The organism is Paractinoplanes brasiliensis (assembly GCF_004362215.1).
Lineage (GTDB): Bacteria > Actinomycetota > Actinomycetes > Mycobacteriales > Micromonosporaceae > Actinoplanes > Actinoplanes brasiliensis.
Genome location: NZ_SNWR01000001.1, coordinates 3,248,090 through 3,303,858 on the forward strand (window position 1 = coordinate 3,248,090; position 55,769 = coordinate 3,303,858).

The window sequence follows — 55,769 nt, forward strand, 5'->3', positions numbered from 1 at the left end:
CCGCGCCATCTCGGAGACCCCGGCCGCCGGGTTGCCGACGTGGTTGATCACGAAGTTGCCCACTGCCGCGTCGAACGAACGGGCCGGGAAGGGCAGCACCGGCAGGGTCGCCAGCACCGTGGCCCCGTGCGGCAACCGCGTCGCGGCCAGGTCCAACATCGACGGCTCGGCGTCGACGGCCGTGACCGAGACGCCACGCGCCCAGGCGAGCGCGGCCACCGTGCCCGTACCGGTGCCGACATCGAGCAGGCGGTGTCCCTTGTCGACCCCGGCGGCATCCAGCAGGGCCTCGGCCGGATGCGCGCAGAGGCGAGCGAAGCTGCGGTCATAGGCGACGGCCCGGCCGGACCACCGGGCCCGCTCGTGGCCGTCGAACTCGGGACTCTTCATGACCCGTCGGAGGCTAGCAACCACGAGCAAACCGGCAAAAGTCCTGCCTAGAGCGTCGTCACCACGCGCCGCCGACGGAAGGCGAAGGCTGCCGCCGCGCCCGCGAGGAGCAGGAGCGCGCCGCCCAGCGCAAGCCACCCGGTGGGCGCGCCGGTGACGGGGAGGCCGCCGCCCGATCCGCCCGAGGACGCGGTCAGGACGATCGCCGCCTCGTTGTTCGCGCTGTTGCTGTCCTGCACGCCGCCGTCGACGACGACCGTGCCCTCGCTGCTGCCGGTGACCGTGCCGGTGAAGGCGAACGTGGTGGTCTCGCCGACCGCCGCGCCGTACTCGGGGAAGCAGGTGTAAACCCGGCCGTCGACGGTTCCGGCGGTCAGGAAGTCCCATTCGACCGCGTCGGCGCCCGGCACGCATTCGAAGTCGACCTCGGTCAGCTTCAGGGTGGCGGGCACGGTGACCCGGACGCTCGGGAACCAGGTGAAGTCGTCGTTGCCGGGGATGAGGGTGGTCGGGCCCTTGTTCTGCATGCCGACCTTCATGGTCAGGCGGTCACCCTCGTGGCCGTCGGCGGTCGAGCCCAGCGCGGCGGTGTCGGCGACCGACTTGCCGACCGAGACGCCGAAGTAGGCCTCGTTGTCCTCGGAGTTGAGGTCCTCGGGAGCGTCGCCGTCGGTGATGCCCGACTTCTTGCGCAGCGAGTCGAGGGTGAGCATCTTGCCGGATTTCTTCTTCGCGAGCAGCGCCGCGTCGCTGTCGTTGACGCCGATGGCCAGCACGGCCCCGGCGTACGTGTAGGGGCCGCCCGCGTCCTTGTCGAGCTTGATCGACAGCGGCGTCGTCGCCGGCACCTCGAAGGTGGCTCCCGGTTCGAACGTCTCGTCGAACTTGCAGATGATGCCGTTGCCCAGCACGTCTTCATCGGAGAGCTCGTCGAGGCCGAGGCAGTTGCGGTAGTTGCCCAGCGCGGTCAGGCCCTCCTCGCCGAGCACGACGAGGCCGACCGAGTCGACCGCCTCGGTGCCCGCGTTGTGCACGACGACCGGCAGTTGGGCCGCCTGGCCGCGGGCCGGCTTCAGGTCGCCGATCGGCTCGATCTCGAGGTCGACGCCGCCCGTGGAACGCACGACGGCCACCTCGGTCTCGAAGGCGCCGGTCGAGACCTGGAAGGTGGAGGCAAGCTTGTTTCCGGTCACGGCGAGCTTGAGGGTCAGAACCTTGGTCGCGCGGGGTGCGAGGTCGCCGACCTTGCAGGACGTGGCGTCACAGCCCGCCGGCAGCGTGAGGGCGAGTGACGTGTCGACGCCGGTGAAGTTCACGACCACGTTCTTGGCCGCCGCCGTGCCCGCGTTGAACACCTCGGCCCGTACGGTCTTGGTCTGGCCGGCGATCACGGCCACCTGCTCGGGCAGGATCACCCCGACCATCGGCTCGGCCGGTTCTGGCGCGGCCTGGGCCGGCGCGGCAAGTCCGCCCAGAGCGAGAGCTGCCAGCGCAGCCGGAAGTGCGAGTCGACGCATCGAAGTCCCCGTGTCCTGTGAACCTCTTCGAGAGGTTCCGGGAGCGTAGGACCTGCGCCTTTGGAGATCAAACTTCGGCGAAATGCGGTCCTTCGGCGGGCAAGACGGGCACCTCACCCCGAGCCGCCGCACGCCGGGCGAACTCGCGCACGCCGGCGATCTGGCGCTCACCGAGCGAGAAGTCGAGCGCGCGGAAGTACGTGGCGAGGGTTTCGGCGTCGAACGGCTCCCAGCGGGCGGCCGCGGCCGCGACCTCGTCGAGCTCGCCCAGGCACAGGTCGCGGGAGCGCTGGAACGCCTCGTGCACGTCCTTGACCACGCCGGGGTGGGCGGCCGCGAAGTCCTTGCGGACGGCCCAGACGGCGAAGACCATCGGCAGGCCCGTCCATTCGCGCCAGGCCTCGCCCAGGTCGATGACCTGCAGGCCGGAGCGGGGCGCCTCGTACATGGCGCGCAGGGCGGGGTCGCCGATCAGCACCCCGGCGTCCGCCTCGATCAGCATCTGGGTGAGCTCGGGCGGGCAACGGAAGTACTCCGGCTCGGCGCCGTACTTCTCCGACAGCAGCATCTGGGCGAGCATCACCCCCGTACGCGACGTGGAGCCGAGCGCCACCGGCCGCCCGTCGAGCTCGGCCGGTGGGCGGGTCGAGATCAGGTTGACGCTGAGCACCGGCCCGTCGCTGCCGACCGCCAGGTTGGGCAGCAGGAGCAGATCGTCGGCATGCCGCAGGTATTCGACCAGCGTGATCGGGCCGATGTCGAGATCACCCGCGACGAGCTGGGCGCTGAGCAGCTCAGGCGTGTCCTTGCGCAGGTCGACGTCGAGCAGCGCGCCGGAGCGCATCAGGCCCCAGTAGATCGGGAGGCAGTTGAGGAACTGGATGTGCCCGACCCGGGGCCGACCGGCGCTGTCGCTCATGCCTCGACGCTATCCCGCGCCGGCGAGGCTTCGCCCGTGCGCGCGGGCGAAGGTGGTTCACGTCGCACCAACGGCAGCCCGGCCAGTGACATGATCAGGCCGAACGCCCCGGACACCGCCATCAGCACCCGGGGTTCGGCGGCCTCGACCAGCGGCCCCGCGACGAGCAGCCCGATCATGCCCGCGCCCTGCACCGCCGCGTTCAGCGAGGCGAAAGCCCGTCCCGGGCCGCCGGCGGGGTGCGGCCCGCGACCATCACCATGGTGAAGACGTTGATGCCGCCGTTGCACACGCCCCCGGCAACCCACAGCGGGATCAGCAGGGTCGTCGAGGCGGCGAGCGTGTCCCGGATGAAGAACACCTCGACGACCTGCACCATGCTGACCCCCGCGATGCCGGCGGCCAGCACACCGACCAGGATCGCGAGGGTCCGGTCGTCACGCAGCCGCCAGGGAACGAGTTGCGCTTTGCGCTCTTTCAACCCCTTTCTGCGCGTACGCAGGGAGAGCCCCGCAACCACAAGCGCCAGGTAACTCGCCGCGTCGAGCAGCAGCGGCAACTGGGCCCCCGAACGGCCCACCAGAACGCCGGCCAGCGCGGGCGCGACCAGCATTCACATCTCTTCCGCGCCAGGGCCGGTCAGCTTTCTGGCACGTCGTCCGGGTAGGCCGTGTAGTTGATCTGGACCCGCCGCGCCCCCGCCGGCGGGTCGCCCTGACGCCGCCGCACCCGGTACGGCTCAACCAGCGCGCTCACCTTCTCGTTGAGTTCGCGCAGCTCATCGGCCGTGAGCAGCACCTGACGGCTGCTGAGGGTGGCCGTCTCGCGCCACTCCTCCGGCTCCCCCGCCGCCCGCGCCAGGTATTGCCGGGCGCGCTGCACATCACGCTCGAGAAGCACGTCGACCAGAGCAGAGCGCGCCGACACCGTCTCCGGGTCGCCCTGGTCTGCGTCGATGCGCAACCCCGTGCCGGTGCCCTGCCAGACCCGCTCGCGTCCGTCCCCTCGGCTGGGCGCGTGCTCAACCAGCCCGTAACGCGCCAACTCACGCAGGTGGTAACTGGTCGCGCTGGGCGACAGCCCGACCAGCTCGGCACACTCGGTCGCCGTCACCACAGCCCCGGTGCTGTTGAGATATTCGACGATCGCAATCCGAGCCGGATGAGCCAGGGCCCGCATAACCCGCGGATCCGTGATCCGAACCCCACCACCCGATGTCTCGCCCGACTCTCGCGGGCGCTGGGTCCCTGGCATCCTCAGCCATCCAAGTCGTAGGCCGTCATGATCGCCGCGGCGAGGTCGGACTCCTGCGCGGGCAAGAGGTAACCCACCCGACGACCGATGGAAGAGCGCGGGATGGTCGTGATGTTGTCGCACGACACGACGGAATCGTGGTCGAGGCCATTGGCCCGACCGACCGGCACCTCAGTCGACAGGCCTCGCACGGTGCTGGTGATCGGCGCGACGGTGATTGACTTCAGATAGGGGCGGACCTGCTCGCGAGTAAGGATCAGCACGGGACGGGTCTTGTCGAGCGTGGCCAGGTGAATGGGCCGCATCAGTCGAGGTCCAGCGACTGACCACCGGCCCAGGCGGCGAGGTCGTCGAGGTCGTCGTGGCCATTTGCGGTGGCATAGATGGCCGCGTCGCGCTCGGCCACCGCACGCCGACGCTCGCGTTCGAGCGCACGTACGACGACAGCGGCGCGGCTGGCGGCGGACCCGGCGTTCACCTCGCCATCCAGAAAGTCGACGAGGTCGTCCGGCAGGCGTACGGCAATCTGAATTGACATACCAAAACGGTACCGCTCTGGGATGCTCAGTGCCATGCCACTTAATTCGGTGGAGGTGGCGGCGGGGGTGGCGTAACGTGGACGGCCGCTTGACGGCCGTGGTGAGCATGCACCGCAGCGGACGTCGTTCCCGCGCCGACGGGCGACACGAAGTCCGTCGGACACGCGAGCAGACGAGGTAACACCGGCCCGAGGATGCACCGTGCCCGCATTCGACCTGGACACCGAACTCACCGCCGAACGACACCACCTGGCCGAGTCGCGCGCCGCGCTCGCCCGCATGCGAGGACGGGCCGAGGCCCTGTTCTCGACCGGCGACAAGGTCGCCGGTGACGCGTACACCGCCGAGCAGCTCGGCCGGCACATGGCCCGCCGGGTCAAGGAGCTGGCCGACGACCCGAGCACCCCGCTCTTCTTCGGCCGCCTCGACATCGAGGAAGCCGCATACCACGTGGGCCGCCGGCACGTCACCGACGACGCCGGCGAGCCGATGGTGCTCGACTGGCGGGCGCCGCTGTCCCGCTCGTTCTATCGGGCCAGCGTGCGTGACCCGCAGGGGGTCGCGACCAGGCGCCGGTTCGGTTTCGTCAAGGGCGAGCTGACCAGCTTCGAGGACGAGCACCTGGACCGCGGCGAGGAGCTGGGCACCAGCAGCCGCATCCTGACCGCCGAGATCGAGCGGCCGCGCGTCGGGCCGATGCGCGACATCGTGGCCACCATCCAGCCCGAGCAGGACGAGCTCGTACGGGCCGAGCTGGCCGACTCGATCTGCGTGCAGGGCGCCCCCGGCACGGGCAAGACCGCCGTCGGCCTGCACCGGGCAGCCTTCCTGCTCTATCTGCACCGGGAGCGGCTGCGGCGCTCGGGCGTGCTGATCGTCGGCCCGAACACGGCCTTCCTGTCGTACATCTCGGCCGTGCTGCCCGCCCTCGGCGAGGTGGAGGTGCAGCAGGCCACGGTCGAGGAGCTGGTCGGCCGGGTGCCCGTACGCGCGGTCGACACTCCTGCCGCGGCCCTGGTGAAGAACGACGTACGGATGGCCGAGGTGCTGCGCAAGGCCCTGTGGCGCAAGCTCACCGAACCCAGTGACCCGATCATGGTGTCGGACGGCTCGTACCGGTGGCGGATCGACGCCGAACCGCTGCGGCGCATCGTCGACGAGGCGCGGCGCGAGGGCCTTCCGTACGGGGTGGGTCGTGACCGCGTACGGGCAAGGGTTGTGGGTCTTCTGCAGCGGCAGTCCGAATATCGCACCGGGAACTCGCCCAGCGAGGGGTGGCTGCGCAAGATGAGCAAGGTCGCCCCGGTGACGGGCTTCCTGGACTCCGCCTGGCCCGCGGTGACGCCCGAGCAGCTGGTGGCCGAGGTGCTCACGGACCCACCCGAGGGTGTGCTGACCGACGAGGAACGTGCCGCGATCCGCTGGGCCAAGCCGCCCAAGACCGTGAAGTCGGCCAAGTTCAGCGCGGCCGACCTGCTGCTGATCGACGAGGCGGCCGGCCTGCTGGAACGGGAGACGAGTTTCGGGCACGTGGTGGTCGACGAGGCGCAGGACCTGTCCCCGATGCAGGCTCGCGCGATTGCCCGGCGCAGCGAACACGGGTCGATCACGGTGCTGGGCGACCTGGCCCAGGGCACCGCGCCGTGGGCCGCGGCCCAATGGTCGGAAACGCTGGGCCACCTGGGCAAACCGGAGGCTTCGGTGGTGCCGCTGACGGTCGGGTTCCGGGTGCCGGCCTCGGTGGTCGAGCTGGCCAACCGCCTGCTGCCGGCGCTCGGCGTCGACGTGCCCGAGGCGGTGTCGCTGCGCCGCGACGGCGACCTGGCGATCGTGCCGGTGGCCGGACCGTCCGACCTGGACGGCGAGACCCTCGTGGAGGTGACGGCGGCGCTGGCCCACGAGGGCTCGGTGGCGGTGATCGCGGCCGACGCGGCGGTCGAGCGGCTGCGCGCGCACCTGACGGCGGCGGGCGTCGAGCACGCCACGGCCGACGACGTCGACTCCGAGGCGCGGGTGACCGTGGTGCCGGCCACCATGGTCAAGGGCCTGGAGTACGACCACGTGGTGGTGCACGAGCCGGCCGACATCGTCGCCGCCGAGCCGCGCGGCCTGAACCGGCTGTACGTCGTGCTGACCCGCGCGGTGTCGCGCCTGTCGGTCGTCCACGCGAAGCCCCTGCCGGGCCCCCTGGCAGCGGAAGCCTGAACCAGCGCGAGCCGCAACCGAGAACCCCGGACCAACCCGCAGCCGGCTAACTTTATGGCACAAACTTCTTTGACTTTGTGTTGTAAAGTTCTTTACATGACCCCGATCGACGACGACGCTCCCCCGCTCGACCCGGCCGAGTCCCTGGCCCTGATCGAGCGCGAGCGTCACAACCTGGGCCGCGACCTGGCGCCCGACCCCCGCATGATGTTCTGGCCGTGGGGCCTGGCATGGCTCGTCGGCTTTGCCCTGTTCTTCCTGCGCTTCGGCCCCGACGGCCGGGTCTTCGTCGACCTGCCCGAGTGGATCCCGCTCTCAGTCCTCGCGCTGCTGATGATCACGGCGGGCATCGTCACCGGCGTCGCCGGCAGCCGGGTCAGCCGTCGCATCTCCGGCCCCAGCAGCCGCCAGGGCATCATGTACGGGGTCAGCTGGTCGGTCGCCTTCACCGCCTTCTCGATCCTGTTCGCCCAGTTCGGCAACGTGCTGCCGGAGGACAAGGCGGGCCTGCTGTGGGCCGGCGGCATGGTCGCGCTGACCGGCGCGCTGCACATGGCCGGCGGCGCGATCTGGGACGACCGCGCGTTGTTCACGCTCGGCGCCTGGACCAGCGCGATCAACATCATCGGCATCCTGGCCGGCCCCGGCTGGCACTCGCTGATCGTGGCGGTGGCCGGGGGCGGCGGCATGATCGCGGCCGGCTTGATCGGGTGGCTGCGGCTGCGATGAGCGACAACAACGAACGCCTGGTCACCGAGCTCGACCCCGTGATCCACGCCCAGGCCCGGCTGCGCGTCGTCTCCGCGCTCTCGGTCCTGCGCGAGGACGACCGCATCACCTTCCCCCAGCTGCAGGAATCGCTGCGGATGACGGCCGGCAACCTCTCGGTCCACCTGCGCAAACTCGAGGACGCGGGATACGTCGAGGTCACCAAGACGCATCAGGGCCGCACCCCGGCCACCCTGGTCCGGCTCACCCGCCGTGGCCGGCTCGCGTTCGACGACTACACCGCGGCGCTGCGCGCGCTGCTCAACCCGTGAGGAGTCAGTTGTGACCCTGGCCCGTGCCGTCGACGTCACCCGCCGCTACGGCGACAAGCTCGCCCTCGACGGCGTTTCCTTCTCGGTCGAGCCGGGCGAGCTGGTCGGCCTGCTCGGTCCCAACGGCGCCGGCAAGAGCACCCTGGTCAACCTGCTGACCGGCATCCGGCGGCCCACCTCGGGCACTGTCGAGTTGTTCGGCGGCGACCCCCGGCTCCCGCACAACCGCCGGCATCTCGGCGTCACTCCACAAGAGACCGGGCTGCCCTCGTCGCTGCGGGTGGGCGAAGTCGTCGACTTCGTCTCGGCCCACTACGAGCGCCCGTTGCCCAAGGCTGAGCTGCTCGACCGGTTCGGGCTTTCGGAGCTCGTACGGCGGCAGACCGGCGGGCTGTCCGGCGGTGAGAAACGCCGTGTCGCGGTCGCGCTGGCGTTCGCCGGCCGGCCCCGCATCGTGTTCCTCGACGAGCCGACCACCGGTCTCGACGTCCAAGCCCGTCGCTTCCTGTGGGACGGCATCCGCTCCTTCCAGGCCGACGGCGGCACGGTCGTGCTGACCAGCCACTACCTGGAGGAGATCGAGGCCCTGGCCCGGCGGGTGGTGGTGATCGGGGGTGGCCGGGTGCTCGCCGACGACACTGTCGACGCCGTGCGCGGCCTGGTCGCCGTCCGCCGGGTCAGCCTCAGCTTGAGCAACGCGCTCCCCGAGAGCTTGAGCAACGCGCTCCCCGGGCGACTCAGCGACGCGCTGCCCGAGCACCCGAGCGGCGTGCTGCCCGACCTGGCCGGCGTTGCGAGCGTCGAGCGTGACGGCGACCGGCTGCACCTGCTGACCGCCGACGCCGACCGCCTGGTGCGCGACCTGGTCGCGTACGAGGTGCCCTTCACCGATCTGGAGGTGCGCCCGACTTCGCTCGAGGAGGCGTTCCTGACCATCACCCGGGACAGCGTGCCCGCCGCAGCCTGAGGAGCCCCATGACGTCGCTCGCGCTCACCCACGCCCGTTTCCAGCTGCTCGAAACCGCCCGGATCCCGATCGCCCTGTTCGGCAGCGCGTTCTTCCCGGCCGCGGCGATGCTCGCCTTCGTGGTGCCGTTCGTCGGCGGCAACCCCGAGTACGCCACCGCCGCGACCGCCTCGATGATCACGTTCTCGGTGATGTCGACGAACCTCTTCCAGTACGGGGTGGGGGTCGCCGAGGATCGGGCCCAGCCCTGGGACCCGTACGTGCGCACCCTGCCCGCCGGGGCCGCGCCGCGCTTCGCCGGTCGCATCCTTGCCGGTCTCGCCCTGATGTTCGTCTCGTTGATCCCGGTCGTCCTGATCGCGGCATTCCTGACCGAGGCCACCCTGACGGCGCCCGCGTTCCTGGTCACGGCGGGCACGGTCGTCGCCATCGCCGTCCCGTTCATCCTCATGGGACTCGCGATCGGCTACTCGATGCCGCAGAAGGCCGCGATCGTCGTCGCGCAACTGTTGTTCTTCCCGCTGGCGTTCCTGGGCGGCCTGATGACCGGCCCCGGCATGGCCCCCGGCTTCGTCGAAAACCTCGCGCCTTACCTGCCGACCGGCGGCGCGGTCCGGCTCATGTGGGCGGCGGTCGGTGATTTCCCGTACGACGTGAGCTCGATCACGGCGCTGGCCGGCTGGACGATTGTCCTGGGTTGGGCGGCTGTGTGGGCTTATCGGCGCGACGAGGGCCGGCGGTTCAGCTAGAACCACGACACTTAAGCCTGCCCAAAGGCGCACGGTGCGACGATTCCCGCCATGACCCCTTCGACTCCGGGATCCCCTGCGTGGGTCGATCTCGGCACCGCCGATCCGGTCGACGCGGAGAGGTTCTACACCGCCCTGTTCGGATGGACCTCCGACGTCGCCGGCGACTACACGACCTTCCTGCTCAACGGCCGTCCGGTGGCCGGGGCCGGCCCGCTCTACGGAGTCGGCCAGCCGACGGCCTGGAGCACGTACATCGGCACCGACGACGCCGACGGGGTCGCGTCCCGGGTCGCCGCGAACGGGGGCAAGGTGCTGGTGCCCCCGTTCGACGTGCAGGATCAGGGCCGGATGGCCGCCTTTCTCGACCCGGGCGGCGCGCCGTTCAGCGTGTGGCAGCCGGGCACCATGCGGGGCGCCGAGCTGTTCGACGTGCCCGGGGCGCTGACCTGGAACGAGCTGAACACCCGCGACCTGGACGCATCGATGGCCTTCTACCAAGCGGTGTTCGGCTGGCAGTTCCGCAACAGCTCGATGTCCGGCCTGCCGTACGTGGTGGCCAAGGTGCACGAGACCCCGGTCTGCGGCATGCAGCCGATGCTTCCCGAGGAGTGGCACGACGACGTGGGTCCGCATTGGACGGTTTACTTCGCGATGCCCGACTGCGACGCCGCGACGGACCGGGCGGTGGCGCTGGGCGGTTCCGTCGTGCGCCCGCCGACAACCCTTCCGATCGGCCGGTACGCGGTGCTGGCCGACCCGCAGGGCGGGTGGTTCGCCGTGCTGGCGGGCAGCCGCTGATCGGCCGGCCGGGCACTTACCCGCGTACGGGAACGACCAGCGGACCGTGCTCGCCCTCGATCACCCGCACCCGCACCCGGTAGTGCTTGGCCAGGTTCTCCTCGGTCAGCACCTCCCGGGCCGTCCCGGCGGCGGCCACCGCCCCCGACGACAGCAGCACCAGGCGATCGGCGTACTCCCCGGCAACGGACAAGTCATGCATGGTGGCCAGCACCGTCAGACCCCGCTCGGCGCGCAGCCGGTCGATCAGTTCGAGGACCTCCTGCTGATGGCCGATGTCGAGCGCGCTGGTCGGCTCGTCGAGCAGCAGGATACCGGCGCCCTGGGCGAGCGCGCGGGCCAGGAACACCCGCTGCCGTTCGCCTCCCGAGAGCGTTTCGAGCCTCCGCCCGGCGAACTGCGCGACGTCCAGCGACTCCAGCACCTCCTCAACGGCGGCCACGTCGGCGGCGGACTCCCGGCCGAGCGGGGCGATGTAGGGCGTACGGCCGAGCAGCGCGTAGTCGAGAACCCGCATGCCCGGCGGGACAGTGGGGGTCTGGTTGACCATGGCGATCGTCTTGGCGCGTTCCCGCCGCTGCAGCGAGTCGACCGGCCGGCCGTTGAGCTCGACGACGCCGGTGTACGGCAGCAGCCCGCCGATCGCGCGCAACGCCGTGGATTTGCCGGCGCCGTTGGGCCCGATCACCATCACCCACTCGCCGCGGGCCACGTCCAGGTCCACGCCGTCGACGATCAAGGTCCCGTCGAGCCGTACGCGAAGGTCACGCGCTCTGATCATGAGGTGCTCGCCCGGCTGCGGCGCAGCACCACGATGAAGAACGGCGCGCCGAAGAACGCCGTGACCACGCCGATCGGGATCTCGGCCTGGCCACCCGCCGTACGGGCGAGCAGGTCGGCCAGGGCCAGGAAGGCGCCCCCGAACAGCACCGAGAGCGGCAGGATCGAGCGGTAGCTGGGCCCGGCCAGCAGGCGCATCGTGTGCGGGACGATGATGCCGACGAAACCGATCAGCCCCGACACCGAGACGGCGGCCGCGGTGCCCAGCGAGGCGGCCACGATCAGCAGGTATCGGCTGCGCTGCGGGTGCAGTCCGAGACCGCTCGCCTCCTCGTCACCCACGGTCAGCACGTCCAGTTCACGGCGTTGGGCGAGCACGATGACCGCGGTCACCACGGCGTACGGGAGAACGATCAAAACGTCGTGCCAGCCGGCGGTGGCCAACCGGCCGAGCAGCCAGGAATAGACCTCGCGCAGCGTCTCGACGTTCTGCTGCATGAGGTAGGTCTGCCCGGCCGCCAGGAACGACGACACCGCGACGCCGGCCAGGATAAGGGTGGCGGGCGACCGGTCACGCCCACCGGCCGCCCCGAGCAGCCAGGTCAGTGCGACCGCCAGCAGGGCGCCCGCGAACGCCGCCGCCGGCACCCCGACCGGCAGGTTGGCCGTCGCGTCGCCGGGGGCGCCCGCCCGCAGCGCGATCACCGCGGTCACTCCCAGGCCCGCGCCGGCCGCCACCCCGAGCAGGTGCGGGTCGGCCAGGGGGTTGCGGAAGACGCCCTGGTAGGCGGCGCCGGCCAGGGCCAGCAGGCCACCGACCAGCAGGCCGAGCACAACCCGGGGCAGCCGCAGCTCGGTGAGGATGGCCGCCTCGCGCTCGGTCAGGCCGCTGTGCAGGTCGACCCCGGGAATCAGGTTGAGCAGTTCGATCGCGACCCCGCCCGGCGGCAACGGCACCGAGCCGAGGGCCAGGCCCGCGATCAACGCGACCAGCACCGCGACGACGCCGCCGGCCAGCCAGCCGGCCCGCAGGCCGGCCGGCTTGAGCGTCACGCTCCGGGTGGCCCGGAGCGTTGGTGTCATGCGGGTACCTTGGCCACCGCGTCGGCGATGGCGCGCACCAGGTCAACCGTGCGCGGGCCCCAGCGGGAGGCGATGTCGTCGTCGAGGGCGTGGATCTGGTTGCTCTTGACCGCGGTGATGGTGCTCCACCCCGTACGCGCGGCCACCGTCTGCGGCGTCTGCTTGCAGCACTTGCTGTCGGCCAGGAAGATCATGTCGGGGTCGGACTTGACCAGCGCCTCCTGCGAGAGCTGGGGATAGCCGCCCTTCGCACCGTCCGGGTCGGCGGCGTCGGCCACGTTGGTCATGCCGAACTTGGCGAAGATCGAGCCGATGAACGTCTTCGACGTGACGCTGTAGAAGGTCGGGTCGAGCTCGTAGTAGTAGCTGAGCGGGGTGGCGCGCGCCGGCACGTCCTTGACGATCTTGTCAATGTCCGCGGCCATCCGGGTGTTGAGCGCGTCCGCCTCGGTCTTGTGCCCGGTCAGCGTCCCCAGCTGTCCGATCTGCTGGTACGTGCCGTCGAGGTCGGCCGTGGCCGGCGCCAGGAACACCGGGATCTTCAGCTGGTCGAGCTGCGAAACGATCTTGTCGATGTCGTTGGCCAGGATCACGAGGTCGGGGTCCTTGGCCGCGATCGCCTCGGCGTTCGGCTTGTACCCGGACAGGTCGGTCCGCGGCGCGTCGGCCGGATAGGTGGACTGATCGTCAACCGCGGTGACCTGTGGGCCGGCCCCGATCGCGAAAAGGACCTCGGTGGCGGTCGAGCTCAGCGAGACGATCTTTTCGGGCTTGCTGTCGAGAGTGAGGTCGCCGACGGTCACCGGGTACGCCGCCGCGCCCGCGCTGGTAGGCGCCGTGGTCGCCGGTTCGGCGGCGTCGCCGCAGGCGCCGGCCAGGAGCAGGGTGGTGGCCGCAAGGGCCGCTGTGAGCACGCGTTTCATGAGGTCCTCCGGTCGGCCGGGTGCTGTGCCGACGGGCGTCGGCCGGGTGCTTCGCCGACGAGGCCTCGGGGGGCGGTCCGTCCGCGAGGCGCCCCTCCCCGGGAGCGCTGCTTCGCGACCGTCGTCCAGGCGACCTGGCTCGGCCCCGGAGGGCCATACAGTTGCGGGACAGCGCCGGACTTGCACCGGCTTCGCTGAACGCGGTCCCTCAGACGCTAACCCACCACGCCGTCACGTGCGATCGGCGGGCTTGCCCTTCGTTACGTCCGGCACAGCGGGCCGGCCCTCGGCGTCCGGCACGCGATCACCCTCGGCGTCCGGCGCCACTCGGTCACCCTCGGCGGCCGCTTCCTCGTCGCCCGCCAGGGCGGCACGCAGCCGCGCCTTTTCGGCCGAGCGGCGGGCCGCCACGCTCACCAGTTGCTCGTTCATCTCATTACGCCACTTGGCGAGCAGGAAGTACGACGCGACGGCCGACACAACAATCGCGATCATGCCCGCGACCAGCAGGTTGAGCGGGAAGAACGACAGCAGCCCGAGGACGACGGCGAACAGGCCGACCCGCCCGAGCGTGTACTTGATGGCGGGACTCATCTCACCCTCTTCTCAGCCTCAGCCCGCGCGGTCGTTCAGCCACCGCAGGCCGTAGAACCACACCAGGCAATAGACGACGGTGAAGCCGGCAGCGCCGACCAGCCCGCTGACCAGCGTGGGGAACTGGCTTGCGGCCAGGCCCGCCACCGTCATCCCGCCGGCCACCGCGAAACCGGCGCCCAGCAGCGCGACCACCACTCGCGAGGCGCCGAAGCCCTCGGCCCGGAACTCCTCGACGAACAGCCACACCGGAAGGATGATGGCCAGCCAGCCGCTGGTGTCGCCGAACTCGGAGACGTGGGTCAGCGACAGGATCGCCTCGAGGATCAGCAGCAGAACGGCGCCCGTCACCAGCCCGGCCAGGGCGGTGCCGATGAGGTCACCGATGGTGGCCAGGCGTCCACTGGGGTCGCGGCGCGGCCGGCGCTCGCTCTTCGTGTCCGTCATGACATGTGCAGACTACGCGCCCGGCTCAGGCCCAGACCTGCTGCGGCTCGCTGCGGCGTCCGGCCAGCGACGGTGCCGGGTCGTGCTCGCGGACGACCTCGTAGTTCGCGTCGCGCTCGGCAGGCCGGAAACCCGCGTCCCAGATGAGATCGAGCAGGTCGTCACCGGTGATGCCGTCGGTGAGCGAGCCGTCCAGGTCGTCGGCGCCGAAGTTGAGCGTGAGCTGGGCGACCGACAGGCCATGGTTGGCCCACAGCGACTTGACGTGCGGCACGTTGTCGACCAGCAAGCGGGCCACGGCGAACGTCTTGAGCGACTCGGCGGGCGCGGCGGTCTCGGTGTGATCACGCGACTCGGGCTGGTGCAGCAGCGGGATCAGAACCTTGAAGCCGCCGGTCGCGTCCTGCTGCTCACGCACCCGCATCAAGTGATCAAGGCGCTGCCCGTGGTCGTCGTTCCCCCCGTACGGGAGGAGGGCCGCGGCCGCCGACTCACCATTGATCTCGCCGGCCGGGTCGAGGTCTGTCGTGAACAGCACCCGGTCGCCGTTGAGCTCGGTGCGCCGGTGGTGGGCCAGCCGGCCGAGCCACGCCAGGTCGTCGCTCGCGAACAGCGCCTCGCCGTCCGCACGGCTCAACCGCTCGCCCGCGTACACCTTGGCCTCGAGCTCGCCCCTGCGTCCGGCATCCATCAGTCGCAACCCTTCCCACGCGCGGCCGTCTCCGCCGTCGAGCCTACGTCCCGCCGATAACGATCCCGATTTGGCAGCTCGTCCCGGAGGCGCAGGTCACGCGCCTGTTCGCCCGATTCCCAGGCTTCTTTCATCTTCGATCAATCGACAGGCATGTTCAGCGTGATGTATGCCTTTAGGGGGAACGGCGTGCGGCGCCCTGCGTCGCGGCGGACGGGGAGCAGATGACGACAGCACGAGTCGGGGCCCGGCGATCACTCAGAGCGCGCCCATGGTGGCGTCCTGTGGTGATCTCTGCTGTCGCCGCCGGCATCGCCGTACTGTTTCATCCCGTCCCCGCCCTGGCCGACCCGGCGGCTGCTCCGCAGGACACCTTCAACGTGGCCGTGCCCGACGTCGGCGCCCGCCCGATGCCCCTCGGCACGCTGATGCTCCCGGGTCAGAAAACGCCGAACCCCACCCCGACCGCCACGTTGACCGGCGCCGCCACCAGCCCCGCCCTGCAGCAGATCGAGAAGGGCCGCAACGCCATCGCGGCCCTGGGCGACGAGCTGATCCAGGCCGGGCAGGATCGTGACCTGGCCCGTGACCAGCGCACCGCGGCCGACCTCAAGGTGAAACAGGCGTCCGAGGTGCTGCAGCAGGCTCAGGCCGCCGCGGCCGAGGCGGCCGCCCAGGCCATCATCGACGCGGCCGCCGCCCCGCCCGGCGGGCTCGGCGGGCTGTCCGACCTCGGCGACCTCGCCCGCCTGCAGCGTGGCGACGACACCCAGCAGGCCATCGCCCGGCAGATCGAGCTGGCCCAGGTCACCACTCAGCTCGCGCTCGACGAGCAGGCGCTGAGCACCAAGCGGCACACCGAGCTCGAGGCGAAGTACAACAAGATCAACGCCAACCTGACCCAGAAGCAGGCCGCCCAGCAGCGCCTTGAGCTCGCGCACGCCGACGAGCTGGCCGCCGCCGAGGCCACCCAGGCCGGGGTCGACAACGCCCTCGGCCAGGGCTATCTGGCCGGCGCCGAGGCGGGCCGTGGCGCGGACGCGCGGGCCATGCAGGCGGTGCGGTTCGCGCTCGCCCAGCGCGGCGACCCGTACGTCTGGTCCGAGGAAGGCCCGGACGAGTACGACTGCTCCGGGCTCATGTACGCGGCGTACCGCTCGGTGGGTTTCCAGCTGACCCGGGTCTCCCGCGACCAGTACTGGCAGACCCGCAACAAGGTGGTCTCGCGCTATTCGCTGCTCCCGGGCGACCTGCTGTTCTTCAGCTCCTCCAACAGCTGGCGGGGCATTCACCACGTCGCCATGTACGCGGGTGACGGCATGATGGTCGAGGCTCCGCGCAGCGGTCTCAACGTGCGCCTGGTGCCCGTACGGTGGTCACGCCTGTTCCAGGCCACCCGGATCTTCGGCTCGATCGAGGGCATCGTTCCCGGCCCCGAGCTGGGCGCGCCCGACCCCGACCCGACGACGGGCATCCCGCCGACCCGGCCGACGCTGCCGACCATCCCGACAACCCCGCCGAAGAGCCCCACGACGCCGCCCAAGAGCCCGTCGACCCCGCCGAGGACCCCGACGACGCCGCCGACCACCCCGACGACGCCGCCCACCACACCGCCGACAACGCCGCCCACCACACCGCCGACGACGCCGCCGACCACACCACCGGCCACCACACCGGCCACGACCCCGCCGGCGACCAACCCGACGCCGGACAACCCGCCGTCCAACGGTGGCGGCGAGAGCAGCCCGTCGGGCGGCGGTTCCTCGGGCGGCAGCTCTTCCGGCGGCAACTCCTCTGGCGGCAACTCTTCCGGCGGCAACTCTTCCGGCGGCAGCTCCTCAGGCAGCAGTTCCTCTTCGAGCAGCTCTTCCAGCGCCGGCTCGAAGTCGCCGACGAGCTCGACCAGTTCGGCCAACGCCGCCGAGTCGGCGAGCAGCCGGGCGGGCACGGCGTCCCCTTCCGGCTCCTGACGACCGGTCCGGCGCCCGTAGTCCTTTTCGGTCTTCCCGTCCCGTCGGGTGATCAACCTCGAGGTGTTCGAATTTCGCCTTTCCGGTGGTCAGTGCCGAGCCGGGGGCCTGGTCCGGTTGATGCCGGGTGTGCTGACGCGCACGGATATGGCACGGTTATGTGCAGCGCCCGACGACCGAATCCGTCGGCACGCGGCGGTCGGGAGGATCCATGGACGAGCGGCAGGCGACACCGGACAGCGACGGCATGAAGCCGCCGGCTGCGCGGACGCCGGCGGGCGACCAGGACGGATACGCTCCGCCGCCACCGCCGGCCCCGGGCGCCCTCTGGGCGGCCAAGCAGCCGGCCCCCGACACGGTCAAGGCCTCGCCCGCCCGCGCGCCGGGCGCTTCCCTTCCCGCCGCATCCACGCCCGGCGGCGCTCCCACTTCGGGCGCCCCCGTGCCCGGCTCCCCGGGCGGCCCCATCTTCGATGCCCCCGCCTCCGGCAGCCCGGCCTCCGGCTCTCCCACCTCAGGCGCCCCTGCTTCCGGCGCGACTGGATCGGCGTCGCGAACCTCGGCTGCGGGCCCCTCGACGTCGGGCGCTTCCCCGTCCGGCGCGTCGACGCCAGGCACTTCACCGTCCGGCGCGACATCCTCGGGTGCCACCCCGCCCAGCCCCACGACCCCAGGCACCCCAACCTCCAGCGCCACACCCCCGGGTGCCACCCCCTCCAGCGCTGCGTCCTCGGGCGCTGCACCGTCCGCGGGGGCCCCTGACTCTGGTGCGAAGGCCGTCGGGTCGGCGCGACCGGTCAGCCCGGCGTCCGAGATGGCCCCCGAGCGGGTCGACGGTGTCAGCCGCCGCCTGCCGACCACGTTGGGCAGCGGCGCGGCCCGGGCCACCGTGCCCGGTTCGATCAGTCCCGACTCGGTCGGCGCGGCCCGCGCGGCCGGCTGGGGCACCGGCGAAGCCAAGCTCTACGGCAGCAAGACCCCCGATGAGGCCGGCGCCAAGGTGGTCAAGCCCACCGTCGTCGCCTCCACCCCGGTCTCCGCGGCCCCCGCTGCCCCGGTAGTAGCTTCCAACCCCGGGTCCGATCCGCCGTCTCCTACGTCCGGATCCGCAACAGGCACCTCGTCCGCCGCCGGAACGGCCTCCTCAGCCCGGCCATCGGGGACGGCCGCCGTGGGGGCTTCGACGGGGTCCGCCGCGGTCCGCCCCGGGGCACGGGGCGAGGTTGGACACGAGAGCCGATCGGTTATGGCTCGGGCCCGGGTCACGCCGCCGCCGAGCGGGTCGAAGCCGGCGCGCGCCGGGGAGCCCACCCCTGAGCCGGGCGATCCGCGGCCATCAGATCCGGAGCCCGGTCAGCCGCAGCCCGGCGATCCGCAGCCGAATCGGCCCGACCCCTCGAAGCCAGGCGACCCGCACCCGGATAAGCCGGAGCCAGGCCGGCCCGAACCGGGTAAGCCGGAGCCTGGTGACCCGCACCCGGGTGAACCGGAGCCCGGTGAGCCCGAGCCGGAGCGTCCCGCGCCGGTCCCGGCCCCGCCGAAGCGTCCGCAGCCCGAACGGCCCGAGCCGACCAGCCCGGCGCCCGGCCGGCCGGAACCGATCCGCCCGCCGGATCCGTTCCCGGCCCCGCCGTCACCCGGGCCGTTCCCTGCGCCCACCCCGGGTCCGTTCCCGAGCCCGGCCCCCGGCCCGGCGCCGACGCCGCCCGGTCCCGCGCCGACGCCGCCCGCGCCCAGCCCGCCCGCACCCAGCCCGACCCCGCCCGGCCCGGTTCCGCCCGGTCCAGGGCCGTCACCGGTGCCGCCGGGTCCGGGTCCCTCGCCCGTGCCGCCCGTCCCCGGGCCGTTCCCGGGTCCGCCCGGGCCGTCGCCCAGCCCGGTGCCACCGCCGCCCGGTCCGAGCCCGGTGCCGGGGCCGCCGCAGCCGGTCGTTCCACCGCCGCCGATGATTCAGAGTGGGCTGCCGTCGTACACCGTGCCGCCGGCCACCGGTGGACGCTCGCCGGCCGCCACCACTCCGTTCGGGGTCGTCGGGCCGGAGGCCAGGACCACGCCGTTCGGCGCGACTTCGCCTCGGCCGTCCGGTGCGGAGGCGACGCCGGCCGCTCGAGCCGACGACGTCCCCGCGTACCCTCCGGGCTTCGATCCGGAGCCGACGGCGGCAGTCCCGCGGCAGATGCAACCCGGCACCCTGTACGGCACCGGCGGCTACGAGACGATCGACGCCACCATGCCCGTTTCCACCAACGCGGTGGAGAATTCCGGGTCGCTTACCGGACACATTCTGGCCCAGGGCTGGCACGACGAGGTCGTCGACCGCAAGCGCAGCAACCTCAAGGTCGCCATCGCCATGCTGGTGGTGTTGGGCCTGCTGGTGACGGTGAGCATCGTGTTCCTGCTGACCGCCGGGAGCTCGTTCAGCGACTGGATCGGCGGGGTCTTCTCGTAGCAGGGGCGCGCTGTGCCGCGTACGGGAAATTTGGATTGTGGCGCTGTGTGACCCTAAGCTGGTCGGGTTTGCGCGTCCGGGGCGTCGTGCCGTGTGTCACTTGTGCGGTGAGCCTGCCCACTACCGGAGCGGAATGCAGTCGGCGCGCAAAACGTTGCGCCGTACACTTATGACAGTTATTGACGCGGCGTGCCCATCCGGTGCACGCCACGGGCGTTCTTGCGGGGATTACAGCGGCCGGCTTTCGACAGCCGCGGCGGGCCATTCGCGAGCATGCGCCCCCGTAGAGAGGTTCTCTTGACCACTTTCGCTGATCCCAGCACGTTCCCGTCCGTCTTCGAAGACCGTTCCACCGATGAGCAGACCCCCGAGGCCGTCGACACCGAGGCCGTCGACACCGAGGCCATCGACACCGACGCCGTGAACGTCGAGGCCGACGCTGTGACCGTCGAGACCGCGGCCGCCGCAACGGCCGAGACCGACGCGGTACCCGTCGAGGAGACCGTCGTCACGGTCGAGACGCCCGAGCAGCCGGCAGCGGCCATCGAGGCGCCGATCGCGATCGAGGAGCCCGTCGAGGCCGCGGTCGCCGTTCCCACCTTCGCCGAGCTCGGCCTGCCGCAGGAGCTGGTGCGCGTCCTCAGCCGTGAGGGCATCACCACGCCGTTCGAGATCCAGGCCGCGACCATGCCCGACGCTCTGTCCGGCCGCGACGTTCTCGGCCGCGGCCAGACCGGTTCCGGCAAGACGCTGGCGTTCGGCCTGCCGCTGCTGGCCCGCGTCGCGCAGGGGGGCCGGGCCCGCCCGCACCACCCCAAGGCCCTGATCCTGGTGCCGACGCGCGAGCTGGCGATGCAGGTCGCCGACGCGCTGATGCCCCTGGGCCGCTCGGTCGGTGTCTTCCTCAAGACCGCCGTCGGCGGCGTGCCGTACGACCGTCAGATGGACGCGCTCCGTCGCGGCGTCGAGGTCATGGTGGCCACCCCGGGCCGGCTCGGCGACCTGATCGAGCGCGGCGCCTGCAAGCTCGACGACATCGAGATCACCGTCCTCGACGAGGCCGACCAGATGGCCGACATGGGCTTCCTGCCCGAGGTCACCGAGCTGCTGGCCAAGACCCCGCAGAAGGCGCAGCGCCTGCTCTTCTCGGCCACTCTCGACGGTGACGTCGACGCGCTGGTCAAGCGGTTCATGCACGACCCGGTGACGCACTCGACCGCCCCGGCCGAGGCCAGCGTGTCCACCATGGACCACCACCTGCTGCTGATCCCGCCGCACGACAAGTTCCCGATCGCCGCGTCGATCGCGAACCGGGCCGGCAAGACGATCGTCTTCGCCCGTACGCAGATGGGCGTCGACCGGCTGGTCGAGCAGCTGCGGCAGGTCGGCGTCCGGGCCGGCGGGCTGCACGGCGGCAAGACCCAGCGGGTCCGCACCCGTACGCTCGCCGAGTTCAAGGAGGGCCGCACCAGCGTCCTCGTGGCGACGGACGTGGCCGCCCGCGGCATCCACGTCGACGGCATCTCGCTGGTCATGCACGTCGACCCGCCCAAGGACCCGAAGGACTACCTGCACCGGGCCGGTCGCACGGCGCGGGCCGGCGAGTCGGGCGCGGTCGTCACCCTGGTGCTGCCCAAGCAGCGCCGCAGCACGCAGGCCATGATGTCCAAGGCCGGTGTCGCGCCGGCCGAGACTCGGGTGCGTAACGGCGACGAGAAGCTGATCGAGATCACCGGCGCCCGCGAGCCCAGCGGCGTGCCCGTGGTCGACGAGCCGGAGCCCCGCCGCGATCGTGGCGACCGGCCGCGGGGCCGCTTCGGCGACCGTCCGCGCGGCTCGTACGGTGACCGCCCGCGTGGTGACCGTCCGCAGCGCTCGTACGGTGACCGCCCGCAGCGGTCCTACGACGACCGGCCCGCCGGTGACCGTCCGCAGCGGTCCTACGGTGACCGTCCGTCGGGCGACCGGCCGGAGCGTGGCGGCTACGGCGACCGCTCCCGCGGCGACCGTCCGCAGCGCTCGTTCGGCGACCGCCCCGAGCGCGGCGGATACGGCGACCGCACCGGTTCGAGCGACCGCGGCGGATACGGCGACCGGGCCGGTTCCGGCGACCGGGGTGGCTACGGCTACCGGAGCGGCTCGGGTGACCGGCCTGGCTCGGGTGACCGGCCTGGCTACGGTGACCGGTCGGGATCGAGTGACCGCCCGAGCGGCGAGCGTGGCTACGGCCGCAACGGCGAGCGGGCCGGTGGCTTCCGGCGCGACAACAACCAGCGGAACGACCGCCGCGAGGGGCCCTCGGGCCGCTTCGGCGCTGCCCGCCCGGCGCGCTCCTACTGACGCGCGCCTGAACTCACCGGACGCCCGGCATCTCCCCAGGGGAGGTGCCGGGCGTTCGGCTTTCCCCGGGGCGGCCGCGGGGGTAGACAGGAGGGATGCTGCCCTCCTCGTTGTTCTGGCAACGCAAGGACACCGCCGGCTCCGAGCACGTGCTGGCCGACACCGCCGACGGCCTTTACGCCCGCGGCACGGCGCTCGCGGTCGACCCGATCCCCTACACCTGCCGTTACGAGCTGCGCACCGACCCGGAGTGGGTCACCGGCTTCTTCGACGTGGCCGTCGAGGGCGCGGGTTGGAGCCGCAGTGTGCGCCTCGACCTGGCGGCCGGCCGCTGGCGGGTCACGACGGCCGAGCGGGGCAGCCTCGACTCGGTGCTGTCGTCGGCCGGGCACGCGGGCGCGGGCCTGCCCGGCACGGAGGATCCCGATCTGCTGTACGGCGCGTTCGACGTCGACCTGGGTGGCTCGCCGCTGACCAACACGTTGCCCATCCGCCGGCTCGGCCTGCACCGGGCGGCCGCCGACGGCACCGCGCATCGGCTCAGCGTGGCCTGGGTGCTGCTGCCCAGTCTCGAGGTGGTGCAGGCCGACCAGATCTACACCGCGCTCGGGGAGGGCCGGGTCCGGTTCGCGAGCGAGACGTTCAGCGCCGACCTGTCGATCGACGAGGACGGCTTTGTCGTGGACTATCCGGGGCTGGCGGCGCGGGCTGGTGACCCGCACCTCCAGAGCGCCGGCTGAGGGCGTACGGGTGCTCTGATCGGCCTTTGATCGTCAGCCTGCCCGATGCGCGCCGCCCGCGGGCGGGAACCCGGGAATCACCCGATGCCGGGCTGTGGACGGTTCTCCCACTTCGTGGACAAGGCGATGGCCGTACGGGTGGAGGCGACGCCCGGTGTGCGGTTGATGCGCACGATGAGCTGCTCGAGCTCGGCGATCGTGCCGACCCGGACGGTCAGCTGGTACGACTCCACGCCGGCCATGAAGTAGCAGCTCTCCACCTCGGGCATGGCTCGCACGGCGGCCAGCACGTCGTCGGTGTCGGCCCCGGAGTCCTCGATGATGCCGATCAGCGCGGTCACGCCCAGGCCCAGCGCCTCGTGGTCGACCTCGGCGCGGTAGCCGCGGATGGTGCCGGCCGCCTCGAGCTTGCCCACCCGCTCGTGCACGGCCGGCGCGGAGAGCCCGACCTTGCGTGCGAGCTCGGCATACGACGAGCGGGCATTGTCCCGTAGCAGGTCGATCAGCCGTAGGTCGATGGAGTCCATGGTGATGACCCTAAACGGGTGGCAGAACGTCACTCACGCCCGGTAGCGACGATTCGGCGGCAGGATAACGATCACTGTCGCAATTAGGGCTTTTTCCGCATTCCAGGGACTCGGTTCCGGGGCAATGCTCTAATGGCTTTACGTCCCGATCGAGCACGCCGACACTCACCGTGATCACGGCCGCTCCAAATGACCGACGCGAGGAGGGGGCTGTGGACACTGGAGATCGCTTGCTCACACCAGGCGAGGTGGCCGCGCTGTTCCGCGTCGACCCGAAGACAGTCACGCGATGGGCCGCAGCCGGACGCATCGGCAGCATTCGCACACCGGGTGGCCATCGTCGGTTCCGCGAGTCCGAGGTCCGCGCGTTGCTGGAAGGCGACGGCGTGGTCGAGGAGATGCGCGAGGACGACGCCGCCAACCGCCCACGCAACGCGGGTCCGACGAACCCGGGCATGGGCTACGGCCCGCCCAACGGGTTGCGCTGAGCGTTCAGCTCGCCTTTCCACCGGGTCAGGAGCGTGTGCGCCACACCCATGGCGTCCAGCGCCTTGCCCGCCACGAAATCGATGAGCTGCTGCGCCGTGGCCTGCGCCCCGGAGCCGTAGAAACCGGGGCTGGCCGGCAGCACGACCGCCCCGGCATCGTGCAGGGCGATCAGGTGCTCCAGGTGACTGCGTGTAACCGGCGTTTCCCGGGGCACCACGACCGTACGCCGTCGCTCCTTGAGGTTGACCTCGGCCGCGCGCTGCAGCAGATCCTTGGACAGGCCGATGGCGATGCCCGCGCACGCCGCCGTGCTGGCCGGCACCACGATCATGCCCTTGGCCGGGTATGACCCGCTGCTCGGTCCGGCGGCCAGGTCACCGGCCGGCCAGTACGTCAGGTCGCCCAGGTCGCGGCCCAGCCAGGCGCCGACGTCGTCCTTCCAGTGGGCGTCGCGGACGGTCGCGCCGGTCTCGTCGAGGATGGTGAGCCGGGCCGCCTTCGAGATCACCAGGTCGACCGCCTCGCCCGCGTCGAGCAGCCCGCTCAGCACCGCCCTGGCGTAGGGCGTGCCCGAGGCACCCGAGACACCGACGACCCACGGTTCACGCATGCCTCAAGTGTGCCCGCCAGTCGCGCGCCGTCCGGGCGGAAGTGGGGAACGACTCGGCCCTGTTCTGGCCGCTCTCGCCGGACGGAGCCGCCGGGGGAACGGCACACCGGCCGGCCATGGTCACAGGAGGAGCAGGTCGAGCAGGGCGAAGAGGAACAGGGCGATGCCGACGAAGCCGTTGGCGGTGAAGAACGCCCGGTTGACCTTGGACAGGTCGTCCGCGGTGACGACGACGTGCTGGTAGACGAACGCGGCCGCGGTCAGGAGCAGGCCGATCCACCAGAGCCACCCGAGACCCACGAGCTGGCCGAACCAGACGAACGCCGCGAACGTCACCACGTGGGTGACGGTGGAGATGTGCAGGGCCGTGCGCACGCCGAAACGGGCCGGGGTCGAGTGCACGCCGATCCTGCGGTCGACCTCGACGTCCTGGCAGGCGTAGATGATGTCGAAGCCGCCGATCCAGAGCCCGACCGCGAGGCCCAGCACCCAGGCCGGGCCCGAGCCGTCGAACGTGCCGGTGATCGCCAGCCAGGCGCCGACCGGGGCCACTGCCTGGGCCAGCGCGAGCACGTAGTGCGGGAAGTTCGTGAACCTCTTGGCGTACGGGTAGACCACCAGCGGGATCACGGCGAGCGGCGACAGCACGAGGCAGAGCGGATTGAGCAGGGCTGCCGCCGCGAACAGGACCACCAGCGAGACGGCGGCGCCGGTCCAGGCCGTACGGAGCGACACCGCGCCGGTGACGAGCTCGCGGTTCTGCGTACGGGGGTTGAGGGCGTCGATCTTGCGGTCGAGGATGCGGTTGGCCGCCATCGCGAAGGTGCGGCCGGCGACCATGGCCACGGTGACGAGAAGCAGGTCGAGCCAGTGAACGCCGGTGCCGAGGCGGTCGAGCGCCACGGCCGCGGACAGGTAGGCGAACGGCAGCGCGAACACCGAGTGCTCGATGGCGACCAGGCGCAGGAACGCCTTGACCTTGCCGGGTTTCTCGGGCGTCGCCGCGACCGCCGTCATATGCCGTACTCCTTCCAGCGCTTGTCCACCAGGCTGCTGACCTCACCGGACATCACCATTTCCTCGGGCCAGCCTCGTGAGTAGCCCTCCGACGGCAGCTTACGGGTGGCGTCGATGCCCGCCTTGCCGCCCCAGAACTGCTGGTAGGACGCGTGGTCGAGGTGGTCGACAGGGCCCTCGGTGAGCAGCAGGTCGCGGCTGTAGTCGACGTTGCCGAGCGCGCGGAAGGCGACCTCGTTGTAGTCGTGGACGTCGCAGTCCTCGTCGACGATGACGATCAGCTTGGTGAACGACATCGAGTGGGCGCCCCAGATCGCGTTCATGATCTTTTGCGCGTGTTTCGGGTAGCGCTTGCGGATCGAGACGATCGCGCAGTTGTGGAAGACGCCGGCCGAGGGCAGGTCGTAGTCGACGATGTCGGGGATCAGCATCTTGAGCAGCGGCCGGAAGAGGCGCTCGGTCGCCTTGCCGAGGCCGTGGTCCTCCTGCGGCGGCTTCGACGTGATGATCGAGTGGTAGATCGGCTTCTTGCGCATCGTCATGCACTCGATGTGCAGCACCGGGAACGGCTCGACCGGGGTGTAGAAACCGGTGTGGTCGCCGAACGGGCCCTCGGGCAGCCGTTCGCCGGGCTCGAGATAGCCCTCGAGGATGATCTGGGCCTCGGCCGGCACCTGCAGCGGGACGGTCAGGCAGTCGACCATCTCGACCCGCTCGCCACGCAGGAAGCCCGCGAACAGGTATTCGTCGATGTCGGAGGGCAGCGGCGCGGACGCCGAATAGCTGACCACGGGGTCGCAGCCGATCGCGATGGCCACCGGCAGGCGCTGACCGAGGCGCTCGGCGACCGCGTGGTGGGCGGTGGAGTCCTTATGGATCTGCCAGTGCATGCCGAGCGTGTTCCTCGAGTGCTGCTGCAGGCGATAGAGCCCGAGGTTGCGCTTGCCGGTCTCGGGGTGCTTGGTGTGGGTGAGGCCGAAGTTGTGGAAGATGCCGCCGTCACCGGGCCAGACCTGCAGGCCGGGCAGCAGGCCGAGATCGACCTCGTCGCCCTTGAGCACCACCTCTTGGCACGGGGCCGTCTTGACCTTGCGCGGCGGCAGCGACTTGAGCTGAAGCACCTTGCCGATGCCCTCGCGGATACCGGACCAGCCGACCGGAAGCTCCGGCTTGATCATCCCCCCGATGCGGTCGCCCACCTCGTCAAGACTTTCGACCCCGAGGGCCATGGCCATCCGCTTCTCGGTGCCGAAGAGGTTGATCGCCAGCGGCATCGAGCCACGGGTCGGCCGCTCGAACAGCAGAGCCGGGCCGCCCTCGCGGACCGTACGGGTCACCACCTCGCTGATCTCGAGCGTCGGGTCGACCGGGACGGTCACCCGCCGCAGCTCGCCGGCCGCCTCGAGGGCGTCGAGGAAGCTCTGCAGATCTTCATAGGGAAACCCACGAGGCGCCATGACAACCAGTCTGGCGCACGGCTCCGACAGTTCCGCGTCCGGGCGATCACCGTCACCCGCGATGTCCGATTCGAGTTGAGTGGGCGATTGTCGAACTGAACTCGGGCGAGGTGCAGGTGAAGATCCGTAACGTGGCGCTGTGGTGCGCGCTGGCGGGGCTCGTCGCCGCCCTGGCCGGGACAAACCCCGCGGTTGGCAAGCCGGCCCTGCCCGCCTGCCCGGCATCGGGAAAGTCCACGCGTCCTCCCAGTCAGCCGGCCGGCCCGAAGAGCGCCGGGGCCTGCCGTGCCACAGGTCACATCCTTGAGTCCGGCGTCAGGATCGCGCGTCGCGGCGAGCCCGGCTTCACCCCGAGCGGCTACCACCACCTCGGCGCCAACACCGGCGGCGAGTGGGCCGGCGTCTCCGGCCGGATGTCGGTGGTCGACGGCTCGATCCGCCCCCGCTCCTACGACTTCGTCGCCGGCCGGTTCATGGTCAAGCGCAACCTGGGCCGCGGCGTCATCGCCTGGCTCGAGGCGGGCTGGGCCGAGACCGGTTGGGCCGGCCCCGGCCGGCAGAAGATCTACACGTTCAACACCAACACCAAGACCTGGCAGTTCTACGACCAGTACACACTGCGGCCCGGCGACAAGGTGTGGCTCGACCTGCACGCCGACTCCGACGGGGTGTGGAGCGCGTGGCTGTGGTGGGGCAACCGGTGGAACCTGCTCACCGCCCAGCGCCTGCCGCTGGGCCTGGCCGCGACGATCGAGCAGTACGTCGAGGTGCACGTGGACTCGGGACGGCCCGGCCGCATCGACGTGCCCCCGGTGACCGTCGACAACGTACGACTGCAGCCGGGTGGCGGCGGGCAGGCACGCTTCTGGCGCGACGACGTGCCCACGCTGACCGGCTCCGACCCGTCCCGCCGCGAGCTCAGCGGCGGGTTCTGCCTCGACTGGCTGACCCGTTACGACACGTGGACGGCCGGGAACTGCGGCCGCGGTTAGCCGGCGTTCGCGTACGAGTGCAGGCCCTCGAAGAACAGGTTGATGCCGAACAGGTTCATCAGCATGGTCACGAAGCCGAGCAGCGCGATCCAGGTCGCCACCGTGCGCTTGACGCTCGGCGTGGCCCGGGCGTGCAGGTAACCGGCGTAGACGATCCAGGAGATGAACGCCCAGACCTCCTTGGGGTCCCAGCCCCAGTAACGCCCCCACGACGCCTCGGCCCAGATCGGACCCGCGATCAGCGCGCCGAAGGTGAACAGCGGGAACGCGAACGCGTGCAGGCGGAACGTCAGCCGCTCGAGCGCTCCCGCCTCGGGCACGTTCTTGCCCAGCGTGTACGGGAAGCTGCGCTTGCCGTTGTCGTAGCCGTCGCGGATCAGGAACATCGCGGCCGGCACGGCGCCGACCAGGAAGATGCCGGTGCCGATGATGATCGTCGACACGTGGATGATGAACCAGTACGACTTCAGGGCCGGGACCAGCGGGCCGACCGGGGTGTAGGCGATCATGCTGGCCGCCCCGAGCATGACCACGAGCGCCAGCGCGGCGAACAGGCCCAGGTGCCGCACGGCCGGGCGGGCGAGCACGATGCCGATCCACACCGCCGAGGCGATGAACGTGGTGGCCAGGATGTACTCGTACATGTTGCCCCACGGCATCCGGTCGGCCGCGACACCGCGGGTGACCAGGCCGCCGAGGTGCAGCAGCACGGCGACGACGTTGAGGCCGACCGCGACCTTGCCGACCAGCTCGCCGCGGTCGCGCCGCACGGGTGCGGGAGTGACGTCGTCCGCCACCGGGGGCTCCACGGGGGCGCCCGCGCCCACCAGCTGCTTGGCCGGGCGGGCGGCGGCGCGGCCGACACGGCTGCGCTTGCCGAACGCGTACTCCCCGGCGTAGGCCACCATCGCCGCCAGATAGAGCAGCACGGCCGCCGCCATCAGCTGATTCGACAACTCCGCCATCAGGGCGTCCCTTCCTCGGCGGCCTTCACCAGAGCCTTGAACTCGTCTTCGAAACCGGGGTAGTCGGTGCGGGGCAGGCCACCGGCCGTCACCAAAGTACCGCCAGAGGCAGCGGGCGAACCTGGCAGGTCGGCACTCGGCCGCACGGTGAACCACACCCGGCGGCGGCGGCCGCTCAGCGAGAGCATCAGGCCGAGCAGCCCGAGCACCGCGCCGGCCAGGGCGAGCGTCTGCGTCGGGTCGTGCCGGATCGAGAGCGTGGCGAACGGGCGGGTGCCGACGAACTCCAGCTTGGTGCCGTCGTCGAGCGTCCACGTGTCGCCCAGTTTCAGCGCGTACGGCCTGGAGTCGCTGACCTTCTTGAGGTCGCCGCTCGCGATCTGCGCCTGGTTGAGCGAGTAGACCGAGCCGGGGGTGCCGACGTCGAGCCCGAGGTCGCCGCGGTACGCGCTGAGGTAGAGCATCGGGTTGTTCGCGGCCGGGAAGATCGACCGCGCGGTGCCGTCGGTCGGGGCGGTGGGCAGGAACAACCCCTCGAAGCCCATCTGCAGCGTCGGGTCGCGCTTGTCGGTCTCGGGGTCGATGTTGACGTCGGGGAACTGCGCGACACCCTCGCTGGTCTGCATGCCGTCGATGGGCAGGAACGGCACCACCTTGGTCTGCGAGACGCCGAACCGGTCGGTGTACTTGAGAACCGGCGCGTAACCGTGGCCGAGCAGATAGACGTTCGCGCCGTCGAGCCGTAGCGGGTCGTTGACCGTGAACTTGCGGGTCTCGTACGGGCTGTCGCCCTGGCTGACCTGCACCGTCGCCGAGAAGCTCTTGGGCTGGCCGGTGTCCTGGAACGACGCGTCGAAGTCGCTCAGCCGCAGGCAAAAGCTGGGCAGGTCGGCCGGTCGCACACGGGGGCCGAGCGAGGAATCGTCGTACTGGGTGAGCGTGTTGCAGAAGCCGAGTTCGTTGCCGGCGATCAGGATGCGGTTGGCGTGCCAGCCGTACCAGTGCCCGAAGCCGACGCCGATCAGCACGGCCAGCAGCGCGGTGTGGAACAGCAGGTTGCCGGTTTCCTTGAGGTAGCCCTTCTCGGCCGACACCGTGTAACTGCCGTCAGCGCGCTCGCGCAGCTTGGTGCGGAACCGGCGGCGGCGCAGACCGGCAGCGATGCCCTCGGCCACCTCGGCCGGCCCGCCGGGGCGCGACCACGGCTCGGTGCTCTGCGGCAGCCGTTCGAGCCGCTTGGGCGCGTCGGGCGGGGCCTGGCGCAGAGCGCGTACGTGATCGGCCAGCCGCGGCAGGACGCAACCGATCAGCGACGTGAACAACAGCAGATAGATCGAGGCGAACCAGGGCGAGGCGTAGACCGCGAAACCGCCCAGCCGGTCGACCCAGGGGGCCAGGTCGGGGTGCGCCTGGTAGTACTGCGTGACCTTTTCCGCGTTGACCGAGCGCTGCGGGAAGACCGAGCCCGGGATGGCCGCGACGGCCAGCAGGAAGAGCAGGACCAACGCCGTACGCATGCTGGTCAGTTGCCGCCACGAGTTGCGCAGCAGCGCCCACAGCCGGTTGGGCCTGCGGGGCGGCGGCGCCGACGCGGGCGCCTCGCGCTGCTCGGTGACGGTCACAGCAGGGTCTCCCCGAAGTTGAAGGTGACCTTGAGCCACACCATGAAGTGGTCCCACCCGCCCGTGACCAGCGCCAGCCCGACCAGGATGAGCAGCACCCCGCCGACCCGGGTGACCCAGCGGCTGTTGCGGCGGACCGCGCGGAAGACCCCGAGCAGCTTGCGGAAGAACAGGCCGAAGAGCACGAACGGAAGACCCAGACCCAAGCTGTACGCCACCGCTAGGATCACCGCCCGGTCGGTCTGCCCGGTCGTCGAGGCGAGCAGCATGACCGCGCCCAGGGTCGGGCCCACACACGGGATCCACGAGAACGCGAAGATCGCCCCGAAGACCGGCGCGCCGAGCAGGCCCGCGGCCGGGAGCCGGGTGATCCGGGCCTCGCGCTGCAGTCCCGGGATCCAGCCCAGGTACGCCACGCCCAGCCCGATGATCAGGACACCGAGCACCATGTTGAGCACGTCGGTATGGCGTACGAGGAAGGTCAGGTTGGCCACGGCCGTCGTGAGCAGCGTGAAGACGACCGTGAAGCCGAGCACGAACAGGCTGGTGCCGGCGAGCACCCGGCCCTTGCCGGCCAGCCGCGGCCGGGTGAGGGTCTGTACGCCGCCACCCGCCGACGACTGCGGCTGTTCGGGACGGTCGTCGAGGTCGGAGCCGGCCAGCCCGGTGACGTAGGAGAGATAGCCCGGCAGCAGCGGCAGCACACACGGCGACAGGATGCTGACCAGGCCGGCCAGCGCGGCGACCCCGATCGCCAGCAGCAACGGGCCGGTGCCGGCTATCCCGGCGAAGCTCTCGCCCATCAGCCCGTGCCCTCCGCGGCCACCTTTTCCACCAGCGGCCGGAGCTGGGTCTCGGTGGTGGCCTGGCGGATCGCGACGGCGATACGTCCCTGCCGGTCGATGATCAGCGTGGACGGCATGGCCGTGTTGGTCACGTCGAACTGCAGGCCGACCTTGCCCTCGAAGTCGTAGAGGCTCGGGTACGTCACCCGGCCACGCTCGAACTCGCGGGCGGCGTCCTTGTCGTCGCGGGAGTTGACCCCGAGGAACGTGACGCCCTTGTCCTTGGTGGCCTGGAACGTGTTCTCGAGGTCGTCGGCCTCCGCCCGGCAGGGCGCACACCACGAGCCCCAGAAATTGACCACCACGACCTTGCCGCGGTCCTGGCTCAGGTTGTACGCGCCGCCGTCGAGCAGTTCGCCGCTGACCGGCTTGACCTGTGTGCGCTGGTCGGGCGCGCACTCCACCACACCGGCGGCCGTGGTGCACTTGTCGGTCCACGTCTCGCCCCCGCAGCCGCCGAGGACACCGGCCGTGACGGCGGCGGTGGCCAGGACTGCGGTGAGGCGGCGCATGGTCAAGCTCCCTTGGCGGTCTTGGCCGTCGCGGAGAGGGCCACGAGGTGGGCGGCGGGCTCGGAGTAGTCGATTCCGACGACCTTCGAGTCCTCGAAACGGAACGAGGTGAGGCTGGCCAGGCCGCACTGCCGGCGGCGCGGGTCGTGCCAGAGGCGCTTCTTCTCTATATATCGCCTCAGCGTCCAGATCGGCAGTTGATGCGAGACGCAGACGGCCTCGTGCCCCTCGGCGGCGACCCTGGCGGCCTGCACTGCGGCGAACATGCGCTGCGCGATGACCAGGTAGGCCTCGCCCCAGGACGGGGTGATCGGATCGCGCAGCACCCACCAGTGCCGGGGGTTGGTGAGCGCGCCGTCGCCGACCGACACCTTTTTGCCCTCGAAGTAGTTGGCGCTCTCGATCAGCCGCGAGTCGGTGGCGATGTCGAGCTCGAACTCCGCCGCGATCGGGACGGCGGTTTCCTGCGCACGGTCGAGCGGGCTGGCCACGACGTGCGTGATGTCGCGATCGGACAGCACCTCGGCGGCCGCCTTGGCCATCTGCACGCCGAGCTCCGACAGGTGGAAGTCGGGCAACCGGCCGTACAGGATCTTGTTGGGGTTGAAGACCTCGCCGTGCCGCAGCACGTGCACCGTGGTCCTGGTCGGCTCGCCCCGAGTCTGACGGGCATGCCCTCCTGGCCCTGCAATCGCTTCGCTCGTTCCGGTGCCGTCGGTCATACCTGTGATGCTCCCCCCGCTGCCGCCCGCGCCGCATGGGGCAGCGCGGCGGCGATCTGCTCGAGCGCTTCCTCGTCGATCGCTGTCGAGACGAACCACGACTCGAAGGCGCTCGGCGGCAGATAGACGCCGCGCGCCAGCATGGTGTGGAAGAACGCCTTGAACGCGCCCGCGTCCTGGGTCTTGGCCGACTCGTAGTCGACCACATCGGACTCGGTGAAGAAGATCGAGAACATGTTGCCCGCGAACGAGAGCCGGTGCGGTACGCCCTCGGTGGTCAGCGCATCGGAGGCGAGCGCGCCCACGGTGGCCGAGAGCTCGTCGAGCCGCTTGTACGTCGCGTCGTCGGCCAGCCGCAGCGAGGCGAGCCCAGCCGCACATGCCAGCGGGTTGCCCGAGAGCGTGCCGGCTTGGTAGACCGGACCGGCCGGCGCGAGCCTCGACATGATCTCGCGCCGCCCGCCGAACGCCGCCGCGGGCAGCCCGCCGCCCATCACTTTGCCGAAGGTGAACAGGTCGGCGCCGACCGGCTCGAGCCCGGCCCAGCCACCGGCCGAGACACGGAAACCGGTCATCACCTCGTCGACGACGAGCAGGGCGCCGGCTGCGTGCGCGATCTCGGCGATCCGCTGGTTGAAGCCGTCGCGCGGCGGGATCACGCCCATGTTGCCGGCCGCGGCCTCGGTGATGATCGCGGCGATGTCGCTGCCCTGCTCGCGGAAGGCCTGTTCGACGGCGGCGACGTCGTTGTAGGGCAGCACGATGGTCTCGCTCGCCGCCGCGCCGGTGACGCCGGGCGAATCGGGCAGGCCCAGCGTCGCGACCCCGGAGCCGGCCGCGACCAGCAGCGCGTCGACGTGGCCGTGATAGCACCCGGCGAACTTCACGATCTTGGAACGGCCGGTGAAGCCCCGGGCCAGCCGGATCGCCGTCATCGTCGCCTCGGTCCCCGAGTTGACCAGGCGGACCTCGTCGACCGGGGTGCGCCGGACGATTTCCTCGGCCAGGTCGACCTCGCCCGCCGTGGGGGTGCCGAAGCTGGTGCCGTGGGCGGCGGCGGCCTGGATCGCCGCGATGACCTCGGGGTGCGCGTGGCCGTGGATGAGCGGGCCCCACGAGCAGACCAGGTCGACGTAACGCCGGCCGTCGGCGTCGGTGAGCCACGGGCCCTTGCCGCGCGCCATGAACCGGGGCGTGCCGCCGACGGCTCGGAACGCACGCACGGGTGAATTGACCCCGCCGGGCACGATGGCCTTGGCACGGTCGAACAGGGCCTGAGAGACCGGGGCGTCCTCCGGGTAGGGGAGGCCCTCGGCGCGGTATGAGGTGGTCACAGCGACTCCCATTGTGTCAGCGGGGTCCGTCAAGAATCTCAAGAGGGTTCCTCACGTCACCCGAGGATGGCCCGGAGCGACAACCGGGGATGTCGGCTTCGCCCCGATACGGCCGAGCCCAACAGGCCGAACACGCGTACAGGCGATAGGCTGACGGGGTGGAGCGACCCGAGCTGTCGATCACAGTCGAGCACGCACCCGACGAGGTCATCTTCCACCTCGCCGGGGAGATCGACGTGCTCACCGTGACGAACTTGTCGACGCTGGTCAACGAGGTGCTGGGCGATCCTCCGGCCCGGATCATGCTGGACATGGCCGGCGTCACCTTCTGCGATTCCCAGGGTCTCGGCACCCTCGTTGTGCTCAGTCGCAAAGCCCAACATGCCCGATCTGTCCTGGCTCTGGCCAACGTCGGCGACTTCCTGCTGCGCGTGCTCGACATCACGGGTCTGCGCAGCGCCCTCATGATCAGCAGCACAGCCTGACGGGTTGAGGGCTCAGTTTCCCCAACGGGCCTTCTCGAGCAGGGCCAGCGCCTCGGCGGCGGCGTCGTCACCGCCGGAACGCAGCACCCGGGCCGCCTCGTCGACCGTGTCGGTGAGCCGCTGCCACTGGGCGTCACGCTCGCGGGTCTGCTCGGCCTGCGCCTTGAGCTGCTGCGTCTTGTTCCACAGATCGACGAAGATGGAGACCTTGGCCCGCAGCACCCACGGGTCGAACGGCTTGGTGAGGTAATCCACCGCGCCGACCGCATAGCCCCGCAGAGCGAGCTGGGCATCACGGTCGGCGGCGGTGAGGAACAGGATCGGCACGTGCCGGGTGCGTTCTCGCCGCTTGATGTGACTGGCGGTCTCGAACCCGTCCATGTTGGGCATCTGCGCGTCCAGCAGGATCACCGCGAAATCGTCGGTGAGCAGCTGTTTGAGGGCCGCCTCGCCGCTCTCCACCGCCACCGCCGTCACCGGCAGGCCCTGGAGGATGGCCTCCAGGGCGAGCAGGTTGTCCTTGCGGTCGTCGACCAGCAGGGCCTTAGCGCGCTCCGCCACTGTGCTCCCCTCCGTGGATCCTCAGCCCAGATCCCGCTCCGTGGTCTTGTCGGCGTTCACCCAGCGGGCCATCAGCTCGATCAACTCGTCGAGATCGACGGGCTTGGTGATGTAGTCGCTGGCGCCGGCCGCGAGCGCCGACTCCCGGTCGCCGGGCATCGCCTTCGCCGTGAGGAAGACTACCGGTAGATCCTGGAAGCGCTGGTTGCGCCGGATTCCCCGGGTGGTCTCGTACCCGTCCTGGTCGGGCATCATCGCGTCCATCAGCACGATGTCGACCTCGGGGTGCTCGGCCAGCAGCCGTACGCCGTCGACCCCGTTGTCGGAGTACAGGACGTTCAGCCCGTGCATCTCGAGCGCGCTGGTCAGGGCGAACACGTTACGGACGTCGTCGTCGACGATCAGCACGGTGGCGCCGTCGAGCTGCCGGCCGGCCGGGCTCACCACGTGGCCCTCCAGCTCGGCCCGCTGATGCAGCACCGGCAACTCCATGAGCGGCATGTCGATCGGCGCCGGCGCGGGCTGCACCACCACCGTGGTCGACGGCAGCGTGGGCAGGCTCAGCGGCGGGATGGCCTCGGCGCTGAGCGCGTCCGGCATGTAGAGCGTGAACGTCGAGCCCTCGCCCGGGCGGGACGAGACCACGATCGTGCCGCCGAGCAGGGCGGCCAGGTCGCGGCTGATCGACAGGCCCAGGCCGGTGCCGCCGTACTTGCGGGTGGTCGTGCCGTCGGCCTGCTGGAACGGCTCGAAGATGATCGCCAGCTTCTCGTCGCTGATCCCGATGCCGGTGTCGGTCACCGCGAACGCGATCACCTGACGGGCCGCGGCCAGCGCCGGGACGTCGAAGTCTGTCTCGGGCGGGGCGCCGAAGATGCTCAGCGTGACCGAGCCGCTGTCGGTGAACTTGACCGCGTTGGAGAGCAGGTTGCGCAGGATCTGCTGGAGGCGTTGCGGGTCGGTGAGGATCGAGTCGGGCAGGCCCGGCTGCAGCCAGACCCGGAACTCCAGGTTCTTCTCGTTGGCCTGCGGCGCGAACGCCTGCTCGACGTAGCTGCGGACGCCCTCGAAGTCGACCTGGTCGGGCTCGACGTCCATCCGGCCCGCCTCGATCTTGGCAAGGTCGAGGATGTCGTCGATCAGCGAGAGCAGGTCGGAGCCGGCGCTGTGGATCGTACGGGCGAACTCGATCTGCTTCTCGGTCAGGTTGGCATCGTTGTTGTCGGCCAGCAGCCGGGCCAGCAGCAGCAGCGAGTTCAGCGGGGTGCGCAGCTCGTGGCTCATGTTGGCCAGGAACTCCGACTTGTACGCGCTGGCCCGGCTGAGCTGCTGCGCCTTCTCCTCCAGACCGCGGCGGGCCTGCTCGATCTCGCGGTTCTTGGTCTCGATGTTGGCCTTCTGCTCGCTGAGCAGCTGGGCCTTGTCCTCCAGTTCGGCGTTGGTGCGCTGCAGCTCGGCCGACTGGTCCTGCATCTCGCGAGCCAGACGCTGCGACTGCGAGAGCAGTTCCTCCGTACGGCGGTTGGCCTGGATGGTGTTGAGGGCGACGCCGATCGTCGACACGAGCCGCTCGAGGAACGTCAGGTGCAGGCCCGAGAACGCCGCCACCGACGCGAACTCGATCACGCCCAGCATCTCGCCCTCGAACAGCACCGGCAGCACGACCAAATCGTTCGGCGGCATCGACATGAGGCCCGAACGCATCGTCAGGATGCCGTCGTGGGTGGCCCGCACCCGGATCGTGCGGCGCGAGACCGCGGCCTGGCCGACCAGTCCCTCGCCGGGGCCGAAGGTCACCTCGTGGTTACGGGCGACGTAGCCGTACGAGGCGGCCAGCCGCAGCCGCATGACCGCCTGCTCGTTGTCGACCAGGAAGAACGCGCCGAGCTGGGCGTCGACCAGAGGCGTCACCTCGGTCATGATCATGCGGCAGACCTCGCCGAGATCACGCTGGCCCTGCAGCAGGCCACCGATGCGGGCCAGGTTGGAGTCGAGCCAGCCCTGCTCGGCGTTGGCCTTGGTCGTCTCGCGCAGCGTGACGATCATCTGGTTGATGTTGTCCTTCAGCTCGGCGACCTCGCCCTGCGCCTCGACGGCGATGCTCTGGGTCAGGTCGCCGCGGGTCACGGCCGTGGACACCTCGGCGATCGCGCGCAGCTGGATCGTCAGCGTCGAGGCGAGCTGGTTGACGTTGTCGGTGAGGTCCTGCCACGTACCGGAAACGCCCTTGACCTGGGCCTGACCGCCGAGCTTGCCCTCGACGCCGACCTCGCGGCCGACCCGGGTGACCTCGGTGGCAAAGCTGGAGAGCTGGTCGACCATCGTGTTCACGGTGTCCTTGAGCTCCAGGATCTCGCCGCGGGCGTCGACCGTGATCTTTTGCGACAGGTCACCCTTGGCCACCGCCGTGGTCACCGAGGCGATGTTGCGCACCTGGGCGGTCAGGTTGGAGGCCATGTAGTTCACGTTGTCGGTGAGGTCGCGCCATGTGCCGGCCACACCGCGCACCTGGGCCTGGCCGCCGAGCTTGCCCTCGGAACCCACCTCGCGGGCAACTCGCGTCACCTCGTCGGCGAAGCTGGACAGCTGGTCGACCATCGTGTTCACGGTGTTCTTGAGCTCCAGGATCTCGCCCTGCGCGTCGACCGTGATCTTTTGCGACAGGTCACCCTTGGCCACCGCCGTCGAGACCTGCGCGATGTTGCGCACCTGGCCGGTGAGGTTCGAGGCCATCGAGTTCACGTTGTCGGTCAGGTCGCGCCACGTGCCGGCCACGCCCCGCACCTGGGCCTGACCGCCGAGCTTGCCCTCCGTGCCCACCTCGCGGGCCACCCGGGTCACCTCGTCGGCGAAGCTCGACAGCTGGTCGACCATCGTGTTCACGGTCGACTTCAGCTCCAGGATCTCGCCGCGGGCGTCAACGGTGATCTTTTGCGACAGGTCACCCTTCGCCACGGCCGTGGTGACGGAGGCGATGTTGCGCACCTGGCTCGTCAGGTTGGACGCCATGTAGTTCACGTTGTCGGTCAGGTCGCGCCACGTACCGGAGACGCCCTTGACCTGCGCCTGACCCCCCAGCTTGCCCTCCGAGCCCACCTCGCGGGCCACCCGGGTCACCTCGTCGGCGAAGCTCGACAGCTGATCGACCATCGTGTTCATCGTGCTCTTGAGCTCGAGGATCTCACCCCGGGCGTCAACGGTGATCTTTTGCGACAGGTCACCCTTGGCCACCGCCGTCGACACCTGCGAGATGTTGCGCACCTGGTCGGTCAGGTTGGCGGCGAGCTGGTTCACGTTCTCGGTCAGGTCACGCCAGGTGCCCGAGACGCCGCGCACCTGGGCCTGACCGCCCAGCCGGCCCTCGGTGCCCACCTCACGGGCCACCCGGGTCACCTCGTCGGCGAAGCTCGACAGCTGGTCGACCATCGTGTTCACGGTGTCCTTGAGCTCCAGGATCTCGCCCTGCGCGGCCACCGTGATCTTTTGCGACAGGTCGCCCTTGGCCACCGCCGTCGACACCTGGGCGATGTTGCGCACCTGGCTCGTCAGGTTGGAGGCCATCGAGTTCACCGAGTCGGTGAGGTCCTTCCACGTGCCCGCCACGTTGGGAACCTCGGCCTGGCCGCCCAGCTTGCCCTCGGTGCCCACCTCGCGCGCCACCCGGGTGACCTGCTCGGCGAAGAGCCGCAGCGTGTCGGTCACGCCGTTCATGGTGTCGGCCAGCTCGGCGACCTCGCCGCGGGCCGAAACCGTGATCTTTTGCGACAGGTCGCCCCGGGCCATCGCCGTCGCGACCTGTGAGATGGATCGCACCTGGTGGGTCAGGTTGGACGCCATCGTGTTGACCGAGTCGGTCAGGTCCTTCCAGGTGCCGGCCACACCCCGTACGTCGGCCTGCCCACCCAGCTCACCCTCGGTGCCCACCTCGCGGGCCACCCGGGTCACCTCGTCGGCGAAGCTCGACAGCTGGTCGACCATCGTGTTCACCGTGCGGCCGATGCGCAGGAATTCACCCCGGAGGGGACGCCCGTCCATTTCCAGCGCCATGTGCTGAGAGAGGTCACCCTCGGCGACCGCCACGATGACCCGGGAGATCTCCGTGGTGGGCCGGCCCAGGTCGTCGATCAGGGAGTTCACCGATCGAACGCTGTCCGCCCACGACCCGTCGAGGCCCTCGTCGTCGAGACGCTCGGTGAGCCGGCCGTCCCGTCCGACGATCCGGCTGATCCGGCGCAGGTCGAGATTTTGCCGCTCCTGCAGCGACACCACCTCGTTGAACGCATCGGCGACCTCACCGGCCGTCCCGCTTCGGCGGGGCAGCCGCACCTTGAGATCGCCACGGCGAACGCGCCGCAGGGCCTCGGCGAGTTCACCGAGCACGGCAGTGTCGTCGGGCAGGCCGACGCTGGCTTCCTTGGCCGTGGTCATGCTGTCCTCACTCGCTGTCCATCTGGCGTGGGCCCCCTATCCTCTCTCGCCCGACCGGGTCAATGCGAGAGACGACTTTGTGCACGGGCCCACCTACAGGAGAGGATGCAGGCGTGTCAGTGGAGGCCGATGCGATCTCGGACACCCCGGCGGGTGGGCTCGTCCGGCGCGTCCGGCTGCCCAACGACCGGCGTACGCCGGCGGCTGCGCGCGCCCTGGTGCGCTCGGTCCTCGAGGAAGCGGGGCTGGTGTCCCTGCTCAACGAGGCGCTGCTGCTGACCACCGAGCTTTCCACCAACGCGGTGGTCCACGCCAACACCGAGCTCGACATCGAGGTCCGCGCCGACACCACCGGGCTCACGGTGACTGTCACCGACTTCGCGCCGGGCCCGGTCGAGCAGCTGGCTGTCGGCCCCCGCAACGAGAGCGTGGACATCGGCGAGGTGGCCGAGCGCGGGCGTGGCCTGCTGCTGGTCGACCACTTCGCGAGCCGGTGGGGCACGGTGCACGAGGGCACGGGCAAGGGCGTGTGGTTCCGGCTCGAGGCAGCGCCCTCCGACCGGCCCGCCGCGGTGGTGCCCGCCGTCGCCAACGCGGTGGAGGACGACACCCCCAGCGTCGGCGCGCTCACGATGTTGCTGCAGGTCAATCCCGAGCGTCAGTCCGAGGAAGGCATGGCCGAGTTCGCCGCCGACCTGCTGGCCCAGCTCGCCCGGCTGACCGGCGCGGCGGGCGGGGTGATCCGGCTCGACCGGGGCGACGGCGGCGGCCGTCAGCTGCTGGCCCGCTACGGCCGGGCGCCGCGCGACGACGCCGACACGATCCGGGTGCCGCTGAGCGTCCAGCGGCCGTACTCGGGCGAGCTCGAGCTCGACGCCTCCCCCATCGGGTTCGCCCAGCCGCTGGCCACGCTGGTCGCCGAACGCTTCTCGCTGCACCTGGAGAACGACCGGCTGCGCCGCACCGACCTGCGCCGGCAGACGTGGCTGACGTTCCTGGCCGAGGCCAGCGAACTGCTCGCCCAGTCGCTCGACGTCAACCTCACGATGGCGCTGATCCCGCAGCTGGTGGTGCCGCGGCTGGGCCAGTGGTGTGCGGTGCACACGACCGACGCGTGGGGCCGGCTGCAACTGGCCGCGGTCACGCACGCCGACGAGTCCGCGCTGCCGCAGCTGCACGACACCCTGGCCGAGACCGGGCCCGACTCGATCCTGACCCGGCTCGAGGAAGCGTCCCGCCTCGGCACCCAGGTGATGCTGGGGGCGCCGACCGAGGGGTTCGCGGTGCCGCTGGTCGCCCGCGGCACCCGGCTCGGCACCCTGGCCGTCGGCCGCCACCACCGCATCCGGCACGACGCCGACGAGGTGAACGTGCTGGAGGACGTGGCCCGGCGGGCGGCCCTGGCCATCGACAACGCCCGCATTCACGACGAAAGGCACAAGGTCGCCCGTACGCTCCAGGCCTCCCTGCTGCCGCCGGCGCTGCCCAAGGTCGAGGGGGTGGGGTTCGCCGCGGAGTACGTGCCGACCGGCTCGGAGGTGGGCGGCGACTTCTACGACGTGGTGCCCTCCGGGCCGGACAGCTGGATCGTGGTCGTCGGCGACGTCTCCGGCAAGGGTGTGCAGGCGGCCACGGTGACGGGCCTTGTCCGCGACGTGATCCGCATCCTGGTCGACGACGGCAAGCCGATGGGCGAGATCCTCTGCCGGGTCAACAAGACGCTGGTGCAGCGAGGTGGCGGGCGCTACTGCACGCTGGCCATGGCCTCGGTGACCCGCTCGCCCGACGGGGTGCTCGACGTCTGCCTGCATCTGGCCGGGCACGACCGGGCGGTGCGGGTCAACGCGGACGGCAAGACGTCCTTCGTGGGTGAGGGCGGCACGGCGCTCGGCCTGCTCGAATCGATCACGTCCCCCGACGTCGACGTGCGGCTGCAGCCGGGCGATTCCCTGATCTTCTACACCGACGGCGTGACCGAACGCCGCCGCGGCCGCGAACTCTTCGGCACCGGCCGTCTGCGCGACGCCGCGGGCCCGCTGGCCGGCTACCCGGCCGAGGTGATGGCGGCCCGCCTGCGCTCCACGACGATCAACTTCTCCGTCGAGGAACCGCGCGACGACATCGCCATCCTGGTCCTCCGCAACGACGCCTGACCGCCCCCGGCATACGTCTGACCGGCGCGGCTGTGAGCACGATCGAGCCCTCGTATTTGCCCCTTTTCTGCGTTTATTTCATGGCATGGTGTTTGTCATGGCGAAAACTCAGTACTACACGGCGACGAGCATCGACGGTTACATCGCCGACGAGAACAACTCGCTGGAGTGGCTCTTCGACGTCGACGGCGGCAACGAGAACCCGTTCGGCGGCTTCTTCGCGGGCGTCGGCGCGTTCGCCATGGGCGCGACCACCTACGAGTGGGTGCTCGAGAACGACAACGTGCTGGCCGAGCCGCAGAACTGGCACGACCTGTACGGCGACGTCCCGTGCTGGGTTTTCGCCAACCGTGAGCTGCCGCTTGTGCCCGACGCCAACGTCTTCATGGTCAGCGGCGACGTGAAGCGCGTCCACGAGGCGATGCTGGTCGCGGCCAAGGGCAAGAACGTCTGGCTCGTCGGCGGCGGTGACCTGGTCGGCCAGTTCGTCGACCAGGGCCTGCTCGACGAGATCATCCTGGGCATTGCCCCGGTCGTGCTGGGCGGCGGCTCTCCCCTGCTGCCCCGCCACCTGACGGCTCGCCACCTGGCTTTGACCGGCACGGCGCAGATCGGCCGTTTCGCCTACCTGACGTACGCCGTCGGCAGCGAGCCCGTCCCCGGACGCCACCCCGCCGCGACCGAACACCGCCACGCGGTCCTCCACTGACAGCGTCCCGGCCGGGCCGTCAGAAGAACTCTGTGCGGTTCGCCATTTCGACCTCGTGGGCCAGTTCGGGCGGCGCCGCGACGATCGCTGCGCGGCCGTTTCGGGCCAGCAGCACGTGGCGGACGCTGTCGAGGATGCCGGCGAGGCGCGGTGGCGACAGCGTGCCCGGCAGCACGGCGTGCACGGTGCCCAACCCGGCCGAGCCGCGCACCGGCACCGGCCCGCCCACGACGTCGCCCAGCGCGTAGAGCACGGCGTGCAGGTCGGCCGCCGAGACCGAGAGCCGCAGGGCGACATCGTCGCGGCGGAACGGATAGACACCCCACCAGGGCGGCGCGATCGGGGTGACCACAGCGCCCGAGCCCCACGTGGCGGCCAGGCGCTCGGCCCGCTCGACCGCCGCGGCCTCAGCGCCCTCGAAGAGCACGGCCAGCGTGCCGCCCTGACCGCCGGCCGGCAGGTCGGTCTCGATCGCGCTGGGCTCGAACTCACCAGCCGCGCCGACCAGCTTGCCGAGTTGCGACGGGGTGGGCACGGCGATGCCGACCCAGCGGCGGGCCTGCGGCAACGGCTCGAGACGCAGCGTGGCCGCGGTGATCACGCCGTCGATCTCGGCCAGTCCGGGACGGCCGTCCTCACCGTCGGACTCGCCGGGGCGGCCGAGGCTGTCCACGTAGGTCACGCTCCGCACGTATTCCGCCGGGGTGCCGAACCGGTGGCGCAGCGGCCCCGACTCGTTGACCGCGAGCATGCCGCCGACCGTGGCCGTGCGCGACGGCGGATCGACCGGAAGCCGCTGGCCCTGCAGAGCCAGGGCCGCTTGAAGAGCGCGTACGGGAGTGCCGGTCGCAACCTCGGCCGTGCCGCGCTCGACGTCGTGATTCCACATGCCGTTGAGCCGACCGGTGTCGATGAGCACGTCGACGCCGGGACGAGGCGTACCCCAATCGATTTTGGAGCCGCTGCCCCGCGGAAGGCTGCTCAGGCCCAGGTCGGCCACCAGCCGCAGGATGTCGGCCACCGCGGGCGCCGTGGCCGGCACCGCGACGTGGCCGGCCCGGCGACCGCCGACCGCGTCGATCGACCGGGCGGCACGCGCATAGTCAGGGCCGCAGATGTCTGTCAGCGCGCTGAGCACCGAATCTCGCGATGGCAATGACACAGCCCGATTCCCCAACGTCGACGGCGGCTGATCGAACGCTCCGAAGATCGTCCACTCTGGCATATCGTACACGTGTTCGAATGACCGCGGTCGACCGGCGCAAGAACTCCGGAAGCCGGGGAAACCGGACCGGTAACCTAGGGCAGGTGACGATCCAGACTCCGGACAGCCCGCCCTCGGCCACCCAGGTGCCCAGCGAGCGCACCTTCCACGGCGACACCGTGACCGACGAATACGCGTGGCTGGCAGAGAAGGAGGATCCGCGGACCACCGCCTATCTCGAGGCGGAGAACACGTGGACAGAGACGGCGACGGCCCACCTGGCAGGCCTGCGCGACACGATCTTCAACGAGATCAAGGGCCGTACGCTCGAGACCGACCTCAGCGTGCCGTCGCGTAAGGGCGGCTACTGGTATTACACGCGCACGGTCGAGGGCAAGCAGTACGGCATCCACTGCCGGGTCGCCGTCCAGCCCGGCCGGACAGACCCGCCGTCCACCACCGACCAGCCCGGTGAGCAGGTGCTCCTCGACGGCAACGAGCTCGCCGCCGGCCACGACTTCTTCGCCCTGGGCACGTTCGACGTCAGCGTCGACGGCAACCTGCTGGCCTACTCGACCGACCACACCGGCGACGAGCGCTTCACCCTCCGGATCAAGGATCTGCGCACCGGTGAGCTCTACCCCGACGAGGTGCCCGACACGTCGTACGGCACGGCTTGGTCCTCGGACGGCAGCGCGCTGTTCTACGTCACCGTCGACGAGGCGTGGCGCCCCCACCGCATCTGGCGGCACAAGCTCGGCCGTCCCAGCAGCGAAGACGTGATCGTCTACGAGGAGGCGGACGAGCGCTTCTGGGTCGGGGTGGGCCTGACCCGCAGCGAGAAGTTCATCGTCATCGACTCCGGCAGCAAGATCACCTCCGAGGTCCGCGTCCTGTCCGCCGACGCGCCCGAGTCCGAGCCGGTCGTGATCGCTCCCCGCGAGCAGGGCGTGGAGTATTCGATCGAGCACCACGGCCACCGGTTCCTCATCCTGCACAACCGCGGCGCCGAGGACTTCGCGGTGTCGTGGACGTCGGCCGACGCGCCGGGCGAGTGGGTCGAGCTGATCCCGCACGAGCCCGGCACCCGCCTCGAGTCGATCGACGCGTTCGCCCGGCACATCGTGATCTCGCAGCGGCGTGACGGGCTGACCGGGCTGCGCGTGATCACCGACGGCAGCACCGACTCGTACGAGATGGAGTTCCCCGAGCCCCTGTACGCGGTGGGCCTGAGCGGCAACCCGGAGTACGACACGGCGACCGTCCGCATCGGCTACACCTCGATGATCACGCCGAGCTCGGTGTTCGACGTCGACCTGACCACCCGCTCGATGGTGCTGCGCAAGCAGAAACCGGTGCTGGGCGGTTACGACCCGGCCGATTACGAGCAGTTCCGCGAGTGGGCGACCGCCCCCGACGGCACCCGGGTCCCGATTTCGATCGTCGCGCGCCGGGGTGTCCGCGAACGGGGCCCGGCGCCGCTGCTCCTGTACGGCTACGGGTCGTACGAGGCCAGCATCGACCCGTATTTCTCGGTCGCCCGCCTCTCACTGCTCGACCGTGGCGTGGTCTACGCGATCGCCCACATCCGCGGCGGTGGCGAGATGGGCCGCCGCTGGTACGAGCAGGGCAAGATCCTCACCAAGCGCAACACGTTCACCGACTTCGTGGCGTGTGCCCAGTCGCTGAGCCGCGACGGCTGGACGACGCCCGAGCTGCTGGTGGCCCGGGGCGCGTCGGCCGGCGGCCTGCTGATGGGCGCCGTCGCCAACCTGGCCCCCGAGGCGTTCGCCGGCATCGTGGCCGAGGTGCCGTTCGTCGACCCGCTGACCAGCATCCTCGACCCGTCGCTGCCGCTGACGGTCACGGAGTGGGAGGAGTGGGGCAACCCGCTCGAGTCGGCCGAGGTCTACGCCTACATGAAGGGGTACAGCCCGTACGAGAACGTCGCGAAGCTGAAGTATCCGCGGCTGCTCGTCATGGCCGGCCTGAACGACACCCGCGTGCTCTATCACGAGCCGGCCAAGTGGGTCGCGCGGCTGCGTGCCGTCGCCCCTGACGGCGATTACCTGCTCAAGACCGAGATGGGCGCGGGCCACTCCGGCCCCAGCGGACGCTACGACTCCTGGCGCGAGGAGGCGTTCGTCCTGTCCTGGGTCCTGGACGTGCTGCACCTCGCCTGAGGCGTCGTCGGCTATCGGCGGCGCAGGGCGACCACGGCGATGTCATCGGCCTGTTGCCCGGCGCCGCCGAGCTGCATCATCAGGCGCCGGCAGAACGCGTCCAGGCTGGGCTCGACCGTCGCGGCCGCGGTGGCCAGCGCGGCCAGCCCCACGTCGATGTCCGCGTCGCGCCGCTCGACCAGGCCGTCGGTGTAGAGCACGAGCGTCCCGTCCGGCGGCAGCACGAACTCGAGGTCGTCCGGGCGGGGCGCGTTGATGCCGAGCAGCGGCCCGTGCGGCTCGACGAACCGGACGCCGTCGGCGGTGTGCAGCAGCGGTGGCAGGTGACCGGCGCTGGCCATCCGCACCCGGCCCGTCGCGGGTTCGAGGGTCATCAGGCAGATCGTCGCCGAGTCGGTGGGCAGCACGGCCCGCATGAAGTTGTTGACGAGCGTCAGCACAGTTCCCGGCGGGTGCCCCTCGACGGCGTACGCGCGTACGGCGTGCCGCACCTCGGCCATCACCGTGGCGGCGTGCAGGGAGTGCCCGGCCACGTCGCCGATGGCCACCAGCAGCCGGCCGTCGAGCATGGTGAGCTCGTAGAAGTCGCCACCCACCTCGGTCTGCGCGCCGGCCGGCTCGTAACGCATGGCCAGCTCGATGCCGGGCACGTCGGGCAGGCGCGACTGCAGCAGGCTGCGCTGCAGGGTGACAGCGATCCGGTGTTCCTCGTCGTAGGAACGCTGGGCCTCGACCGCCGCCGCCACCGTCTGGGAGAGCTGCCGCAGCACCGGAAAGCCCGGATTTTGGCTGCTCGCGGGCACGGCCACGTAAACCGGCGGGCGGTCGTTGCGCAGCCGGGCCGCGGCCACCGCCACCGACTCGCCCTCGGGCCACGGCACACCGTCCCACCTGGCGGCGTCGTCGTTGCGCACCACAGATCCGACAGCGACCGTTTCCTCCGGCAAGCCCCACGCCCGTACGGCCGGAGGTGAGCCCGCCGCGGCGATGCCCTCGCCGTCCGTGCCCTCGGTCAGCACCACCGCCGGGCCGCCGAAGATCTCGATGGCGCCCGCAGCGGCCGCCTCGAGCAGGTCGGGCAGGGTAGCCGCGGTGTTGATGGCCAGTGTGGCCTCGGCAAGCCGGACCATCCGCGCGGCCAGCGACTCGGCCCGCCGGCGCGCGGAGTAGTACCGCAGCACGGCCTGGGCGGTGGCGATCAGCTCGTCGGGCTCGATCGGCTCCACGAGGTACGCGTCGGCGCCGCGGTTGAGGCCCTGGGTGCGGTCGACCACGTCGACGGCGTGCGCCGACACATGCACCACAGGCAAGGACCCGTACGCGGGATCGGTCTTGATCTTTTCGCAGACGTCGAAGCCGCTCATGTCGGGCAGCTTGACGTCGAGCACCACCAGGTCGACGTCGGAGCCCGGCAGCAGGCTCAGGGCCTCGCCACCGGTCTCGGCCTGCCGGACCGTGTAACCGGCGCGGGTGAGCCAGCTGACCAGCAGGTAACGCTTGGTCGCGCTGTCGTCGACGACGAGGACGATCTCTTTCTTCATGACGACGGCAGCCTCAGTGTGAAGGTGCTCCCCTCGCCGGGAGTGGAGTCGACCCGCAGGGCTCCACCCAGGATACCGGCCAGACGGCGGGCGTACGGAAGCCCGAGGCCGGTGCCCTTGCCGCTGAGCGCCTTGCTCCCCGGCACCTGATAGAACTCTTCGAAGATCCGCTCGTGCAGCTCCGGGGCGATGCCGGAGCCGGTGTCGGACACGACGAACTCGACGTCGTCACCGATCGCGCGGACCGTCAGGCGGACCTCGCCCTCGGCGGTGAACTTGAGCGCGTTGGTCAGCAGGTTGCGCAGCACCCGGGCCAGCAGCACCTCGTCGGAGCGGATCGAGGACACGGCCGGCTCGTCGACGCTGAAGGTGACCTCGTCACGGGTCGCCAGCGGACGCAGCGTGCCCCTGAGCTGCCCGAACATCGCCTTGAGGTCGACCTGCCCCCAGGTCGGCTCGATCCGGCCCGCCTCGGCCTTGGCCAGGTCGAGCAGGTCGTTGACCAGCGTCAGCAGGTCGCTGGCGGAACCGCGGATCAGCTCGACCTGACGCCGCTGCTCGGTGGTCAGCGGGTCGGACGACTCGTCGCCGAGCAGCCGGCTCAGCCCGATGATCGCGGTCACCGGCGCGCGCAGCTCGTGGCTGACGTTGGCCAGGAACCGGCTCTTGGCCTCGCTGGCCGCGGCGAGCTGCTCGGACTTCTCGTCGAGCTCGGCGTAGAGCGCCACGACACCGCGGTTGGTCTCCTCCAGCTCCTCGGAGAGCTGGTGATAGAGCGCCATGACGCCCCGGTTGGTCTCCTCGAGCTCCTCGTTGAGCCGGGCCAGCTCGTCGCGTTGCGCCCGCACCTCGTTCAGCGCGGTGACGAGCTGCTGGTTCTGGACGTTCAGCTCGTCCAGCGGGCTGCCCGGCACGTGGGCGGACAACCCGGCGCGGATTTCCTCCAGCCGTTCCGGGGTCAACCGCGGCGCGCTTGCCGACAGACGTCGAGCCATCCACACGACCGTACCGGTCTCACCGTCCTCGACCTCCATCTTGTCCACCAGGCGGCCGACATGTCCGAGTTCCGCCCGGAGCCGGGCCGCCCCGAGCGTCAGGCGCTCGACCGACACCCGCAAGATCGTGGATACCCCGTCCGGGCGGATCGCGAACGTCACCTCGGCATCGGTGTACCCACCCAGCACCACCCGGCTCACCTCGCTGAGGGCGGTGGCGATGCGGGTCTGGTCCTGCTGCTCGAGGCCGACCTCGCGGGCCACCTCGCGGGCCAGCTGGCGGATCAGGAACACGTCCTGGGCCACGCGCAGGCGCATCGTGAGCAGCGGCTGCGGGCCGGTCATGGCAACCGGGCCACGAGAACGCCGGCGTCGTCGCGGCGCACCCCCGCGTCGCGCAGCACCGTCGCCGCGATCACCAGCGGCGAGTGGGTGAGCAGGCCGGGATAGTCGGCCACCTTCCACCGGTCGGCGACCCCGTCGGAGTGCAGGACCACGATCGCGTCCGGGGTGATCGGGTAGTCGTACTCCCGGATCTGACGCCGCTGGTGACCGGCGATCCCAGGCAGCGAGACCATGCCCCGCCGCGGCCCGGCCGTCGAGAGAACGGTGCCGGTGATGTTGCCGAGGCCGGCGTAGCGGACCAGGCCCTCGTCGGCGTCGAGCTCGGCGACGGCCACAGCCGCTCCCCGGGTGTGGTTCAGCTTGCGGTGCAGGATCTCGAGCACGGCCGCGGGCGGAACGGCCGGGGCGTCCGTGAACGCGCGGACCGCCTCCTGCGCGGCGGCCGCGGCCAGGCCGCCGTGTCCCAGCCCGTCGCACATCATCACCTGACGGCGGCCGTCGGCCTCGCGGACCGCGTACGCGTCGCCGCTGAGCTGCTCCCCGGTGAGCGGACGGGTCAGTCCCGCCGCCCACGTCCCCGCGGGCACGCCGGAGGGCCAGACCTGAGCGGCGAGCACGGTGCCCTTCCCCGGTACGGAATGCATGTCGCACCACGTGGACTGCCGCGAGATCGCCCCCAGCCCGATGCCCAGGGTGCCCGCCGTGGAGTGCCCGTCGCCGAAGGACTGCGCCAGGTCCGCCATGCCGGGCCCGCTGTCGAGCGCGACGATCTCGACGCCGGCCTGCCCGGCCGCCCGGACCGCGCGCAGCAGCAGCACACCCTGGTCGGCGTGCTTGGCCAGGTTTCCGGCGGCCTCGGCGGCCACGATCGAGAGATCGGCGATGCGGCGCTCGGGCAGCGCCAGCTCGACGGCCAGGCGTTCGGCGTTCCGGCGTACGGACGAGGCGGTCGGGGCGGCCTCCACCCGGAACCAGACTCCTCCGTCGAGAAGCCCCTCGGGTAGCGACGCCACCGCGCCTCCGCTCATCGGCACCACTTGGTCACGGTAATGGTCGTACCCTCGCCGACTGCGGTCACGATGTCGAACTCGTCGACCAGCCGGCGGGCGCCGCTCAGACCCAGCCCCAAGCCCCCGCCGGTGGTGTAGCCGTCGGTGAAGGCCAGGTCCAGATCTGCGATGCCCGGTCCCTGGTCGGCGAAAACAATCCGGATGCCCTTACGGCGGCCGTTGTCGACCGAGCTGACCTCGACCGAGCCGCCCCCACCGTAGACCAGGGTGTTGCGGGCCAGCTCACTCGCCGCGGTGACCAGCTTCGTCTGGTCGACCAGCGACAGCTTCACGGCGACGGCGAGCGTACGGACGAGCTGCCGGACCCGAACGACGTCCTGGTCGGAGACGACCTCGATGCGCTGGGCCTGATCGCTCACGGTGTGGGCACCACGGGCGTCTCAGGGTCGTCCTCGTCCTCACCGAACGGGTCGTCGACGTCCTCGCTGCGCTGCCGGGCCAGCAGCTCCATACCGAGCTCGACGTTGAGGGCGGTGCGGATGCCGGGCAGCGACAGCCCCAGCTCGACCAGCGTGATCGCGACGGCCGGACGCATGCCCACCACCACGGTGTCGGCGTCGAGCACCTTCGAGATCGAGGCGATCGAGGCGAGCGTACGGCCGACGAACGAGTCGACGATGTCGAGCGCGCTGATGTCGATGACCACGCCGTGGCAGCCGGTCGCCACGATCCGATCGGCGAGGTCCTCCTGCAGCTGCAGGGCGGTTTGGTCCTCCATGTCGATCTGGATGGAGACGAGGAGGATGTCACCGATCTTGAGGATCGGAACCCGCTCCATGTCAGCGGCCCTTCCTGGTCGCCTGGGCCAGGACGTAACGCAACGCGTCGGCCAGCGAGGACTTGGTCGCGATGTCGCCGAACTCGATGCCGAGGGCGACGATCGTCTGCGCGATCTGGGGGCGGATGCCGGAGATGATGCAGTCGGCGCCCATCAGCCGGGCGGCCACCACGGTCTTGAGGATGTGCTGCGCGACCTGGGTGTCGACGGCCGGCACGCCGGTGATGTCGATGATCGCGTACGGCGAGCCGGTCTCGACCAGGGTCTGCAGCAGCCGTTCCATGACCACCTGGGCGCGGGCCGAGTCGAGCGTGCCGACGAGCGGGACAGCGACCACGCCCTCCCAGAGCTTGACCACCGGCGTCGACAACTCGAGCAGCTGCTCGGCCTGGTCGGCGATGAGCTCCTCGCGGACGCGTACGTAGCTGTCGAAGGTGAACAGCGCCGCCTCGTCGACGAAGGAGGAGATGGCGGCGTAGTCCCGGAGCTTGGTGGTGTCGTCGGTCTGGCCGGAGCCGGCGAGGATGGGCAGCACCGCGTCCTTGAAGGCGAACACGCTGACAGCTGTCTCGGTGGCGCTGAAACCCTGGCGGGCGCGGGTCGACGAGAGCTCCGCAAGCTGGGCGCGCAACTCGCCCGCCGCCTCGACGCCCAGATCGGGTGCGGAGCCTGCCATCGCCTGCTGGAAGCCGCGTCGCAGCTCGGAGGTCTGGCGCTGCAGCTCCGCGTGGCTCAGCCGGCCGCGCAGCGACGAAGCCACCTGGTCCGTCCAGGCCGCGACCAGGGTCTCCTGATGCTCCTCGAGCAGTGTGGCGAAGCGGGCCGCCTCATCCGCGCTCAGCGTCACCGCTGCCTCCCTCTCACCTGCATTCAGCCTGCAACGGGCGGGACTTTACCATCGCGGAGTCCGATCGTTGCTCTGAGCCAAATAACCGGGTGAGGGGTTCCCCGTTCTACGCGCGGCACACGTCTTGGAGTACCGTTCAGCTCATAACTGGAGGTCCTGAATGTCTCTGACGGTACAAACGGAACAGCGCGCCGACATGGTCGTCGTGTCGGTGGCGGGCGAGCTCGACATGGCTACCGCCCCCCAGCTTCAGGACCAGATCAGCGACCTGCTGGAGAAAGGGCGCACCCGTCTGGTCTTCGATCTGGCCGAGGTGTCGTTCTGCGACTCCACCGGGCTCTCTGTCTTCGTCCGCGCCAAGAACAGCACCGACGACGCCGGCGGCACCGTCCGCCTGGCGGCCCCGCAGCGGGGCGTGCTGCGCATCCTCGAGGTCAGTGGTCTGGTCGAGGTGCTGCGCACCTATCCCACGGTCGACGAGGCGGTCACCGCGCAGGAGCCTGCCCTCGACTGACGGAGCCTTTCCGGAGTCGTCCCGGTCGGCGTAGTTTGTCGCCGATCGGTCGTGGGCACCTGCGGCCGTAAATTCCGGTACGCAGGAGAGCTTCGTGAACAAGATCTTCCAAGGCTTCAAAGACTTCATCATGCGGGGCAACGTCGTCGACCTCGCGGTCGGCGTCGTGATCGGCGCCGCGTTCACCGGCGTCGTGACCGGCTTCACCAACGGCTTCATCAAGCCGCTGATCCAGCTCATGGGCGGCGGCTCGGGCCTCGACGCGGGCAAGTTCAAGGTGCGTGGGGTCGACTTCGACTACGCGACCTTCCTCAACTCGCTGATCACGTTCCTGATCACCGCAGCGGTGCTCTACTTCTTCGTGGTGCTGCCGCTCAACATCCTGGCCGAGCGTCGCCGCCGGGGCGAGGAGCCGCCGCCGAAGGCCCCCGCCGAGGACATCGTGCTGCTCACCCAGATCCGGGACGCGCTGGTGGCCCAGCGGGGTTACGGCGACACTCCCGGCCGCCACCAGCAGTGACTTTTCTCGAAAAGATCATCCCCGGTCCGCAACAGTCGAACAGATGTTCGATACGCTGCCCGGATGGAGCAGCGTAAACACTGGTGGAACGGCAAGTGGGGCCGCGCGGCCCGCAAGGACGTCTACTTGCGGGTCAGCGGCGACCAGTGGTACGTGGAGCAGCGCGCCGGCGGGGCCGAGGGGGTCTCCCACTTCTTCGAGTACTCGTCGGAGGAGGACGCCCTGAACACCGTACGGATGCTGCTCGCCGCCCCTGGCGACTGGCGTGAGCTCTCCGTCCGCCCGCCGTCCCGCTGACCGCGGCCTGCTCCGTCACCGCGGCTCAGGCCGCCCGGCAGCGCTCCCGCTCCGCCGCTGCTTCGTCACCGCGGCCCCACCCGGCAACGTTCCCACTCGGCCGCCGCTTCGTCACCGCGGCCCCGCCCGGCAACGTTCCCACTCGGCCGCCGCTTCGTCACCGCGGCTCCCCGCCTGGCAGCGGTCCCGCTTTGCCGTCGTGCGTGATCCGTCGCTCCGCCGCCATGCCGTGATCAGGCCGCGTGGTGGCGCTCGGGGTGCTCGGCCGTCATCGGCCCGCGCGGCACCAGCCGCAGCCCCGGCCGGACGGCCTCACCCACCGGCTCCTCGTCGTCGGCGCCGGCGAAGCTGGCCCGCCACATCCCGCCGGCCGCCCGCGCTCCCGGCGGAGTGCTCGCGAAGCCGCCCGGGATCCGGGAGAGCGCCACGATCAGCAGATAGCCCAAGATCACGAACCCGTGGCTGATCAGCCGGGCCGCGTCGACCCGGGCCGCCGTGAGGTCGTTGACCGAGAGCAGCAGCAGCATCCCGACGAACGCAGTGAGCATGGGCACGAGCCCCGACGGCCGGACACGCCGCAACGCGATGAACAGGTAACCGGCCCCCACGGCGACGTTCCAGGCCGCCGACTCGTGCCAGAGATGCCCCGGCGTGGCATCGAGCCCGGCGTGCGCGTGGGCCCCGACCACTCCGCCGCCGATCTGGTCGAGCCCGAGGATGAGCTGCACCGCCCCGACGGCCGCCAGCGCCACGAGCAGCGCACCGGCCACCGGGAATCTCCGGAGCCGCCACCCACTGCCGGCGCCACCCGTGGGCATCAGCACAAGACCACCCGAAACAGCCCGCGGCCGACCGGCCGAGCCACCGGTTTCGCCTGGTCGGGGCCGGTCGGCAGCGCCCCCACCTTCGGCTGCCCGGAATCGATCGGCAGCGCCCCCACCTTCGGCTGCCCGGGGTCGATCGGCAGCGCCCCCGGTTTCGGTTGCCCGCGCCGGGTCGCCGGCAGCCGCGCGGCGCACGCCCTCGGCGGCCCCCGGCAGCGCGGCCAGGATCGCCGCCGTGAGGTCGGGCGGCGTGGCCATGCCCGTGCTGGTCAGCCGGTTGACCGCCGCGGCCTGGTCCAGCCACTCCCGGCACCCGGCGCAGCCCGCCAGATGCGCTTCGACCGCCGCCCGCTCAGCCGGAACGTCCTCGCCGTCCAGCTGGGCCGAAAGCATCTCGCGCCACCGCTCACAAGCCATAGCTCTATAGTCGCCCGCGCATCCCCGGGAGTTCCCACCCGGCCGGCCCGAACTGACGGCCCGAGCAAGGTGAGGCCGGCCGACGGCCCAGGTCAGAGCAGGTCGGCGCGGCCGTGTCGAGGGCGGCCCGCATGAAGCCCGCCGAGGGTCATGGGCTCAGGGGGCCGAGACGACGCAGAACGGCGGCGGCGCCCACCGGCCGGGCACATCAGATCAGGCTGGGCGGGCCCTGCACGGTCGGCCGCGGGGGCAGCGCTCCGCTTCCGCCCATCAGGCGGCGACGTTCCCGGAAAGCGCGCAGATTGGCCGTGTTACCGCAGGTGCTGACGTCATGCCAAACCCCGCTGTTGTTCCGCGACGTGTCGAAGAACGCGGCCCGGCACTCGAAGTTGTTGCACAGCTTGAGCCGCGGCCAGATGCCCGCCTGCTGGGCGAGCAGGGCCTCGGCCCACAGCGCCGACGCCAGCCAGCGGGTGCCCCGGCCGGTCGGCACGATCCGGACCCAGCCGTCGGCGTCGGGCACCAGGCTCACCGGCACGTCGGCCGGCGGGAGGGCTCCCTCGGGGCCCTGGTTGCCGCCGGCCAACGTCACGTTTTCAAAGGTGGTGCGCAACCTGCGCAGCGAGCGCAGGTCGGACGACGAGATCAGCAGCGTCGGCGCGGGCAGCCCCGAGACCCGCGACCACGTGTTGAGCGCCTCGGTCAGCCACGGCTGGGCGTCATCGGCCGTGACCAGCAGGTCGGTGCCGTACGCCATCGGGGCGCGCGTGTTCAGCAGCTCCTGAAGAAGCGCCAAACCGCCGGGCGCCTCCCGCACACCGTGCCGCGCGCTGGCCATCCATGACATAGCCGAAGCGTACTTGATTCTTTTTCACCACCGCTCCCACCTCGGCTTTGGTTCCTCTTAAGAGATCAGATTTTCATCGTTGTGGGATGGTCCACTTGTGCCGATTCGCCACAGTGCGGGCAGTCACCCCCGGGGCCCGATGACAGAAATCCCGAGTAATCATCGTCTCAATGAGCGGGACTCAGCCGTCGATTCGCGTGATGTTGCGGATCTTGTTCGACGCGTCCAGGGCGGCCACCTTGTACGCCTCGGACAGCGTCGGATAGTTGAAGACCGTGTCGACCAGGTAGTCCACCGTGCCGCCGCAGCCCATCACGGCCTGCCCGATGTGGACGATCTCGGTGGCGCCCGTGCCGAAGACGTGCACCCCGAGCAATTTGCCCGTCTCCGGTGCGACCAGCAGCTTGAGCATCCCGTACGAGTCCCCGACGATCTGCCCGCGCGCCAGTTCCCGATATCGGGCGATACCCACCTCGAACGGCGTGGCGGAGTCGGTCAGCTCGTCCTCCGTCTTCCCGACGAAGCTGATCTCGGGAATCGTGTAGATGCCGATCGGCTGCAACTGGTGCATCTCGCGGGCCGGCTCTCCGCACGCGTGATGCGCGGCCAGGCGTCCCTGCTCCATCGAGGTCGAGGCCAGCGCCGGGAAACCGATCACGTCGCCCACGGCGTAGATGTTGTCGATCGCCGTACGGAAATCGGAGTCGACCTCGATGCGGCCGCGCCGGTCGGCCTGCAGCCCAGCCGCCTCAAGCGCCAGATCGTCGGTCTGACCCTGGCGTCCGGCCGAATACATCACCGTGTCGGCGACGATCTTTTTGCCGCTCTTGAGAATGCACAGCGCAGCCGTCTGGTGACGCTCGACCGCTGCTACTTCCTCGCCGAAACGGAACGTGACGCTCAGGTCGCGCAGATGGTATTTGAGCGACTCGACGATCTCTTCGTCGCAGAAGTCGAGCATTTTCTCGCGCCGTTCCACCACTGTCACCTTGGTGCCGAGCGCGGCGAACATCGACGCGTACTCCATGCCGATGACCCCGGCGCCGACCACGACCATGCTGCGCGGCACGGACTGCAGGTTGATCACGCCGTCGGAGTCGACGATCGTACGGTCGTCGAAGTCGACGCTCTCGGGCCGCGCGGGCCTCGTCCCGGCCGCGATGATGATCTTGTCGGCGCTGACCTTGGTCTCCCGGCCGCTGCCGCCGTCGATCCACACCGAGTGCGCGTCGGCGAACCGGCCCGTCCCGGTGATCATGGTGACCTTGTTGCGGGCGAGCTGGTTGCGGATGACGTCGGTCTGCCGGCTGATCACATGCTGAGTGTGGGCGGCGAGGTCACTGACGGTGATCTCGTCCTTGACCCGGTAACTGCTTCCATAGAGGTCACGCTGGCTCAGGCCGGTGAGATAGAGAACGGCCTCACGCAGCGTCTTGGACGGGACGGTGCCGGTGTTGATGCACACGCCGCCGATCATGTCCCGCCGGTCGACGATGCCGACCCGGCGTCCGAGTTTCGAGGCAGCGATCGCGGCCTTCTGACCGCTGGGCCCGGAGCCCAG

At 70.7% G+C, this 55,769-nt stretch carries 55 protein-coding genes and 1 riboswitch (2 of these 56 running past the window's edge); of the genes, 19 read left to right on the forward strand and 36 right to left on the reverse strand.

The window, feature by feature from the left end; translation table 11 throughout:
• From C8E87_RS14475 to C8E87_RS14510, 8 genes are all read right to left on the reverse strand, one after another.
• A protein-coding gene (locus C8E87_RS14475) for a class I SAM-dependent methyltransferase (RefSeq protein WP_133873585.1) crosses the window boundary here: on the reverse strand, positions 1-390 show its start. Its footprint begins 426 nt before the window's first position; the window shows 390 of its 816 coding nt (coding positions 1-390); the start codon lies at positions 388-390; its stop codon lies beyond the left edge, outside the window.
• A 47-nt stretch (positions 391-437) separates the two neighbouring features.
• Entirely contained in the window at positions 438-1,907 is a 1,470-nt protein-coding gene (locus C8E87_RS14480) for an LPXTG cell wall anchor domain-containing protein (protein ID WP_133873586.1), read from the reverse strand.
• A 67-nt stretch (positions 1,908-1,974) separates the two neighbouring features.
• Positions 1,975-2,826: a menaquinone biosynthetic enzyme MqnA/MqnD family protein gene (locus tag C8E87_RS14485; RefSeq protein WP_133873587.1), complete on the reverse strand. Its 852-nt coding sequence runs from the start codon at positions 2,824-2,826 to the stop codon at positions 1,975-1,977.
• Positions 2,823-3,005: a hypothetical protein gene (locus C8E87_RS14490; RefSeq protein ID WP_133873588.1), complete on the reverse strand. Its 183-nt coding sequence runs from the start codon at positions 3,003-3,005 to the stop codon at positions 2,823-2,825. The genes C8E87_RS14485 and C8E87_RS14490 overlap by 4 nt, the downstream gene beginning before the upstream one ends.
• 23 nt (positions 3,006-3,028) lie before the next feature.
• Complete coding sequence (locus tag C8E87_RS14495) at positions 3,029-3,439, reverse strand: hypothetical protein (RefSeq protein WP_133873589.1); 411 nt, start codon at positions 3,437-3,439, stop codon at positions 3,029-3,031.
• Positions 3,440-3,465: 26 nt separating this feature from the next.
• Entirely contained in the window at positions 3,466-4,005 is a 540-nt protein-coding gene (locus tag C8E87_RS14500) for an ArsR/SmtB family transcription factor (protein WP_239080363.1), read from the reverse strand.
• Between the two features lie 77 nt (positions 4,006-4,082).
• Complete coding sequence (locus tag C8E87_RS14505; RefSeq protein WP_133873591.1) at positions 4,083-4,385, reverse strand: type II toxin-antitoxin system PemK/MazF family toxin; 303 nt, start codon at positions 4,383-4,385, stop codon at positions 4,083-4,085.
• Positions 4,385-4,618, reverse strand: a complete 234-nt coding sequence (locus C8E87_RS14510) for a YlcI/YnfO family protein (protein WP_133873592.1) — start codon at positions 4,616-4,618, stop codon at positions 4,385-4,387. The genes C8E87_RS14505 and C8E87_RS14510 overlap by 1 nt, the downstream gene beginning before the upstream one ends.
• Before the next feature lie 202 nt (positions 4,619-4,820).
• On the opposite strand from C8E87_RS14510, the gene C8E87_RS14515 reads away from it, so the two are divergent.
• The 6 genes from C8E87_RS14515 (at position 4,821) to C8E87_RS14540 (ending at position 10,381) form a co-directional block, all read left to right on the forward strand.
• Entirely contained in the window at positions 4,821-6,824 is a 2,004-nt protein-coding gene (locus C8E87_RS14515; RefSeq protein WP_133873593.1) for a HelD family protein, read from the forward strand.
• A 96-nt stretch (positions 6,825-6,920) separates the two neighbouring features.
• The gene (locus C8E87_RS14520; RefSeq protein WP_133873594.1) at positions 6,921-7,553 is read left to right on the forward strand and encodes a transporter; all 633 of its coding nucleotides are present in this window, start codon (positions 6,921-6,923) and stop codon (positions 7,551-7,553) included.
• A complete protein-coding gene (locus C8E87_RS14525) occupies positions 7,550-7,864 on the forward strand; it encodes a winged helix-turn-helix domain-containing protein (RefSeq protein WP_133873595.1) in 315 nt (104 codons plus the stop codon). The genes C8E87_RS14520 and C8E87_RS14525 overlap by 4 nt, the downstream gene beginning before the upstream one ends.
• Positions 7,865-7,874: 10 nt before the next feature.
• Positions 7,875-8,831, forward strand: a complete 957-nt coding sequence (locus tag C8E87_RS14530) for an ABC transporter ATP-binding protein (RefSeq protein WP_133873596.1) — start codon at positions 7,875-7,877, stop codon at positions 8,829-8,831.
• An 8-nt stretch (positions 8,832-8,839) separates the two neighbouring features.
• Positions 8,840-9,580: an ABC transporter permease gene (locus C8E87_RS14535; protein WP_133873597.1), complete on the forward strand. Its 741-nt coding sequence runs from the start codon at positions 8,840-8,842 to the stop codon at positions 9,578-9,580.
• A gap of 51 nt (positions 9,581-9,631) precedes the next feature.
• Complete coding sequence (locus C8E87_RS14540; RefSeq protein WP_133873598.1) at positions 9,632-10,381, forward strand: VOC family protein; 750 nt, start codon at positions 9,632-9,634, stop codon at positions 10,379-10,381.
• Between the two features lie 16 nt (positions 10,382-10,397).
• Here the strand turns inward: C8E87_RS14540 and C8E87_RS14545 are convergent, their stop codons facing one another.
• From C8E87_RS14545 to C8E87_RS14570, 6 genes are all read right to left on the reverse strand, one after another.
• Positions 10,398-11,162: an ABC transporter ATP-binding protein gene (locus C8E87_RS14545; protein ID WP_133873599.1), complete on the reverse strand. Its 765-nt coding sequence runs from the start codon at positions 11,160-11,162 to the stop codon at positions 10,398-10,400.
• A complete protein-coding gene (locus C8E87_RS14550; protein WP_133873600.1) occupies positions 11,159-12,244 on the reverse strand; it encodes a FecCD family ABC transporter permease in 1,086 nt (361 codons plus the stop codon). The genes C8E87_RS14545 and C8E87_RS14550 overlap by 4 nt, the downstream gene beginning before the upstream one ends.
• Positions 12,241-13,167, reverse strand: coding sequence for an ABC transporter substrate-binding protein (locus C8E87_RS14555; RefSeq protein WP_133873601.1), 927 nt, complete (start codon positions 13,165-13,167; stop codon positions 12,241-12,243). Before C8E87_RS14555 ends, C8E87_RS14550 begins: the two co-directional genes overlap by 4 nt.
• Before the next feature lie 133 nt (positions 13,168-13,300).
• A riboswitch (cobalamin riboswitch) is annotated at positions 13,301-13,357 on the reverse strand.
• Positions 13,358-13,398: 41 nt separating this feature from the next.
• Positions 13,399-13,761 (reverse strand): DUF4229 domain-containing protein, encoded by a 363-nt coding sequence (locus tag C8E87_RS14560; RefSeq protein ID WP_133873602.1) that lies wholly within the window; start codon positions 13,759-13,761, stop codon positions 13,399-13,401.
• A gap of 18 nt (positions 13,762-13,779) precedes the next feature.
• A complete protein-coding gene (locus tag C8E87_RS14565) occupies positions 13,780-14,208 on the reverse strand; it encodes a hypothetical protein (protein ID WP_133873603.1) in 429 nt (142 codons plus the stop codon).
• 25 nt (positions 14,209-14,233) lie between these two features.
• Complete coding sequence (locus C8E87_RS14570) at positions 14,234-14,899, reverse strand: hypothetical protein (protein WP_133873604.1); 666 nt, start codon at positions 14,897-14,899, stop codon at positions 14,234-14,236.
• Between the two features lie 284 nt (positions 14,900-15,183).
• Between C8E87_RS14570 and C8E87_RS43690 the strand changes: the two genes are divergently transcribed.
• The 4 genes from C8E87_RS43690 (at position 15,184) to C8E87_RS14590 (ending at position 22,398) form a co-directional block, all read left to right on the forward strand.
• Positions 15,184-16,869, forward strand: a complete 1,686-nt coding sequence (locus C8E87_RS43690) for a C40 family peptidase (RefSeq protein WP_239080362.1) — start codon at positions 15,184-15,186, stop codon at positions 16,867-16,869.
• 1,945 nt (positions 16,870-18,814) lie between these two features.
• Positions 18,815-19,318: a hypothetical protein gene (locus C8E87_RS43695; RefSeq protein ID WP_166661165.1), complete on the forward strand. Its 504-nt coding sequence runs from the start codon at positions 18,815-18,817 to the stop codon at positions 19,316-19,318.
• 297 nt (positions 19,319-19,615) lie between these two features.
• Complete coding sequence (locus C8E87_RS14585; protein ID WP_243755149.1) at positions 19,616-21,658, forward strand: DEAD/DEAH box helicase; 2,043 nt, start codon at positions 19,616-19,618, stop codon at positions 21,656-21,658.
• 95 nt (positions 21,659-21,753) lie between these two features.
• A complete protein-coding gene (locus C8E87_RS14590; protein WP_203720750.1) occupies positions 21,754-22,398 on the forward strand; it encodes a putative glycolipid-binding domain-containing protein in 645 nt (214 codons plus the stop codon).
• 77 nt (positions 22,399-22,475) lie between these two features.
• On the opposite strand, the gene C8E87_RS14595 is transcribed toward C8E87_RS14590, so the two are convergent.
• A complete protein-coding gene (locus tag C8E87_RS14595) occupies positions 22,476-22,925 on the reverse strand; it encodes an Lrp/AsnC family transcriptional regulator (RefSeq protein WP_133873606.1) in 450 nt (149 codons plus the stop codon).
• A gap of 212 nt (positions 22,926-23,137) precedes the next feature.
• Here C8E87_RS14595 and C8E87_RS14600 point away from each other — a divergent pair, with 212 nt between their 5' ends.
• Positions 23,138-23,413, forward strand: a complete 276-nt coding sequence (locus tag C8E87_RS14600; protein ID WP_030442123.1) for a BldC family transcriptional regulator — start codon at positions 23,138-23,140, stop codon at positions 23,411-23,413.
• Here the strand turns inward: C8E87_RS14600 and C8E87_RS14605 are convergent.
• From C8E87_RS14605 to C8E87_RS14615, 3 genes are all read right to left on the reverse strand, one after another.
• The gene (locus tag C8E87_RS14605; RefSeq protein WP_133873607.1) at positions 23,386-24,024 is read right to left on the reverse strand and encodes a UbiX family flavin prenyltransferase; all 639 of its coding nucleotides are present in this window, start codon (positions 24,022-24,024) and stop codon (positions 23,386-23,388) included. The two genes, C8E87_RS14600 and C8E87_RS14605, sit on opposite strands and share 28 nt — an antisense overlap.
• Before the next feature lie 120 nt (positions 24,025-24,144).
• Positions 24,145-25,041 carry a menaquinone biosynthesis prenyltransferase MqnP gene (gene mqnP, locus C8E87_RS14610; protein WP_133873608.1) on the reverse strand — a complete coding sequence of 299 codons (897 nt, stop codon included), beginning with the start codon at positions 25,039-25,041 and terminating at the stop codon, positions 24,145-24,147.
• Positions 25,038-26,498, reverse strand: a complete 1,461-nt coding sequence (locus tag C8E87_RS14615; RefSeq protein ID WP_133873609.1) for a menaquinone biosynthesis decarboxylase — start codon at positions 26,496-26,498, stop codon at positions 25,038-25,040. Before C8E87_RS14615 ends, mqnP begins: the two co-directional genes overlap by 4 nt.
• Positions 26,499-26,614: 116 nt before the next feature.
• Here C8E87_RS14615 and C8E87_RS14620 point away from each other — a divergent pair, with 116 nt between their 5' ends.
• A complete protein-coding gene (locus tag C8E87_RS14620; protein ID WP_133873610.1) occupies positions 26,615-27,490 on the forward strand; it encodes a hypothetical protein in 876 nt (291 codons plus the stop codon).
• On the opposite strand, the gene ccsB is transcribed toward C8E87_RS14620, so the two are convergent.
• The 6 genes from ccsB to hemL all read right to left on the reverse strand — a co-directional run bounded on the left by ccsB (position 27,487) and on the right by hemL (position 33,502).
• Positions 27,487-28,455, reverse strand: a complete 969-nt coding sequence (ccsB, locus tag C8E87_RS14625; RefSeq protein ID WP_133873611.1) for a c-type cytochrome biogenesis protein CcsB — start codon at positions 28,453-28,455, stop codon at positions 27,487-27,489. The genes C8E87_RS14620 and ccsB overlap by 4 nt on opposite strands.
• Positions 28,455-30,077: a cytochrome c biogenesis protein ResB gene (gene resB, locus C8E87_RS14630; RefSeq protein ID WP_133873612.1), complete on the reverse strand. Its 1,623-nt coding sequence runs from the start codon at positions 30,075-30,077 to the stop codon at positions 28,455-28,457. Before resB ends, ccsB begins: the two co-directional genes overlap by 1 nt.
• Entirely contained in the window at positions 30,074-30,880 is an 807-nt protein-coding gene (locus tag C8E87_RS14635) for a cytochrome c biogenesis CcdA family protein (protein ID WP_133873613.1), read from the reverse strand. Before C8E87_RS14635 ends, resB begins: the two co-directional genes overlap by 4 nt.
• Complete coding sequence (locus C8E87_RS14640) at positions 30,880-31,440, reverse strand: TlpA disulfide reductase family protein (protein ID WP_133873614.1); 561 nt, start codon at positions 31,438-31,440, stop codon at positions 30,880-30,882. The genes C8E87_RS14635 and C8E87_RS14640 overlap by 1 nt, the downstream gene beginning before the upstream one ends.
• Positions 31,437-32,069 (reverse strand): histidine phosphatase family protein, encoded by a 633-nt coding sequence (locus C8E87_RS14645; RefSeq protein ID WP_239080366.1) that lies wholly within the window; start codon positions 32,067-32,069, stop codon positions 31,437-31,439. The genes C8E87_RS14640 and C8E87_RS14645 overlap by 4 nt, the downstream gene beginning before the upstream one ends.
• Before the next feature lie 83 nt (positions 32,070-32,152).
• Positions 32,153-33,502, reverse strand: a complete 1,350-nt coding sequence (gene hemL / locus C8E87_RS14650; RefSeq protein WP_133873616.1) for a glutamate-1-semialdehyde 2,1-aminomutase — start codon at positions 33,500-33,502, stop codon at positions 32,153-32,155.
• A gap of 146 nt (positions 33,503-33,648) precedes the next feature.
• Between hemL and C8E87_RS14655 the strand changes: the two genes are divergently transcribed.
• The gene (locus C8E87_RS14655) at positions 33,649-33,975 is read left to right on the forward strand and encodes an STAS domain-containing protein (RefSeq protein ID WP_133873617.1); all 327 of its coding nucleotides are present in this window, start codon (positions 33,649-33,651) and stop codon (positions 33,973-33,975) included.
• A 12-nt stretch (positions 33,976-33,987) separates the two neighbouring features.
• Here C8E87_RS14655 and C8E87_RS14660 read toward each other — a convergent pair whose 3' ends face one another.
• Together C8E87_RS14660 and C8E87_RS14665 are read right to left on the reverse strand one after the other, a co-directional pair.
• On the reverse strand, positions 33,988-34,536 hold the full coding sequence (locus C8E87_RS14660; RefSeq protein ID WP_133873618.1) for a response regulator: 549 nt from the start codon (positions 34,534-34,536) through the stop codon (positions 33,988-33,990).
• Between the two features lie 21 nt (positions 34,537-34,557).
• On the reverse strand, positions 34,558-38,964 hold the full coding sequence (locus C8E87_RS14665; protein WP_133873619.1) for a HAMP domain-containing protein: 4,407 nt from the start codon (positions 38,962-38,964) through the stop codon (positions 34,558-34,560).
• 113 nt (positions 38,965-39,077) lie between these two features.
• On the opposite strand from C8E87_RS14665, the gene C8E87_RS14670 reads away from it, so the two are divergent.
• Positions 39,078-41,117: a SpoIIE family protein phosphatase gene (locus tag C8E87_RS14670; RefSeq protein ID WP_239080361.1), complete on the forward strand. Its 2,040-nt coding sequence runs from the start codon at positions 39,078-39,080 to the stop codon at positions 41,115-41,117.
• A gap of 97 nt (positions 41,118-41,214) precedes the next feature.
• Positions 41,215-41,826 (forward strand): dihydrofolate reductase family protein, encoded by a 612-nt coding sequence (locus tag C8E87_RS14675; protein ID WP_166661166.1) that lies wholly within the window; start codon positions 41,215-41,217, stop codon positions 41,824-41,826.
• Between the two features lie 19 nt (positions 41,827-41,845).
• On the opposite strand, the gene C8E87_RS14680 is transcribed toward C8E87_RS14675, so the two are convergent.
• Positions 41,846-42,964 (reverse strand): FAD-binding oxidoreductase, encoded by a 1,119-nt coding sequence (locus C8E87_RS14680; protein WP_239080360.1) that lies wholly within the window; start codon positions 42,962-42,964, stop codon positions 41,846-41,848.
• Between the two features lie 170 nt (positions 42,965-43,134).
• Here C8E87_RS14680 and C8E87_RS14685 point away from each other — a divergent pair, with 170 nt between their 5' ends.
• Positions 43,135-45,213: a S9 family peptidase gene (locus C8E87_RS14685; protein ID WP_133873623.1), complete on the forward strand. Its 2,079-nt coding sequence runs from the start codon at positions 43,135-43,137 to the stop codon at positions 45,211-45,213.
• A gap of 11 nt (positions 45,214-45,224) precedes the next feature.
• On the opposite strand, the gene C8E87_RS14690 is transcribed toward C8E87_RS14685, so the two are convergent.
• From C8E87_RS14690 to C8E87_RS14715, 6 genes are read right to left on the reverse strand one after another with little or no spacing between them, the layout of a single operon-like run.
• Positions 45,225-46,754, reverse strand: a complete 1,530-nt coding sequence (locus C8E87_RS14690) for a SpoIIE family protein phosphatase (protein ID WP_133873624.1) — start codon at positions 46,752-46,754, stop codon at positions 45,225-45,227.
• Positions 46,751-48,094 carry a sensor histidine kinase gene (locus C8E87_RS14695; protein WP_133873625.1) on the reverse strand — a complete coding sequence of 448 codons (1,344 nt, stop codon included), beginning with the start codon at positions 48,092-48,094 and terminating at the stop codon, positions 46,751-46,753. Before C8E87_RS14695 ends, C8E87_RS14690 begins: the two co-directional genes overlap by 4 nt.
• Complete coding sequence (locus tag C8E87_RS14700) at positions 48,091-49,122, reverse strand: ATP-binding SpoIIE family protein phosphatase (protein ID WP_133873626.1); 1,032 nt, start codon at positions 49,120-49,122, stop codon at positions 48,091-48,093. Before C8E87_RS14700 ends, C8E87_RS14695 begins: the two co-directional genes overlap by 4 nt.
• Positions 49,119-49,523, reverse strand: coding sequence for an anti-sigma regulatory factor (locus C8E87_RS14705; protein WP_133873627.1), 405 nt, complete (start codon positions 49,521-49,523; stop codon positions 49,119-49,121). The genes C8E87_RS14700 and C8E87_RS14705 overlap by 4 nt, the downstream gene beginning before the upstream one ends.
• Entirely contained in the window at positions 49,520-49,942 is a 423-nt protein-coding gene (locus C8E87_RS14710) for an STAS domain-containing protein (RefSeq protein WP_133873628.1), read from the reverse strand. The genes C8E87_RS14705 and C8E87_RS14710 overlap by 4 nt, the downstream gene beginning before the upstream one ends.
• 1 nt (position 49,943) lies before the next feature.
• Positions 49,944-50,789, reverse strand: a complete 846-nt coding sequence (locus C8E87_RS14715) for an STAS domain-containing protein (protein ID WP_133873629.1) — start codon at positions 50,787-50,789, stop codon at positions 49,944-49,946.
• A gap of 160 nt (positions 50,790-50,949) precedes the next feature.
• On the opposite strand from C8E87_RS14715, the gene C8E87_RS14720 reads away from it, so the two are divergent.
• The 3 genes from C8E87_RS14720 to C8E87_RS14730 all read left to right on the forward strand — a co-directional run bounded on the left by C8E87_RS14720 (position 50,950) and on the right by C8E87_RS14730 (position 52,120).
• Entirely contained in the window at positions 50,950-51,303 is a 354-nt protein-coding gene (locus C8E87_RS14720) for an STAS domain-containing protein (RefSeq protein ID WP_127500198.1), read from the forward strand.
• Positions 51,304-51,406: 103 nt separating this feature from the next.
• Positions 51,407-51,823, forward strand: coding sequence for a large conductance mechanosensitive channel protein MscL (mscL, locus tag C8E87_RS14725; protein ID WP_133876829.1), 417 nt, complete (start codon positions 51,407-51,409; stop codon positions 51,821-51,823).
• A 63-nt stretch (positions 51,824-51,886) separates the two neighbouring features.
• The gene (locus tag C8E87_RS14730; RefSeq protein ID WP_133873630.1) at positions 51,887-52,120 is read left to right on the forward strand and encodes a hypothetical protein; all 234 of its coding nucleotides are present in this window, start codon (positions 51,887-51,889) and stop codon (positions 52,118-52,120) included.
• 233 nt (positions 52,121-52,353) lie between these two features.
• Here C8E87_RS14730 and C8E87_RS14735 read toward each other — a convergent pair whose 3' ends face one another.
• The 3 genes from C8E87_RS14735 to sthA all read right to left on the reverse strand — a co-directional run.
• Positions 52,354-53,361, reverse strand: a complete 1,008-nt coding sequence (locus C8E87_RS14735) for a zf-HC2 domain-containing protein (RefSeq protein ID WP_133873631.1) — start codon at positions 53,359-53,361, stop codon at positions 52,354-52,356.
• A gap of 208 nt (positions 53,362-53,569) precedes the next feature.
• Positions 53,570-54,208 (reverse strand): CGNR zinc finger domain-containing protein, encoded by a 639-nt coding sequence (locus C8E87_RS14740; protein WP_133873632.1) that lies wholly within the window; start codon positions 54,206-54,208, stop codon positions 53,570-53,572.
• A 181-nt stretch (positions 54,209-54,389) separates the two neighbouring features.
• On the reverse strand, positions 54,390-55,769 hold the 3' portion of the coding sequence (gene sthA / locus C8E87_RS14745) for a Si-specific NAD(P)(+) transhydrogenase (RefSeq protein ID WP_133873633.1). Its footprint extends 24 nt past the window's final position; the window shows 1,380 of its 1,404 coding nt (coding positions 25-1,404); the start codon falls outside the window, past its right edge — the gene reads right to left on this strand; its stop codon occupies positions 54,390-54,392.

What these genes read in the sequence shown, in the direction of transcription:
- C8E87_RS14480 (WP_133873586.1), bottom strand. Translation starts at nt 1,907, where the DNA reads ATGCGTCGACTCGCACTTCCGGCTGCGCTGGCAGCTCTCGCTCTGGGC.
- C8E87_RS14485 (WP_133873587.1), bottom strand. Translation starts at nt 2,826, where the DNA reads ATGAGCGACAGCGCCGGTCGGCCCCGGGTCGGGCACATCCAGTTCCTC.
- C8E87_RS14490 (WP_133873588.1), bottom strand. Translation starts at nt 3,005, where the DNA reads ATGATCGGGCTGCTCGTCGCGGGGCCGCTGGTCGAGGCCGCCGAACCC.
- C8E87_RS14495 (WP_133873589.1), bottom strand. Translation starts at nt 3,439, where the DNA reads ATGCTGGTCGCGCCCGCGCTGGCCGGCGTTCTGGTGGGCCGTTCGGGG.
- C8E87_RS14500 (WP_239080363.1), bottom strand. Translation starts at nt 4,005, where the DNA reads ATGCGGGCCCTGGCTCATCCGGCTCGGATTGCGATCGTCGAATATCTC.
- C8E87_RS14505 (WP_133873591.1), bottom strand. Translation starts at nt 4,385, where the DNA reads ATGCGGCCCATTCACCTGGCCACGCTCGACAAGACCCGTCCCGTGCTG.
- C8E87_RS14510 (WP_133873592.1), bottom strand. Translation starts at nt 4,618, where the DNA reads ATGTCAATTCAGATTGCCGTACGCCTGCCGGACGACCTCGTCGACTTT.
- C8E87_RS14520 (WP_133873594.1), top strand. Translation starts at nt 6,921, where the DNA reads ATGACCCCGATCGACGACGACGCTCCCCCGCTCGACCCGGCCGAGTCC.
- C8E87_RS14525 (WP_133873595.1), top strand. Translation starts at nt 7,550, where the DNA reads ATGAGCGACAACAACGAACGCCTGGTCACCGAGCTCGACCCCGTGATC.
- C8E87_RS14535 (WP_133873597.1), top strand. Translation starts at nt 8,840, where the DNA reads ATGACGTCGCTCGCGCTCACCCACGCCCGTTTCCAGCTGCTCGAAACC.
- C8E87_RS14540 (WP_133873598.1), top strand. Translation starts at nt 9,632, where the DNA reads ATGACCCCTTCGACTCCGGGATCCCCTGCGTGGGTCGATCTCGGCACC.
- C8E87_RS14545 (WP_133873599.1), bottom strand. Translation starts at nt 11,162, where the DNA reads ATGATCAGAGCGCGTGACCTTCGCGTACGGCTCGACGGGACCTTGATC.
- C8E87_RS14550 (WP_133873600.1), bottom strand. Translation starts at nt 12,244, where the DNA reads ATGACACCAACGCTCCGGGCCACCCGGAGCGTGACGCTCAAGCCGGCC.
- C8E87_RS14555 (WP_133873601.1), bottom strand. Translation starts at nt 13,167, where the DNA reads ATGAAACGCGTGCTCACAGCGGCCCTTGCGGCCACCACCCTGCTCCTG.
- C8E87_RS14560 (WP_133873602.1), bottom strand. Translation starts at nt 13,761, where the DNA reads ATGAGTCCCGCCATCAAGTACACGCTCGGGCGGGTCGGCCTGTTCGCC.
- C8E87_RS14565 (WP_133873603.1), bottom strand. Translation starts at nt 14,208, where the DNA reads ATGACGGACACGAAGAGCGAGCGCCGGCCGCGCCGCGACCCCAGTGGA.
- C8E87_RS14570 (WP_133873604.1), bottom strand. Translation starts at nt 14,899, where the DNA reads ATGGATGCCGGACGCAGGGGCGAGCTCGAGGCCAAGGTGTACGCGGGC.
- C8E87_RS43695 (WP_166661165.1), top strand. Translation starts at nt 18,815, where the DNA reads ATGATTCAGAGTGGGCTGCCGTCGTACACCGTGCCGCCGGCCACCGGT.
- C8E87_RS14590 (WP_203720750.1), top strand. Translation starts at nt 21,754, where the DNA reads ATGCTGCCCTCCTCGTTGTTCTGGCAACGCAAGGACACCGCCGGCTCC.
- C8E87_RS14595 (WP_133873606.1), bottom strand. Translation starts at nt 22,925, where the DNA reads ATGGACTCCATCGACCTACGGCTGATCGACCTGCTACGGGACAATGCC.
- C8E87_RS14605 (WP_133873607.1), bottom strand. Translation starts at nt 24,024, where the DNA reads ATGCGTGAACCGTGGGTCGTCGGTGTCTCGGGTGCCTCGGGCACGCCC.
- mqnP (WP_133873608.1), bottom strand. Translation starts at nt 25,041, where the DNA reads ATGACGGCGGTCGCGGCGACGCCCGAGAAACCCGGCAAGGTCAAGGCG.
- C8E87_RS14615 (WP_133873609.1), bottom strand. Translation starts at nt 26,498, where the DNA reads ATGGCGCCTCGTGGGTTTCCCTATGAAGATCTGCAGAGCTTCCTCGAC.
- ccsB (WP_133873611.1), bottom strand. Translation starts at nt 28,455, where the DNA reads ATGGCGGAGTTGTCGAATCAGCTGATGGCGGCGGCCGTGCTGCTCTAT.
- C8E87_RS14635 (WP_133873613.1), bottom strand. Translation starts at nt 30,880, where the DNA reads ATGGGCGAGAGCTTCGCCGGGATAGCCGGCACCGGCCCGTTGCTGCTG.
- hemL (WP_133873616.1), bottom strand. Translation starts at nt 33,502, where the DNA reads ATGGGAGTCGCTGTGACCACCTCATACCGCGCCGAGGGCCTCCCCTAC.
- C8E87_RS14665 (WP_133873619.1), bottom strand. Translation starts at nt 38,964, where the DNA reads ATGACCACGGCCAAGGAAGCCAGCGTCGGCCTGCCCGACGACACTGCC.
- C8E87_RS14675 (WP_166661166.1), top strand. Translation starts at nt 41,215, where the DNA reads ATGGCGAAAACTCAGTACTACACGGCGACGAGCATCGACGGTTACATC.
- C8E87_RS14690 (WP_133873624.1), bottom strand. Translation starts at nt 46,754, where the DNA reads ATGAAGAAAGAGATCGTCCTCGTCGTCGACGACAGCGCGACCAAGCGT.
- C8E87_RS14695 (WP_133873625.1), bottom strand. Translation starts at nt 48,094, where the DNA reads ATGACCGGCCCGCAGCCGCTGCTCACGATGCGCCTGCGCGTGGCCCAG.
- C8E87_RS14700 (WP_133873626.1), bottom strand. Translation starts at nt 49,122, where the DNA reads ATGAGCGGAGGCGCGGTGGCGTCGCTACCCGAGGGGCTTCTCGACGGA.
- C8E87_RS14710 (WP_133873628.1), bottom strand. Translation starts at nt 49,942, where the DNA reads ATGGAGCGGGTTCCGATCCTCAAGATCGGTGACATCCTCCTCGTCTCC.
- C8E87_RS14720 (WP_127500198.1), top strand. Translation starts at nt 50,950, where the DNA reads ATGTCTCTGACGGTACAAACGGAACAGCGCGCCGACATGGTCGTCGTG.
- C8E87_RS14730 (WP_133873630.1), top strand. Translation starts at nt 51,887, where the DNA reads ATGGAGCAGCGTAAACACTGGTGGAACGGCAAGTGGGGCCGCGCGGCC.
- C8E87_RS14735 (WP_133873631.1), bottom strand. Translation starts at nt 53,361, where the DNA reads ATGGCTTGTGAGCGGTGGCGCGAGATGCTTTCGGCCCAGCTGGACGGC.
- C8E87_RS14740 (WP_133873632.1), bottom strand. Translation starts at nt 54,208, where the DNA reads ATGTCATGGATGGCCAGCGCGCGGCACGGTGTGCGGGAGGCGCCCGGC.